Source organism: Hydrogenophaga sp. RAC07 (assembly GCF_001713375.1).
Lineage (GTDB): Bacteria > Pseudomonadota > Gammaproteobacteria > Burkholderiales > Burkholderiaceae_C > Hydrogenophaga.
In genome coordinates this window covers 4,446,512-4,503,925 of the sequence record NZ_CP016449.1, presented here as the reverse complement: position 1 = coordinate 4,503,925, position 57,414 = coordinate 4,446,512, and the positions used below count along the sequence as shown (strand labels likewise).

The window sequence follows — 57,414 nt, the reverse complement described above, 5'->3', positions numbered from 1 at the left end:
CATTCCGCACTCACCACAGTGGAACAAACGCGCCAGCAGCTGGAAGTGGGAAGTCAACCTGATCCGCAGCGACCAGATCAACGCCTTCTGCATGCCGGGCGGCAAGATCGCGTTCTACACCGGCATTCTTGAAAAGTTGCAACTCACCGACGACGAGACCGCCATGATCATGGGCCACGAAATGGCCCATGCGCTGCGCGAACACGCGCGCGCCCGGGTGGCCAAGAGCAGCGCGACCAGCATCGGCCTGTCGATCGCTGCGCAGCTGTTTGGTCTGGGCCAGTTGGGCGATGTGGCGGCCAACCTGGGCACGCAGTTGCTCACGCTCAAGTTCAGCCGCGAAGACGAAACCGAGGCCGACCTGGTGGGTCTTGAGCTCGCAGCGCGCTCCGCTTACCGGCCACAGGCCAGCGTGAGTTTGTGGCAGAAGATGGCGTCAGCGGGTGGCGGGGCGGGTCCCGGCTTTCTGTCCACCCACCCCAGCGGCCCCAACCGCATCCGCGAACTGGAGGCCAACGTCCCCCGCGTGCAAGGCCTGTACGAACAGGCCCGCAAGGGTTGATCCCGCTCAGTTGAGCAGGCGCTCGGGGTTGGCGTCGAGCTTGGAGAGTGCGTCGCGTGTGGCGCGCACGGTGAGCGCCTCTTCTTCACTCGGCACCAGCAGCCCCGCCTGCAGGTACGACGCGACCCGCGTGGCCTGGATCAGGAAACAACGGCCACCATTGGTGACGAACAGGTAGAGCTGGCCGCGCTGGCTGCGCCAGGCCAGTTGCACGCTGTTGAGCTTGCCGTTGTGGTCCAGGCCGAACCACGAACCGATCTGTAGCTCGACCGCCCACGAGCGCATGGCCTCGTTGGGCTGGCTGCCACCCTGGTTGATCACCTCGATGTTGCTGGCGTCCACGCCGGTGATCATCTCGATGCTCTCGTTGTCCAGATCCAGGTCGCCCAGCCCGTTGGCCGGCAAATACTCTTCGAGGTTGGCCAGGCGGTCGGAGAGGTTGTCGAGCTGCTCCTGGGAGATGGCCTCGGTGCGCGACATGAAGGCATCGGCCAGCGTGTCGCTCACCGACTTGATGTGCTGGTCCTGCATGCCGGTGGTGAAGCCCAACAGACCCATGCCCTGGCGCAGACGCTGCAGCAAGGCAGGCAGCTGCTGGATCACGCGGGCGCGGTCGTCGCGGTTGGGCTTGGCACTCGCCGCCCACAGCAGGTCGGAAGCCACCTGTTTGAGCGCGCTGGTCTCTTCGTGGCGCAGACCGTACTTCACGCTGGACACGGCCAGCACGTCGACCCACACCTTGAAGAGGAAGTCGCGCACCTCGTCGCGCACCGGCACGTCGTCCAGCAGCTTGCGCAACTCGATCGTGTACTGGACCGACAAGGTTTCCTTCTGCTCGACCTGCTGCGCCACGCTCACGAAGCGGCTGGCACTGCCTTGTTCGCTGAGGTAGGTGGACAAGAATTTCTGGAACTCGTCGAACACCAGCTGAAAGACGCGCCGACCGGTTTCGGGGTATTGCTCGATCACCTGCACCACGCGCTTGATCTCGGCTTCCAGCGCAGCCGAGCTCACGTTGGACTCGAACCCCATCACGCACGATCCCATGCGGTCGATCAGGCGGCGGGCCGGGTGTTGCAGGGCACTGAAAAACTCGGGTTCGGCCAGTGCCACGCGCAAGACCGGGATCTGCAAACGGGCGAACCACACGCGCACGCTGGGCGGAATGCGCTCTTCGGCCAGGATGCTCTGGAACATGAGGGCCACCACTTCGATGGTGGCTTTCTCCGTGGGGGTGCTCGCGGCCTGCTTGAGCTCGGCCGTGCGCTGTCGCAACACCACCGCCGCTTTTTCAACGTGCGTGGCATCCATGTACACGGCGCCAGGGCGGCTGTTGCCCGAGACGTAGAAGCCCGCGCCGGCGCTGTCACCCGGCACCACCCGTTGCATGGCCTGCGCCAGGCCCGGCGAGGGTGGCAGGATCTGCGTGGCTTCGAACTCACCGCCGACCTTGTCGATCAGCATGCGGCGCAAGCGGCCCACCACGCCCTGGGCGCGCATGCGCGCACGGGCCAGAGGTGATGCGCTGGTCATCATGCGGGTCTCGTCCTGCACACCCATGCTGGAGGAACCAGGGGTGCTTGGACGACTTGCCGGGCCAGAGCCACCGAAGTCGCTCTGGCCGGCATTTGGAGCTGCGCCTGGATGGGTGCCTGCCGGTCGGAACCCTTCACCCGCACCACCGGATCGAGCAACGCCTCCAGGCGGGACGCGTGCGCCCACCGGACTGGACTGCGGTGGCGCGGCGGGCGGACCCTCGGCGCGCGAGCCGGGAGCGCGTCTGACCAGCGCCTGCAGGTCGATTTCCTTCATCACGCCGCTGGCGACCAGGAATTCGTTGGCCGCCTTGTAGGCGTCGTGCAGCTTGAGCGTCATGACCGGTGCCAGTGCGTCCTGCACCAGGGCCCAACCATCACGGGTCATCTCGGATTCGAGCCACTGGTCCACCAGGATGCGGGCGGTCACATCGGGCAGCAACACGTCGCCGCGCGACAACTCCTGGCGCTTTTCCAGGTGCTGCACGCGCAGCCGCAGTTCGTTGAGTTCGGTGGACGCCTTTTCCAGCACCCGCATGGCCAGGCGCGAGGCCATGATCTGGTCGTCAATGGCGCCTTCGGCCACGAGCTCGAGCGCGCCCGACATGCTGATGGGCTGACCGCTGCTGGAGGTGCGTGGCAACAAGGTGCGCTGCAGCGCCTTGCGGCTCTGGTTGAGCCAGGTGGTCTGGTGCTTCTGGAAAGCGGTCCAAGCGTCGCGCCGGGCCTGCATGTCGCGCGCCGAGCCGGCTTGGTCGAGGATGGAGGTCAGGCGCGTGTCGCAGGCCTTGACCATTTCGGGAAGGGCACGTCCCACATGAACCACGAAGAGTTCACGTGCCTGTTTGGCCAGGGAAGAGACGTGCTGATCGGGGGGAGACACAATGCTTTCAGTATGACATGAAAGATTTCAGCGCCCCGAAGTTAAGGTGCTCACAAAGGGTATGCCCGACGAGGTGTTCGCGCTTAAACCACAGCGCCTGCGTTGGGGTCGTCCGGATCACCTTCGTTCTTGCTGCTGGACTTGATCAGGTCTTCCCGTTTGATGCCCAGCCACATCGCCATGGCCGCGCCCACGAACACCGACGAGTAGATGCCGAAACAGATGCCGATGGTCAGGGCGAGCGCAAAGTAGAACAGCGTGGGGCCGCCGAACAGCAGCATGGACAGCACCATGATCTGGGTGGAGCCGTGCGTGATGATGGTGCGGCTGATGGTCGACGTGATTGCGTGGTCGATGATCTGCTGCGTGTTCATCTTGCGCTGCTTGCGGAAGGTCTCGCGGATGCGGTCGAAGATCACCACCGATTCGTTGACCGAATACCCCAGCACGGCGAGCACAGCGGCCAGCACGGCCAGCGAAAACTCCCACTGGAAGAAGGCAAAAAAGCCCAGGATGATGATCACGTCGTGCAGGTTGGCGACGATGGCCGAGACCGCGTACTTCCACTCAAACCGGAAGGCCAGATAGATCATGATTCCCACGATCACCAGCCCCAGTGCCATGAGGCCGCTGGAGACCAGCTCCTGCCCCACCTGCGGCCCCACGAACTCGGTGCGGCGCAGTTCCACCGCGGGGTTTTGCGCCTTCAGCGCAGCCAGCACGGTTTCACTCTGTTGACCGGACGACTGGCCAGCCTGCACCGGCAGGCGCAACAACACGTCGCGCGACGTACCGAAGTTCTGCACCGGCACGTCGGCATAGCCCAGGCCTTCGATCACCTTGCGCACCGACTCCAGATCGGCAGGCTGCTCGTAGGCAACCTCCATGACGGTGCCGCCGGTGAATTCCACCGACAGATGCAAGCCCCGGGTGGTGAGAAAAAAGACCGCGAGAACGAACGTGATGAACGAGATGGCGTTCAGCACGATCGCGTGCTTCATGAACGGGATGTCCTTGCGGATGCGAAAGAGTTCCATGCTGCAATCCTCGTTCAGTCGGCCTTGATGGCGGGGGTCTTGTCATCCGGGCGCCACACGGTCCCGATGGAGACCGTCTTGAGCTTCTTCTGCCGGCCGTACCAGAGGTTGACCAGGCCACGCGAGAAAAACACCGAGGAGAACATGCTCGTGACAATGCCCAGGCAGTGCACCACCGCAAAACCGCGCACCGGACCGGAGCCAAAGATCAACAAAGCCAAGCCCGCGATCAGCGAGGTGACGTTGGAGTCCAGGATGGTGCCCCAGGCGTGGTCGTAGCCGGTGTTGATCGCCACCTGCGGTGAAGAACCACGGCGCAGCTCTTCGCGCACACGTTCGTTGATCAGCACGTTGGAGTCGATCGCCATGCCCAGCGCCAGCGCCATGGCCGCAATGCCGGGCAAGGTGAGCGTGGCCTGCAGCATGGACAGGAGCGACACCAGCAACAGCAGGTTGAAGGCCAGCGCGATGCTGGAGAACATGCCGAAGAGTGCGTAGTAGACGCACATGAAGACCACGATGACCGCAAAGCCCCAGATCACGCTGTTGAAGCCTTTTTCGATGTTCTCGGCACCCAGGCTGGGGCCGATGGTGCGTTCTTCGACGATTTCCATGGGCGCGGCGAGCGAGCCGGCGCGCAGCAGCAGGGCCGTGTCGCTGGCTTCCACGCTGGTCATGGCGCCGGAAATCTGCACCCGACCGCCGCCGATTTCACCGCGGATCACCGGGGCCGTGACCACCTCGCCCCGGCCTTTTTCAAACAGGATGATCGCCATGCGCTTGCCCACGTTTTCGCGGGTCACATCGCGGAAGATGCGTGCGCCCTTCGCGTCCAGCGTGAGGTGCACGGCGGCTTCCTGGGTCTGGCTGTCAAAGCCGGCCTGCGCATCGGTGAGGTTTTCGCCGGTCAGCAGCACGTCGCGCTTGACGATGACGGGTTGGCCGTTGCTCTCGGGATAGCGCTCGGAGCCGAAGGGCACCGGGCCGGTGCCGCGTTCGGCCGCCTGGCCTTCGGATGATTCGTCGACCATGCGCACTTCCAGCGTGGCGGTACGCCCCAGGATGTCCTTGGCCTTGGCGGTGTCCTGCACGCCGGGCAGCTGCACCACGATACGGTCTGCACCCTGCTGCTGGATCACCGGCTCGGCCACGCCGAGTTCGTTGATGCGGTTGTGCAGGGTGGTGATGTTCTGCTTCAAGGCCTGGTCTTGCACCAGGCGCGCCGCTTCCGGCTTGATGGTGGCCACCATCCGCACGCCGGTTCCATCGGGCGTCTCGGCCACCACGAGATCGGGAAACTGGTCCTGGATCAGGCCACTGACGGCCTGCGCGGTCTGGGCGTCGGGCGCGCGCAGCTCGATGGTCTGCCCGCTGCGGTTGATGCCGCCGTGGCGCACACCTTTTTCACGCAAGGCGCTGCGCAGGTCGGCGGTCAACACATCGGCACGGCGCTGCAAGGCCGCGGGCATGTCGACCTGGAGCATGAAGTGCACGCCACCGCGCAAGTCCAGGCCGAGGTACATGGGCGAGGCGCCCAGCGAGATCAGCCATGCGGGTGTGCGCGGCAGCAGATTGAGCGCGACCACGTGGCCGGCGTCGGCCGGATCGGGGTTGAAGGCCTTTTCCAGCGCGTCGCGCGCCTTAAGCTGGTCGTCGGTGTTCTCGAAGCGGGCCTTGACCGAATTGGCATCCAGCTGGATCAACGCGGCCTGAACGCCTTGCGCCGCCAGCGCCTGCTCCACCCGGGTCACCGTGCCGCTGTCGATGCGCACCGTGGAACGGGCCGCCGACACCTGCACGGCGGGCGACTCGCCGAACAGGTTGGGCAGCGCATAGATCGCACTGATCAGCAGGGCGACCACAAGGATCGCGTACTTCCACAGCGGGTAACGGTTCATGGTGATGCCGGCCCTGGAGGCCGCAAATGTGTCAGCGGGATCGGTGGAGGGGCGGGTTGAAAACGCGAAGGGCGGTCAAACCGCCCCATCGCATCATCAGACGCTTTTCAGCGTGCCCTTGGGCAGCACCTGAACCACGGCGGTGCGTTGCATCTGGACTTCCATGCCGTCGGCAAGTTCCACGCCGACGTAGATTTCGCCGATCTTGGAAACCTTGCCGAGGAAGCCACCGGCGGTCACCACTTCGTCGCCTTTGGCCAGGGCTTCCACCATGGCCTTGTGCTCCTTCTGGCGCTTCATCTGCGGGCGGATCATCACGAAATACAGCACCACGAACATCAACACCAGCGGCAGCATGCCCAGGATGGTGGATTGGGTGTCGCCACCGGTGGCGGCTTGGGCGTAAGCGGAGGAAATGAACACGAGCGGTCTCCAACAGGTTCAGGATCAGGAAAAGGTCGAGCGCCCGGCCCCCGCTGCGAGCGGTGCCGGGCGCTGGAACACAACCGGCGATTGTATGCCGGGGGGTGTGTTGGCGCGATGGGCCAAAGGCCCTCGGCTCAGGCGGCTTTGGCCAGGGCGCTCAAGCCGGCGGGCTGGCGCCATTGGGTCAGCAATCCGTCGCGGCGCGTGCGGGCCGCGGCCAGGTTGCGCTCCTTCACATGCCCGAAGCCCTTGATGTGCTCCGGAATGCGCGCAATCTCCACCGCCAAATCCAGGTTGGTCGCAGCGAGCTGGGGCAGCAGCGCCTCGATGTCGGCGCGGTACTGCGCAATCAACGCGCGCTCGGTGCGGCGCTCTTCGGTGCGGCCAAAGATGTCCAGCGCGGTGCCGCGCAGTCCCTTGAAGCGCGCCAGCCACTTGAACGCCGTGAACATGTAAGGGCCAAACGGCTGCTTGACCAGTTCGCCACGCTCGTTCTTCTTGGCGATCAGCGGAGGTGCCAGGTGCACCTTGAGCTTGAAATCGCCTTCGAACTGGCTCGCCAGGCGGGCGTGGAAGGCCGGATCGCTGTGCAGGCGTGCGACCTCGTACTCGTCCTTGTAAGCCATGAGTTTGAAGAGGTTGCGCACCACGGCCTCACTCAGCGTGGTTTTGCCCAGAGGCGCCTCGGCCGCGCGCACGCGGGCGACGAAGCGCTGGTACTCGGCAGCGTAGGCGGCGTTCTGGTAGCCGGTGAGGAACTCGACACGGCGGGCGACCAGGTCGTCGAGCGACTCGCGCTTCTTGAACTGGATCACCTGTTCACCGGCGCCGGCCTTCTGCCACAGGGCCGCCACGGCCTGCGGGTTGTGCGCGGCACGACGACCCCATTCAAACGCGGCCTTGTTCTTGTCCACCTGCACGGCGTTGAGCTCGATCGCGCGCATCAGCGAGGCCAGCTCCAGCGGCAACCAGCCCTTTTGCCAGGCGTAGCCCAGCATCATGGGGTTGGTGTACAGGCTGTCGCCCATCAGGCGGGTGGCGGCGGTTTCGGCGTCGAACGCGCCCACCGACTCGGTGCCCAGGCTGTGCACCAGGGCGTCCACGCAGGCTTGCGCCGGGTTCTGCCAGTCGGGGTTCTTCACGAAGGCTGCCGTGGGCGTGGCGCTCACGTTCAGGGCCACGTGCGTGCGGCCGGCGCGCAGGCGCTGCCAGGTTTCCTTGTTGGCGCTCACGATGGGGTCGCAGCCGATGATCAGGTCGGCCGAGGCGGAGGCGACGCGCGTGGTGCGGATGTCGTCCTGCCGCGCACCGATGAGCACATGGCTCCAGGTCGCGCCGCCCTTTTGCGCCAAGCCCGCCGCGTCCTGCGTGACGATGCCCTTGCCTTCCAGGTGCGCGGCCACACCGAGCAGCTGGCCGATGGTGATGACACCCGTGCCGCCGACGCCGGCCACGATCACGCCCCAGGCTTCCGAACCGAGCGCGGGCAACCGGGGCGCGGGCACAACGCCGCCGGTCCATTCGGCAGCGGCGCCCTTCTTGTCCTTCTTGCGCAGCTGACCGCCCTCGACCGTGATGAAGCTCGGGCAGAAGCCCTTCACACACGAGTAGTCCTTGTTGCAGCTGCTCTGGTTGATGGTGCGCTTGCGGCCGAACTCGGTCTCCAGCGGCTCCACCGACAGGCAGTTGGACTGCACACCGCAGTCGCCGCAGCCCTCGCACACCAGCTCGTTGATCACCACGCGCTTGGCCGGGTCCACGAGCGTGCCCCGTTTGCGGCGGCGGCGCTTTTCGGTGGCGCAGGTCTGGTCGTAAATGATGACCGTGGTGCCCTGGATCTCGCGGAACTCCTTCTGCACCGCATCGAGCAGGTCGCGGTGCTGGATGGCGATGCCCTCGGGCAGGCCTTTCACGCCGTCGTACTTCTCGGGCTCGTCGGTCACGATGGTGATCTTGACCGCGCCTTCGGCGCGCATGCTCTGCGCGATCTGCACCACGCTGTGGCCCTCGGGACGCTCGCCCACCTGCTGGCCGCCGGTCATGGCCACGGCGTCGTTGTAGAGGATCTTGTAGGTGATGTTCACACCCGCAGCGATGCTCTGGCGCACCGCCAGCAGGCCGCTGTGGAAGTAGGTGCCGTCGCCCAGGTTGGCGAACATGTGCTGGTCTTTGCTGAACGGCTGCTGGCCGACCCACGGCACGCCCTCGCCGCCCATCTGGGTGAAGCCCACGGTGGCGCGGTCCATCCAGATCGTCATGAAATGGCAGCCGATGCCGGCCATGGCGCGCGAGCCTTCGGGTACGCGTGTGCTGGTGTTGTGCGGGCAGCCCGAGCAGAACCAGGGCTGGCGCTCGGCGCCGGCCACACCCTGCGTGAGCAGCGTCTGCATGGACTGTTCCTGAGCGGTCAGGATGGCGAGTTGCGCGTCGATGCGCGCCATCACGTCCTCGGGCACCTGGCCCATCTTCTTCAAGCGCTTGGCGATGGCGCGCGCGATGATCGCGGGCGACAGGTCGGCGTTGGCGCGCAGCAGGGTGCGCTCGCTCGGGTTGGGCATGCTCCACTCGCCGCCACTGAAGTCGCCTTCGACCTCCTCGAACTTGCCCAGCACGTTGGGGCGCACGTCGGGCCGCCAGTTGTAGAGCTCTTCCTTCAGCTGGTACTCGATGACCTGGCGCTTCTCTTCCACCACCAGGATCTCGCGCAGGCCGGTGGCGAATTCGCGCGTGGTCTGCGCCTCCAGCGGCCACACCACCGCCACCTTGTGCAGGCGCAGGCCGATGCGGCGGCAGGTGTCGTCGTCCAGGCCGAGGTCCAGCAGGGCCTGGCGCGTGTCGTTGTAGGCCTTGCCGCTGGCGATCAGGCCAAAGCGGTCGTTCGGCCCGGCGATCACGTTGTGGTTGAGCTTGTTGGCGCGGATGTAGGCGAGTGCGGCGTACCACTTGTAGTCGAACAGGCGGGCTTCCTGATCGAGCGCGTGGTCGGGCCAGCGGATGTGCACGCCGCCGGGTGGCATGACGAACTCGGGCACCACGATGTTCACGCGGTCCGGGTCGATCACGGCGGTGGCGCTGGACTCCACGATCTCCTGGATCGTCTTCATGCCGGCCCACACGCCGCTGAAGCGGCTCATGGCGATGGCGTGCAGGCCCAGGTCGAGGATGTCCTGCACCGAGGTCGGGAAGAACACCGGCAGGCCGCAGGCCTTGAAGATGTGGTCGCTCTGGTGCGCGGCGGTGGAGCTCTTGGCCACGTGGTCGTCGCCGGCCACCGCGATCACACCACCCCAGGGCGTGGTGCCGGCCATGTTGGCGTGTTTGAACACGTCGGAGCAGCGGTCCACGCCCGGGCCCTTGCCGTACCAGATGCCGAACACACCGTCGAACTTGTTGGTGCCGGGCGGCGCAAAGCCCAGCTGCTGTGTGCCCCACAAAGCGGTGGCGGCCAGCTCTTCGTTCACACCCGGCTGGAACACGATGTTCTGCGCCTTCAGGTGGGGCGCTGCCTTCTGCAAGGCCTGGTCGTAGCCGCCCAGTGGCGAGCCGCGATAACCACTGATGAAACCCGCCGTGTTCTTGCCCACCAGCGCATCGCGCTGGCGCTGCAGCATGGGCAGCTTGACCAACGCCTGCACGCCACTCATGAAGGCGCGCCCCTGGTCGAGCGCGTACTTGTCGTCCAGCGTCACGGTTTCCAGGGCGCGGCGGATGTGTTCGGGCAGGGGGGCGTTCATCGTTTTGTCTCCGTGATGGGCAGGTCGCCTCGTGGGCGTGTCGTGGGCCAAAGCAGCGTGCCTCATAGGCACACAACTCCAGTGTGGCGCACAGTGTATGCCCCGTCGCGCGACAGGTGTTTGCGTTTCATGCCCGATTTATCGATGATCGAGCAACATTCTTTCATCTACAAGGCCATCATGGAAACACTCGACAAGTTCGACATCACCATCCTGCAAGAACTGCAAAGCGATGGCCGCCTCACAAACGCCGAGCTGGCCCAACGCGTCGGCCTGTCGGCCGCACCCTGCTGGCGGCGTGTGCGTGCGCTCGAAGAAGCCGGTTTCATCCGCGGCTACCGCGCCGAGATCGACCGCGAAAAAATCGGCTTGGGCGTGCTGGCCTTCGTGCGCCTGGATGCCGACCGCAACAGCGGCGACGTCACGCGCAAGCTGGAGAACGCGATCCGCGAGATTCCGGAAGTCGTGTCCTGCCACTACATCAGCGGCTCTGGCACCTTCGAGCTGCAGGTGGTGAGCCGCGACCTCAACCACTTCAGCCAGTTCGCGCGGGAGATTTTGCTCAACCTGCCCAACGTGAAAGACCTGCACACCAGCTTTTCCCTCGGGGAGGTGAAATCCGGCAGTGCACTTCCGTTGACGCACCTGTTGGCAAAAAGTACGACCACGGCAAACCGGTCAAGAACTTGAACATTTTTGGGTCCATTCGTCGAAGATTTTCGACCGTTGGGTAACAAACTCGCCGTAAGTCGTTGAGTTATGTGAATTTTTTCCCACTGTTGGCTTGCCAGCTCTTGTGCCATTTCGTAACATTGGCTCAACCAACCCCGTGGAGCATGTACCAGAAAGTGCTCAGTCCACATTCATCACTTCATCTTAAGGAAACGTCGTGAAAAAAGCCCTGCTCCTGAAAACCACCCTGGCACTGGCGCTGGCCACCCCCTTGCTGGCTTCGGCAGAATCGCAGTTGGTGTCCGGTGCCGGCTCCGCCACCGCCAACCTGGACCTGCGCGTGGTGATCCCGCGTGTTCTCTTTCTGGGTGTGGGCACCGGTTCCGGCACACCGCTGGCGACCAATGCCGCGATCGACACCCTGACCTTCGACTACACAACCAACCCGCTGGACGTGGGCGCCGGCGCAGCAGCCCCGGCCGCATCCATCACCAGCACCGGCCTGACTTCAGGCCCGGCATCGATTCCCGTGCGTGTTTTTGGCAACAACGGCCAGGTCACGATCACCGCGACCAACCCGCTGGTTCTGACCAGCGGCGCCGACACCATTCCGTTCACCGAGCTGACCGTGACATCGAGCAACGGGGCATTGGCCGCACCCGCATTCAGCGGTGGCACCAGCCTGCCAACGTTGGCCGGGCGCGTGACCAACCAGACCGCCAACTGGACCTACGCGTACGCCAACAGCACCACCCCCGCCTTCGGCACCTACGTGGGCCGGGTCACCTACACCGCCACCATGCCCTGATGGCTGGCCAAGCTCACCGGTGTGCCTTGCGCACCGGTGGACTACCCCGCCTTGGCGCCGAAAATGGTGACTCCCGGCGCCCCTCGACTGGGCGCCACTGACCCTGTGAAACAGCTGAGTACGGCTCGATGACCACCTCACAGCAACTCGTTGGCCGCCGCACAAGACGGTTGCTCGGTTGCGCCTGCCTGGTGGTGTGGTGCGGCGCGGAAATGTCCGCTGCGCTCGCTTGGTCCTTGTCCGTCAACTCTGGCAGCCGTCGTCTGTTTCTGCATGTTGGCAACGGCGCACTGAGTGGCAGCAGCGGCACACTCAATGGCACCGCCGGGCGCAGCGGCCCTGTCAATCTCGTGGCCGTCACTGTCCCGGCCGCGCAGTTGGGCAACGGAACACCGCTGGCCATGACCAGCGACAGCACACAGAACATCAGTTTGTACGGCGACGGCAACAACACCTGCCCAACGCCGGCCAGTCAGGTGATGGTGGGCGCAGGCTACCGCCGCAACAGCGGCGCAGCCAACGCCAGCCTCACCGTTTCTTCGCCGGCCAACCTCATCAACGCCAACGGAGACACCATCCCGATCAGCCAGATCAGCTGGACTGTGGCCGCCCCGGGCAGCGGCGTCCCCAACGTGATTGCACCCGGCACGTTCAACGGGGGAACCCAGAACCTCGCCACGGTTCCCGGCAACACCTACCTCGAAAACTGCCACACCTTTTCATACGCCAACAGCGACGTGCGTGCGGCTGGTACCTACAACGGCCGTGTGACCTACACACTGGCTTCACCATGACGGGACGCCGGCGACTTGTCATTGCTGCGCTGGGCATGTTGGCATTCGGGTCCAGCCTGGCGAATCCGTTCCGGCTGGACGACTCGTTGAGTTACACCGTTCCGCCCAACGTGCAGATGCAGTGGTTGCCGTTCGCCCGAGGCCAGATGAACGCGAGCGGCATGGAAGCCTGGGTGACCGTCAACATCCGCATCGACACCCGCGACTGGATCGGCCGCAGTGGTCGCATCTACATGGTGCTGCCGCGCGACGAGGCTTCCAGCATCGAGGCTGTCTGGACGACGCAGGGCAGACTGCAGGCCGGGCGCCTGGTGTCCGGCGAACGCGCCCTGGTCTTCGCCGGTACGATTCCCGGCGCCACTCTGGAAGACCAGATGCAGGTTCGGCTGCGATCGAATGCCGATTGGACATCCAACAGCCGTCGCCTGAATTTTCACTTCGAACTCGATACCAACTGAACCCGCCATGACGACTTCGCTTCCGGGATCGTTGCTCAACAGATTGAATACGCTGCTGGGTTGGGCGTGTGTCTGTGTACTGTTCTTGACGCCGCTCATGGGGAATGCGCAAGGTTTTGCCGCCTACATCACACCCCCGCGTTTTGAAGTGAAGGCCACGCCTGGCCAGCCGCTGCGTCAGGTGTTCGAGATCCAGCACGTGGGCCAGTTCAAAGGCGGCTACCGGGTGTACACCAACGACTGGACCTTCCAGGCCGACAACTCGGTGGTCTTCACCGACCAGCTGGCGCCCGAGAGCTGCCGTCCATGGGTGACGATCGAGCGACGCGAACTCACACTGGAGCCCGGCGCGCGCTACCGCTTCCGCTTCGAGATCAACCCGCCCGCCGGCACAACGCCACGCGAATGCCGCTTCGCGATCATGATCGAAGGCCTTGACCCCGCCAGGAGCGGCGTCGACGTGGGCGGACGGATCGGGGTGATCGTGTACGCCGCTGTGGGCGATGCTGCTCCGGTGCTCAACCTCACGGCCACCCGCGTCGTCAAGGCAAGCGACGGCAAGAGCGTGGCAACGCTCGATGTGCGCAACAGCGGCAACGCTCATGGCCGACTCGAAGGCTACGTGAACGCCATCGACGCCGCCGGGCAAACGCTCGAAATGACGCCGGCCGACATACCGATCATGCCGGGCGAGACGCGAGGCGTGGCTCTCTCGCCCGTGGTGGGCGAAGGCAAGACCGCACCCGAGGTGCGGTTCCCGCTGGTGGTCAAAGGCACGCTCGAATGGGGCAAGAACCGTCTGCCGCTTGACGCCAGATTCGCTCCATGAGTGTTCGGGTGGCGCACCCGCTCTGCAGCCTGCTGGCCTTCGTGGGTCTCGCCACCCAGCAGGCTGGCGTGTGGGCACAGGATGCGACAGCATCCCGTGTCTCCAGCGCACCCGAGGCCCTCTATGTGGACCGCGTGATCGACAACCTGGTGCCGGAAGCTCTGGAAGAGAACGAGGCCTATGCCTACGACCGCGAAGGCTGGCCGCGCTTCCTGCGACTGGAGACGCGGTTGGGCACCCAGCCTTTTGACCAGACCCAAAGCACCCGCATCGGCTACGGCATCTATGGCCTGCTGGAAACACCCAACCACGGCACGCTGTCCATCGATGGAACGTACGCGCCGCGTGACAACAGCGGTACGCTCACCTTGCGCCAGGTCGCGATGCCGTTGGGCGGTGGCTGGCTCACCAGCAATGAGCTGGGCATCATCAACACGCCAGCGCCGGACATCATGCGCTTGCCGGCGCGCATTTACGTACCTTCGGCCATCCTTCAGGGCGTTGGCACCGAGTTCGAGAACCCCGAGCAAGGTTTGCAGTTGCAGGCCTCCACGGGCGAGCCCGGACGGCTGGACTTCCTCCCCGCCAGCGGGTTTCGATCACTGCCCGGACGGCGCACCACCCTGGCCGGCCAGTGGCGCATCAACGCCTCGGGCGCCGATACGCTTTCCCGCCAAGGCTGGACCGCAGCCCTCCGGCACGAAGATGCGCGCGGCGTGTCGTCGCTGGACAGCCCGCAACAACCCAGTGATTTCGTCAACGCCAACTCCACCCTCGTGGCGCTGCGGCACGAAGGCGCGAATCACCACATCCAGGGTCAAGTCATCAGCACCCAATCCAGCAGCCTGAGCGGTGCGCGCCGAGGATTCTGGATGGACAGCGAATGGGAAGAGGGGCCGCGCCGTCACGGTGTGGGCGCCTACCGGCTGGAGGCCGACCTGACCTGGGCCAACCTGCCACTGGCCAACGACATCGTGGGCGCCTACCTGCGCACCAACTGGGCGACCCGCCAATGGTCGGCCGAAGGCTCGGTGGACTGGCTGGATTCCATCAGCGGGCGCAGCGGCAGTGGCTACTTCGCCACGGGATCGGCACGCTGGCGCCTCAACCGCGACCACACGCTGGGAGCCGGCGCCGCTTTGCGTCGCTTCAATGGCGACGCCTGGAACACCTATGGCGACTGGCGCTTCCAGAATGGCTGGGGCACCAGCGGCCTGCGCCTGGAATTTGCAGGGGGACAAGACCAGATCGCCACCCGCAGCCTGATCTGGGATCAGGAATGGACGGTGCCGCAAGGCTGGGCCCTGTCGACCAGCCTGGGGGCAACCGCCTACAGCGCCGCCCGAAACCTGCCTGCCGAGACCACATGGAATGGTGCATTGAGTGTGTCTGCACCACTGTCCAGCAAGGCTGGCCTGCGTGGCAATGTCAACACCGAGCGCGGAAGCACTGGGCAGACACGCAACAGCATGAACCTTGGCGCGAACTGGCGCATCGACGCCCGCTGGAGCATGGAGGGCAATTACACCCGCTCTTCGGGCCGCAGCCGGTTCAGCCCGTCGCTGGACCCGCTGGCACCGCCGGATGTGTTGGTCCGAGACAGCGACCGCTCGCTCTATGCGGTGTTGCGCTATGAGTTTCAAGCAGGCAGCCGCAATGTGCCGCTGGGTGGCAAGTCCAGCGACGGGGGTGGGCGTATCGAGGGCACGGTGTACTTCGACGCCAACCGCAGCGGTACTCAAGAAGCCAGCGAAACCGGCGTACCCAACGTCACTGTTTTTCTGGACAACCGCTACTCCGTGCGCACCGACAACCAGGGGCGCTTCGAATTTCCCTTTGTGGCCAGCGGTCCGCGTACCGTCACTGTACGACCCGAGACCCTGCCCCTGCCCTGGAACGTGATTGACGAGGGACAGACGCGGGTGGACGTGCGCATGCGCGAAAGTGTGACCCTGACACTCCCCGTACAGCGCAGCGAATAGCGGTTGGGGATCTGGGCGAACCGTAGCGAGGGTCTCAAGTTCCCGGAGGGGGGGCCGATAGTGGTTCATGTGCCGCCTGCCACGCCCTCTTCTTGTCTGCCTGACCTCCGGCGCTCTGCTGCTGGTTCCAGCGCCGGGCATGGGTGAGAGTCGAGCGGTCAACCAGCACAGCGCCAGCGCTTCCATCGACATTCGCATCGTCGTTCCACCCATCATGCGGGTACTGGAGAACAGCCATCCGGTTCAGCTGATCGCGGAGTCTGGTGGCGACTGGAGCGCCGAGCAGCGACTGGTCGTGCTCTCCACCATGAAACGCGGCTTTTGCGTCACCTTGCGCATGAACACTTCGGACGTGGAAGCCTGGCGCTTGCAAACCGAGCAATCCGGCGGCATCACGCTCAGCCCGGTAAGCGACGGCTACCGCTTGTGCACGCCGCGTCCGGGCCGCTACACGCTGCTCTTGCAGCACGAGTTCGAAGCCAGCGGCAACAGTGCCATGCAATCGCTCCGCTGGCCGGTGCAAACCGACATCTCGGCCATCTGAGCGTTCGACGGCCGCCGGCCCGTCCACGAAACCTCGTTTCGGGATGTAAGAACCCCACTCATGCCCAGGCAGCCGTTACATCGGCTTCATGCTGCAGTGCACCATTCTGGTCTGCACTTATCGTCCAGCGCGCCAGCGCAGCCTTGGCGCGGGTCACCTGGGCGGTGTCCGGCGCGTCGACTGTCCAGATGAATGCTTTGGCTTCCTTGCCCGGGCGCTCGATGTGCTGCGCGATGGCTTGCTGGAGGTCGGCCGCGCTGGTGAAGCGGTCGTGCTGCATGCCGTGCCTCGCGTTGTCGCGCAACAACCGCCTGACCGTGTTCAACCAAGAGGCATTGGTGGGGGTTGAATGCACGACCAGGCGCGGGTGTTGGGCGAGCCAGGCCTGGACCTTGGGACGCTTGTGCGTGGCCTGGTTGTCCACGATCAGGTGCAATTGCAGGTGCCTGGGTGTCTTGCGCTCGATCAGGCGAAGGAACCGGAGCCACTCCTCGTGGTGATGACGATCCTGGCACCCTGAGATCACGGCGCCCTCCAGTTTCTTCAGCGCGGGCAACAGGATTGCCATGACATGGCGCCCGTGGTCGCTGGCCGGGGCGCCATCAACCAGGTGCTGGGTGCGGCCGGGCGTGTGGACATGGCCGTTCCCGGCGCAGCTGAGCACCAGCACACGCTCGCGCGGGTTCATGTACAGCCCCACGACATCCACCCACTCGGTGTCGATGTGAAGCGCAGCCCCGGCTGACACCTTGGCCGTGCTGTTCAGGTGCGGCTGGATGCCGTTGCGTCGCCACACCCGTCCGATGGTGGTGGCGCTCAGGCCCAGGTGCAAGGCCAGTGTGCGGGTGCTCCATGGCGCGCCCGAAGCCGGTTGCTCGTGCAATGTGGTGTGCAGGATGTGCGACTCGACTTCGGACGTCACGCTCGGTGTGCGCCCTGAACGCGACGCGTCTTTCAGCAGGGCAGGCAGGCCGCCTTCAATGAAGCGCCGCCGCCACAACGCCACTTGTCGGCGGTCCAGCTTGACCTCCTGGGCAATGTTCTTGTTTTGCCAACCTTGCGCCGCCAGCAGGATGACGTTGGCACGTTGCTGCACACGGGCCTCAACCCGTCTGCCTTTGGACAGCGTGAGCAACTCGGATGTGGTCTTCGCATCCAGTTCGATCGCTTCGGCAACTCGCATCGTTTCAACCTCCTTGAGAACCCGGCTCTGTCGAACATCACAAGAGCCATCAATTGCGGCGCAGTCCACCCACTCGCCCGGGGTCAGCGTATCGAAGCAATGTTCGATCCAGCGCACTCCTCGTCGCTTTACTCAAAGCTCGTTACATGCACCTGCGCTACCCGCCATAAGAATGAAAAAACAAGTGCGCGACTGTACGTCAGCGCACACAACGAACTCAGGGTGTCCTTTCATGTCGTGCTTCAACCACCAGACGTTTCCGCGCTCCATGCGAGTGCATCCCGTGCACCGGCATGGGGTCCACGCCATGAACATCTCCACACGAAAGAGGTGCTGACATGGCGCGCGCACGCACCCGTCCCTTCGAGAGGCCGCCGCCCGCCGAAAGCGGCCAGCGCACCATCGTCCCGTTCTTCAACGAACACGACCTCGCCCGCAGCCTCGCTCCCTGGGCCAACCTGAACGAACGTCAGCGACAGGCCAAGGCCTGGCTGGTGTTCACCGACCTGCTGGTGCTTGCGCTCTGCTTCGTCGCCGGGCGCCTGCCCGCCTGGCTGCTCCACGACATGAGCCTGCCGCAGGCGATGAACGTCTGGTGGGCCGCCAATGGCCACCTGCGCGTGATGCTGTTCGCCGCGATTGCCCTGACCATCGTGAGCTGGATGTGGACGGTGCAAGGCCACTACTCCGCCCACCGCCGCAAGCCCTGGTGGGACGAAACCCGCCAGTTGATCCAGGTCATCGTGCTGGCAGCGCTGCTCGACGCGATGGTCATCTACCTCGCCAAGTGGCCGCTCTCGCGCTTGTGGACCGGCGCCACCTGGGGCCTGGTGCTGATCTTCCTGCCACTGGCCCGCCTGGCCATCCGCACCTGGCTGCTGCGGGCCGGTCTGCTCACACAACCCTATGTGCTCATCGGCCACCCCGAGGACGTCGAGAAGGCCGCCGCCGCGCTCGCGAGCGAGCCGCTGCTGGGCTACAAGCCTGTGGCCGTCGTCTGCCCCGACCCCGGCGCACGGCTGGTTGAGCTCGGTGAATACGTGGCCGCACCCACCGCGCTCAGCCCCGGCGTGCGCGAGTTCCTTGCGCGGCCCGGCTCCTACCAGCTGGTGGGCGTGCTCGGCGTTCGTGACAACAACTGGCTGCGTGAACTGGCGCAGGACCTCATGCTCACCCGCGACGACCTGGTGATGGTGCCCGCGCTCGGCGGCCTGCCCATCTACGGCATGGAGGTCTCGCACTTTTTCAGTCACGACGTGTTGCTGCTGCGCGCCCGTAACAACCTCAACCGCCGCGGCCCGCAGGTGCTCAAGCGCGCGCTCGACATGGCCGGTGCTGCCGCCCTGCTGGTGCTGCTGGCGCCGCTGTTCGCCTGGGTCGCGTGGCGCATCAAGCGCGACGACGCCGGCCCGGTGTTCTTCGTGCAGAAGCGCGTGGGGGTGGACGGCCAGCTGTTCGATTTCATCAAGTTCCGCAGCATGGTGATGGACGCCGACGGTGCCCTGGAGCGCTGGAAAACCGAGAACGAAAAACTCTACGTGCAGTACCTGGCCAGCAACTTCAAGCTCGCCAACGACCCCCGCATCACCAAGATCGGCCACCTCATCCGCCGCACCAGCATCGACGAGCTGCCCCAGCTCATCAACGTCTTGCGCGGTCACATGAGCCTGGTCGGCCCGCGCCCGCTGCTGGCCCGTGAGCTGGACGAGTACGGCAAGAGCATTGCCGCCTACGGCAAGGCCCGCCCCGGCATCACCGGCCTGTGGCAGATCAGCGGGCGCAGCACCAGCACCTTCCAGCACCGCATCAACATGGACCTCTGGTACGTGCGCAACTGGTCGCTCTGGTACGACATCGTGATCATGCTGCGCACCGTGCGCGTGGTGCTCAAACAAGAAGGCGCCTGCTGATGCCCACCCACCGCTCACTGCCCACTCCCCACCGCCATGAACACACCTGAAACCATCTATGTGGCCGGCCACCGCGGCATGGTCGGCTCGGCCATCGTGCGCCAGCTGCTCGCCGCCGGCCACCCCGCCAGCCACATCCTCACGCGCACCCACGCCGAACTCAACCTGACCGACCAGGCCGCCGTTCGCGCCTTCTTCGCAAGGACCAAACCGCAGCAGGTCTACCTCGCCGCGGCCAAGGTGGGCGGCATCCACGCCAACCACACCTTTCCCGCCGACTTCATCTACCAGAACCTCATGATCGCGGCCAACGTGATCGAGGCTGCGTTCTGCAACGGCGTGCAGAAGCTGCTGTTCCTCGGATCCAGCTGCATCTACCCCAAGCTCGCTCCGCAGCCCATGAGCGAGCAAGCCCTGCTCACCGGGCTGCTCGAAGCCACCAATGAGCCCTACGCCGTGGCCAAGATCGCCGGCATCAAGCTCTGCGAAAGCTACAACCGCCAGTTCGGTGCCAGCCACGGCGTGGATTACCGCAGCGTCATGCCCACCAACCTCTATGGACCGGGCGACAACTACCACCCCGAAAACAGCCACGTCATCCCTGCGCTGATCCGCCGCTTCCACGAAGCCCGGGTGACCGGCGCGCCCGAGGTCGCCATCTGGGGCAGCGGCACACCCCTGCGCGAGTTCCTGTTTGTCGACGACATGGCATCGGCCTGCGTGCACGTGATGAACCTGCCCAAGGCGCTCTACGAGCAACACACCCAGCCCACGCTGAGCCACATCAATGTGGGCTACGGGTCGGACATGACCATCGCCGAGCTCGCCCACAGCATCGCCCACGTCACCGGCTTCGCCGGGCAGATCCGTTTTGACGCCACCAAGCCCGACGGCACCGCCCGCAAGCTCATGGACAGCAGCCGCCTGCACAGCTTGGGCTGGCAGACGCAGAAGGTCGATCTCACCAGCGGACTGGCCCTCACCTACCAGGACTTCCTGCAGCAAACCGCTCAACGACAGCACACCGCACCATGACCAAAAACCCACCCACCCACAACGTCCAGCCCAAGGTCGCCCTCATCACCGGCGTCACCGGACAGGACGGCTCCTACCTCGCCGAGCTGCTGCTCGACAAGGGCTACGTCGTGCACGGCATCAAGCGCCGCAGCAGCCAGTTCAACACCCAGCGCGTGGACCACATCTACCAGGACCCGCACATCGAGAACGCCCGCTTCAAGCTGCACTACGGCGACCTGAGCGACACCAGCAACCTGATCCGCATCGTGCAGGAAACCCAGCCCGACGAGATCTACAACCTCGGCGCGCAAAGCCATGTGGCGGTGAGCTTCGACAGCCCGGAGTACACCGCCGACGTGGACGGCCTGGGCACGCTGCGCCTGCTGGAGGCCATCCGCATCCTCGGGCTGGAAAAGAAGACCCGCTTCTACCAGGCCAGCACCTCCGAGCTCTACGGCCTGGTGCAGGAAATCCCGCAAAAGGAAACCACCCCCTTCTACCCGCGCAGCCCCTACGCCGTGGCCAAGCTCTACGCGTACTGGATCGTGGTGAACTACCGCGAGGCCTACGGCATGTACGCCTGCAACGGCATCCTGTTCAACCACGAATCCCCGCGCCGCGGCGAGACCTTCGTCACCCGCAAGGTCACGCGCGGCCTGGCCAACATCGGCCAGGGACTGGAGCACTGCCTTTACATGGGCAACCTGGACTCGCTGCGCGACTGGGGCCACGCCAAGGACTACGTGCACATGCAGTGGTTGATGCTGCAGCAGGAGCGTCCGGAAGACTTCGTCATCGCCACAGGCGTGCAGTACAGCGTTCGCCAGTTCATCGACATGGCCGCCCAAGAGCTGGGTGTGACGCTGAGCTTCGAGGGCGAGGGCGTGAACGAACAGGCCGTCGTGCAGTCGGTCGTGGGCGACCGGGCGCCCGCGCTGCAGCCCGGCCAGGTGGTCGTGAAAGTGGACCCGCGCTACTTCCGGCCCACCGAAGTGGAAACCTTGCTGGGCGACCCCACCAAGGCCAAAGCCACGCTGGGCTGGGTGCCGCAGATCGGGCTGCAGGACATGGTGGCGGAGATGGTGGTGTCCGACCTGGCCGACGCACAGCGACACGCCCTGCTGAAACACCACGGCTACGCGGTGGCCGTGACCGGCGAACACTGAACCCGTCCGCACGCCCATGTCAGCCACACGCCCCTTGCGCACACACCCACCCGTTCTGACATCGCTCGCCGGGCGTTTGGCGTCGGGTGCCGGTGCGTACGGCTATGCGCAGGTGGTCAGCATCGGCACGCAGCTGGTGTCGCTGCCGCTGTTCCTGCACTACTGGGACATGGCCACCTACGGCACCTGGCTGGCCCTCACTGCGCTGCCGTTTTACTTGTCGCTGGCCGATGCCGGCATCTCCACCGCGTCGAGCAACCAGATGATCGCTCTGATCTCGCAAGGCCAGAAGGCGCGCGCTGCCGAGGTGTTTCAGAGCGCCGTGGCCTTCCTGTTGTCCGTCTCGTTGATGGTCTTGCTGGTGGTGGGCGCCACCTTGCTGCTGCTGCCCGCCACCCTGCTGGCCGTGCCGCAATGGAAAACGGTGCTCATGCTGCTGTCGCTCAGCGTGGTGCTCAGCCTGTTCTGCAGCCTGGCCGAAGTGGTCTACAAGGCCACCGGCGGCTATGCCGCGGGCACCTACCTCGTCACCACCGGCCGGCTGGCCGACTGGGCGGGCGGCCTGCTCGGTCTGGTGCTCACCCGGAGCTTCCTCGGCGTCGCGTCGGGCGCGTTGCTCGCGCGTGCGGCCTACACGGTGCTGGCCATCGCGCTGAGCCAGCGGCGCACCGACTTTCTGCGCTGGGGCGTGCACCGCGCCAGCCTCGCCGACATCCGGCACGCCGCAGCGCCCGGCATGCTGTTCCTCTCGCTATCGCTGACCAACGCGCTGAGCCTGCAAGGCTTCACCTTGCTGGTGGCGGCCACGCTGGGCCCGGCCGCCACCGCCGTGTTCAACACCTACCGCACCGTGGCGCGCGTCGTGGTGCAGATCACCAACGGCCTGAGCAACCCGCTGTGGCCGGAACTCACCGCCCTCAACGGTCAGAAGGACGATGGCGCTTTCTGGAGGCTCTACCGCCGCGCCAACCGCCTGGGCCTGCTGATCGCCGCCGCGGGCGCGCTGCTGGTGTACCTGGTTTCTCCGTGGCTGCTGGACCTCTGGACCCACGGCCAGATTCCCTTCACCGCCACCAGCATGGCGCTGTTCCTGCTCTACGCGGCCGTGTGTTCGGCCACCCAGATTCCGCGTGTGGTGCTCATGGCCATCAACCGCCATCGCGGCCTGGCGCTGCAGAGCCTCGTGGCCGCGGTGGTCTCGCTCGGCGTGGCGTGGCTGGCCTGGCGCAGCGCCGGCATGACCGGTGTGGTGGCCGCCATGGTGCTGGGCGAGGCCCTGGTCTGGTTCACCGCCACGCGCGCCGTGCACCGCTTGCGCGCAGCGAGGGCCGCCGCATGATCTTTGACCTGCAACACAGCCCGCCACCGGACACCGCGCACGACGTGGTCATCGTCGGTGGTGGCACGGTGGCCCTGTTGCTGGCCGTGCTGCTGGAGCGCGGGGGCCAGCGCGTGCTGGTGCTGGAAACCGGCGGTGGCAGCTTCGAGGCGCCGTCGCAAGCGCTCAACGACGCCACCGTCACCGGCCGCGCGCACACCGGCATTTCCGTGGCGCGCGGGCGCGCGCTGGGGGGCACCTCCAACCTCTGGGGCGGTCAGCTCACCGGCTTCGTCCCATCGGACTTCGAAGCCCGTGCCGGTGTGGCCGATGCGCCCTGGCCCATCAGCTACGACGACCTCTTGCCCTGGTACGAAGCCGTGGCCCGGGAACTGCGCCTGGCCGATGTGCTGGACGAGTCCACGCCGCAGGCGCACAAGCTCTTCGGCGAGGGCTTCCCCGACATCCCCGGGTTCACGCTGTTCCTCACGCGCTGGCTCAAGGAACCTGCGATGGCGCGGTACTTCCGCGAACGCCTGCACAACGCGCCGAACCTCACCGTCTTGCTGCACGCGCACGCCACGGGCCTGGACCTCGCACCCGATGGAGAGCACATCACCTCGGTGCGTGTGGCCTTGCCCGACGGCACATCGCTCGCCATCCAGGGCCGGCGTTTTGTGCTGGCCAACGGCACCATCGAAATCGCCCGTCTGCTGCTCGCCAGCGCAGTCGAGCTGCCCCAGGCTCCCTGGGCGAACAACACCTGGGTGGGCGCGGGCTTCCAGGACCACCTGGAGATGCGCGGCGCCCGGGTGCATCTGCTGGACAAGCCCCGGTTCCTGCGCACCTTCCAGAACATCGTGCTCGGTGGACACAAGTACCAGCCCAAGCTGCGGCTGGACACCGGCCCGGCCACCGCCGGCACCGGGGCGGCACTCAACGTCACCGGCTACTTCGCGTTCGAGTCCAGCATCGCCGAACACCTGCAGCATCTGAAAGTGCTGGTGCGCTCGCTGATGCGCGGCGGGCTGCCTCGCCAAGGTCTCGGCCTGAACCTGGGCGAGGTGCTGCGCCACGTCAAGGGCATGGGCAGCGCCTGGGTGCCGATGATCGTGCAGTACCTGCGGCACCACCGCATCTACAACCCCGGCGACCGCGGTGTCTGGCTCGTCATGCACGCCGAACAACTGCCCCGCGACGACAGCCGCATCACGCTCGACCCCGAACGCAAGGACCGCTTCGGCATGCCGCTGGCCTCGCTGGACTGGCGCATCGGCGGCCAGCCCGAGGTGCGCGCCATGGCCGCCTTTGTGCGCCGCATCGGCGACAGCCTGCTGGCCGCCGGCCTGGCCCGGGTGGAGATCGACGCGCTGCTCGACACCGAAGACACCCGCGTGCTCGACCACGCCCGCGACACCTTCCACCAGTGCGGCGGTGCACGCATGGGCCACCACGCGGGTGACGGCGTGGTCGACAGCGAGCTGCGCGTGTTCGGCACCCGCAACCTCTTCGTGGCCGGTGCCGCCGTGTTCCGCACCTCCAGCTACGCCAACCCCACCTTCACCGCCATGGCGCTCACGGCCCGGCTGGCCGAGCGGCTGCAGCGCGAACCGGCGACCGCATGACGATGGACACCCGCACCGACCTCATCTCGCAACGGCTGGGCTTCGGCTGTGGCCGGCTCAAGGGCGGCCCCGAGAAGGCCAACGCCCTGCGGCTCGTGCACGCGGCGCTGGACCTGGGTATTCGCCACTTCGACACCGCGCCCCCCTACGGCCTGGGCATGTCCGAAACCGTGCTGGGCGAGGCCCTCCGGGGTCGGCAAGAAGCCGTCACGGTATTCACCAAGGCCGGGCTGGCCCGCCCGGCTTCGCCCGGCCTCCTGCAGACAGCGCGGGCCATCGTCAAGCCCCTGGCCCGGCACATCCCGGGTCTGCGCAGCGCCGTGCTCAAAGGCATGGCCCACCGCGCCCCGCCCGCGAACTTCAATCCCGACTTCATCGCCCGGTCCGTGGAGACCAGCCTGCGCTTGCTGCAACGCGAGCGGGTGGACGGCCTGCTGCTGCACGAGGCGCAAGCCCACGACACGCTGGCCCCCTTGAAGCCGCTGTTCGAACGCTGCATGGCCGAAGGCCGGCTGGGGGCCTATGGCAGCTCCACCGGCGAGTCACACGACCAGCTCGTGCACTTCGGCACGTTGCTGCAGTACCGCTGTCCGGCGCCCGGCCTGGACGGGGCACCAGCCGCGTCCACCGACATCCTGCATGGCGCGTTCCGCTTCACCGCACCCGCCATCACCCGGCAGATGGCTCAAGACAGCCAACTCGAAGAACAGTTGGCGAGCCTGCTGACCGTCGGCACGGACCCGACGGCGGCCACCGGCGCACTTGCACTGGCCTATGCGCTGCACCAGTTTGAGAACCGCCTGCTGTTCTCGACCAACCAGCCGCAGCGCCTGGCGACCACGCTGGAACAGGTCCGGCACATCACGGGTTCGGCTTCATGGCGGCCCACGATGCAGGTCCTTCACGCGGCCTTCAACCACACAGGTGTGCCATGCGCGGCCTGAACACACAGCTCTCGCGCTGGCTGCTGGGCGGCGCCATCTACCTCACCGGGTGGTACTACGAAGGCCCGGCGCTGCAGGCCTCCCAGATGGGCGCCATCAGCCTGCTGCTCCTGGCGGGCTTCTTCTCCGCGCTGTCCGGCGACACCCTGCGCATCCGGCCCAGCCTGGTCGAATGGCTGTTCGGCACCGCCTTCCTGTTTGCCATGCTGGTGGCGTGGATGACGGGCAACGTGCTCTCGACGATGTACGGCGCCATGCTGCTGCTGGTGCTGGTGGCCATGGCGTTCCTGATCCGGCACCGGGGTGCGGACGAGCTGATCGTTGTGTTCCGCTGGGCCTATGTGGCGCTGGTGGGCACGGTGCTCGCCCTGGAGTCACCGGCCTTGTTCGCCTCGCTCTCGGGCAGCGTGGAGCACGGCCTGGGCCTGGTGCGTTACCAACCGCTGGGCATGCACCCCAACCTGAGTGGCCTGGTCTACGGCGGTGGTGCCCTGCTGTTCCTTCAGCGCTGGCTGGCCGCGCCCACCCGGTCGCAAAAGGTCTTTGCGCTGGCGATGGTGGTGCTGTGCCTCTGTGTGTTGCTGGCCGCTTCGGCCCGCGCCGGCATGCTCGCGCTGGCCGTCGCCGGCGCAACAGGCGTCGGCTTGATCGCCTTGCGAGGCTCGCGCCGCTCGCGCATGGGCCTGGTGCTCGCGGCGCTCGTCGCCGTGGGTGTCGTCCTCTTCAACTGGGCGGCCATCAAGGACTACCTCTCCCTCATCCTGGACATCGATTCGCCCACCCGCGGCGTGGAGTCCGGCGCCACCGGGCGCACCGAGATATGGCGCGCGGGCATCGAGCTGGTGTTCTCGGACGCCTCGTTGCTGTTCGCGGGCCGTGGCATCCGCTCGGCCCTGCCCGAGATCATCGGGTTCCCGGTCGAGAGCTCGTACATCAACCTGGCGCTGGAGCACGGGATTTTCTTCGGCTCGCTCATCACGCTGGCCTTTGTCGTCACGGCCTGCCGCGCGCTTCACCACGGCCTGCCACCGGGCCAGCCCCGCTACCCGTTGTTCCTGGTGGGACTGATGTTCGTCTTCATGCTGGCCCAGTCCTTCTTCAACCGCTACCTGATCGGCGTGGGCAATCCCTACTCGCTGTGGATCCTCGTCTTGCTCCTGCAAGTGAACCTGAGGCCGATGGCCGCCGCCACCCACCGCTTGCGACCCGTTGCGCGATCTGCCTTCCCCTCACACCGCCTGGATCGGATCCCGACATGACACGCAGAACCACCGACACCACCCTCATGCTGTGCCTGGCCACGGTGTTGATCACCTTGTCGCACCTGGACGCCTTCGTGCCGGACCCCCGCATCGCCACCGGCGGCGCCATCGGCAACTCGCTGTTCTTTTTCCTCTCGGGCTATGGCCTGGCCATGAGCCTGAATGTCACCGGGTCCGACACATCCAGCCCAACGCTGCTCGCCTACCTCGGCAAGCGGCTCTCGCGCCTGTACCCCGCCGTCTTCATCGTTGCCTGCGCCATGCTTGTGACCCGTCAGATCGGCATCGCCAGCTTCACCGACCTGGTCGGCGTCTTCGTCTGGCCCACACCGTTCTGGTTCATCTCGGCGGTGGTGGTGTTCTACGTGCCGATCTTCTATCTGGCTCGCCTGCGGCCGACCGGCATCGCGATGGCGATGGCGGCCTTGCTGGTGCCGTACGTCTTCTTCTACAGCCAGCTCGACTTGTCCACCTTCGTGGTGGAAGGGCCCGATTACTTCAAGTGGATCAACTACTTCGGCATCACGCTGCTGGGCTGCCTGGTGGCCCGACTGAAGCTCACGCCCAGGTTCAGTCTCTTCACGGTCGCAGCGCTGCTGGTGTCCTTGTTGTTGTTCCTCGTCACCAAGCTCACGCTGTTCCGCCACGGCATGGGCCAGCTGCAGTTCCTGTTTCACGTCTGGCTCTACCCCATCGTCTTCTTCAGCTTTCACCTCTTCGCGTCCGAGACGGTGCTCAAGCCCCTGCGCGCCACGCCCCTGTTCCCCGCCGTTGCGCTGCTCGGAGGTCTGACGCTGGAGATCTACCTGACGCAGACCGCGTGGATCCATTGGCTCGAAGCACAGCAATACGCCTTCGACCACACCGTTCTCCTGCTCATGGCGCTGGTGCCCGTGCTGCTCTTTTCGTTGCTCACCCGCTGGCTGGCCCGGCGCATGACGGCCGGTGCAGCGCCCTTGTTCCGCAGGCACCCGGTGGATCACCCCAAACAGGTGGACCTGACATGACCTTCGTCTTCTGGCATTCCTACCTCATGTTCCACCAGGCCGCGTACATCCGCGAGCTGGCGAACATGCCCGGCAACACGGTGCACTGGTGCGTGCACGAAGCCTTGCCGCAGCGCTTCCGCGAGCGCGGCTACCCGGTGCCGGACACCGGCCGGGTCCAGGTGCACGTGGCACCCACACCGGCGCAGATCGCCGAACTGGCTTCGCTGCCCGACTCGGTGCAGGTGTTCTTTGGCCTGCGGGGTTTCGCCCTGCCGCTGGCCGCCTTCAAGGCCAGCCTGGGCCAGCCGGTGCACCGTTTCCTGATGACGGAAAACCGCTACGAGCCGGGCCCCCGCCTGCTGCCCCGCCGGTTGGTCTACACCTGGGACGCGCTGCGCTACCGCCGCCACCTGAGCGGCGTGTTCTGCATCGGCCATTCGGGCCGCTACGGTGGCGCGCGCTTCTTCTCGGCCTGCGGCTACCCGGCGGATCGCATCGTGCCGTTCATCCACGTGGTGGACAGCACGCCGGTGCAACACCTGCCGGTGCAGCGCGAGCACAAAGAAATCCTCTACGTGGGCCAGCTGATCGCACGCAAGCGGGTCGACCTGCTGCTACAGGCGTTCAGCCAGCTCGACCTGCCCTCGGCCCGCCTGCGCATCATTGGCCAGGGCGAAGAAGCGCAAAACCTCCAGCGGCTCGCCAGCCAGCTCGGCGTGGCCGAGCGGGTGCGCTTCTCGCCGGGCCTGCCCAACGCCGAGACCGTGGCGGCCATGGCCGCTGCCGACGTGCTGGTGCTGCCCAGCCGGTTCGACGGCTGGGGCGCGGTGGTCAACGAAGCCCTGATGGTGGGCACCCCGGTCATTTGCAGCGACCGCTGCGGCGCCAGCGACGTGATCGAGCAGGGCCGCAACGGATATGTGTTCGAGGCCGGCAACGCCAGCGCACTGGGGGGCCACCTGCAACGATTCTTTGAGGACTTCCAGTGGGACCGGTCGGCGCTGGCAGGCGCCGAGTCCGTGCGCCTGGGCGGCGCGGCGGTGGCCGCGCGCTTTCAGCGCAACGTCCGGCGTCTGCTCGCCACCAGCCCGGCCACCACGCCGAGCGGCACAACCTCCCCTCCAAAGATGTTGAAAAAATGAACGTCGGCATCCTCACCTTCCACTTCAGCGACAACTACGGTGCGGCGCTGCAAGCCTATGCCTTGCGCCGCTGGATGACCGAGCAGGGTCACCACGCGAGCTTCATCGACTACCGCCCGGCCCACATCGAACACGGTGGCAGCCTGTGCCTGCCCACGTCGCCCGCCAGGCTCAAGGCCAACCTGAAGGTGGTGTACCTCGCGGTCTCGTCCTTCATCCACGAGCACTTCGGGAACAAAGGCCAGAAAGACAAGTTCATCCGCTTCCGGGAACAGTTTCTGGATGTGAGGCCCGATGCCGCACCCACCGACAACGGCGCTTCGCTCGCTGCGGCGCGCTCGTTCGACCTCATCGTCGCGGGCAGCGACCAGATCTGGAGCCCGTCACAGCATTTCGGTTTTGACGCGAACTACTTTCTGGCCTTCGCCAAGCGGTTCCCCGCCCGCAAGATTTCGTACGCCGCCAGCTTTGGCCGGGACCGGGTGTCCCCGTCGGAAGCCGCGCAGCTGCCGCCCTTGCTGCGCAACTTCGATGCGATCTCCGTGCGCGAAGCCTCGGGCGTCACGCTGGTCGAGCGGGCCACCGGACGCAAGCCCGCCAACGTGCCCGACCCCACGCTGCTGCACAGCGACTACGCGGAACTGACCGACAGCGCGCCACCCGGCGACGACGCCCCTTACCTCTTCTGCTACGGGCTGCGCTCGCCCGACAACATCCGTCAAACGGCCGAACTGGTGGCGCAACAACTGGGCTGCCCCATCCGATCGCCGCACAACCCCCACCGCCGCTGGGTGGAAATCGGCAACACGGTGTACCCCGACCCCGGCGAGTGGGTCTCCCTGATCCGCAACGCAAGCTTTGTCGTGACCAACTCGTTCCACGGCACCGTCTTCTCGCTGCTGTTCAAGAAGCCCTTCATCGTGGCCGGACTGACCGGGGAAAAAGCGGCCGCCAACGCCCGCGCCCTCAACCTGCTGCGCGCGGTGGGACTGGAAAGCCGCTTTGCGCCGGCGTTCTCGCCGCAGAACACCCAGGCCCTGATGGCCAGGGACATCGATTGGGCCGACGTGGACCAGCGCCTGGCGGACCTGCGGCAAGCCGGCAATGCGTTCCTGAGCACGCAGCTGAAGGCGGTGGCCCCATGAGCGAATCGCTCAACGATGTCACGCGCGACTTCCGCTCGCTGCGCTACCGCAGCGACTTCAGCACCGCGGCCAAGCTGCGGCGCTTCGCGTGGGAGGTGGTGTGGCTGCTGGCCTTCCGGCCCACGCCGCGCTGGGCGCTGCACGGGTGGCGGCGACAGCTGCTGCGCTGGTTCGGTGCCGACATCGGTGAGGGCTGCCGCATCGCGCCCAGCTGCCGCGTGTGGGCCCCGTGGAACCTCGCCATGGGCGCGTTCTCGGCCCTGGGTGACGGCGTGGACTGCTACAGCATGGGCCGCATCACGCTGGGCTCCAAGGTCGCGGTGAGCCAGCGCACTTTCCTGTGCGCCGGTTCGCACGACATCCGTTCCCTGTCCCGGCCCCTGATCACCGGTCCCATCGTGATCGAGGACCACGTGTGGATCGCGGCGGAGTGTTTTGTGCACCCGGACGTGGTGATCCGGGAAGGTGCCGTGATCGGCGCGCGCTCGGTGGTGCTCAAGGAGATGCCGGCCTGGTCGGTGTGCGCCGGCAACCCGTGCCGAAAGATCAAGGACCGTGTGGTGAAGGAACGCCATGTTTGACAAACTGGCCAAGGTGGTCGGCATTTTCAGCGAAGCCCTGCGCGACGCGGTGCTGTTCCTGCGCTTCAACTCGTATTCGCCGCTGGTGGACCAGTCCCGGCGCGCGTTCTACAAAATCATCATCGAGGCCCACACGATCGAGAAGGGCCTCTCGCTGCCGAACCCGAAATTGCTGTTCGGCCAGGACAAGGTCCGTTTTGTGATGGCCGCGCTGTCGCGCTACGACCTGCAGCACTCGGCCGTGCCGGCCCACATGTCGCTGGGTGCGCTGGACGCCTATGTGAAGTTCCATGCCAAGGCGGGCGCGTCCGACCCCTTGCTCGACGAGATCGCCGGTTACCTGACCACGTGGGAAGCGAAGTTGCCCCGGCCCTGGAAGGGGGGCACGCGGGACTACTCGTTCAATGGCCAGCCGCCCAGCAGCCTGCAGCACCTGATGGCCAGCCGCTCCAGCATCCGCACGATGCAGTCCACACCGCTGCACCCCGACCGGATCAGGGAGGCGATTGCGCTCGCGCAACTGGCGCCCTCGCAATGCAACCGCCAGTCCTCCCGCGTGCATGCCTACCAGGACCCCGAGCGCATCCAGGCGCTGCTCGCGCTGCAGGGCGGCTCGCGCGGTTTTGCAGGGTCGGTCGGCAACCTGTTTGTGGTGACGTCGGAGATCTGCGCCTGGGGCGGGCCGGGCCAACGCAACCAGGCCTATGTCGACGGTGCGCTGTTCGCCATGTGCCTGATGTTTGCCTGCCGCTCGATGGGCTGGGGCGCCTGCCCGCTCAACCTGGCCATCAACCACAAGACCGAGTCCGCGATCCGCAGCGCGGGCGGCATACCGGCCGGTGAGCGGCTGATCATGATGATCGCCTTCGGTGAACCCATCGCCCCCGACACCCGGGTCGCTTTTTCGCCGAGAAGGCCGGTGGCGGAAATCGCCACGCTGCACGCATGAGGACACGGCCATGAGCATCACCGCCATCATCCTCACGTACAACGAGGCCCTGCACATCGAGCGCGCCATCCGGTCCATCCAGGCGTTCACCGACCAGATCTGCGTGGTGGACTCCGGCTCCACCGACAGCACCACCGACATCGCAAGAGAGCTCGGGGCCGAGGTCCACACGCACGCCTTCGTCAACCAGGCCAGACAGTTCCAGTGGGCGCTCGACACGCTGACCATCCGTGGCGACTGGGTGCTGCGGCTCGATGCCGACGAGATCATCGAACCCGACCTCGCGCGCGAGATCACCGAACAACTGCCCCAGCTGCCGGCCGAGGTGGTGGGCGTCAACCTCAAGCGCAAGCACATCTTCATGGACCGCTGGGTGCGGCACGGCGGGCGTTACCCGCTCGTGATGCTGCGGCTCTGGCGCCACGGGCACGGCCGCATCGAAGACCGCTGGATGGACGAGCACATGGTGGTCTGGGGCGGGCGCACGGTCACCTTCGACGGTGGCTTTGCCGACCACAACCTCAACGACCTGAGCTACTTCGTCGATAAGCACAACAAGTACGCGACGCGCGAAGCCATCGAGGTGCTGAACCAGCGGCTCGGCCTGTTCGGCCGGGACAAAGGGCTCAACGCCCACAGCGCCTCGTTCCAGGCCTCGTCCAAGCGCTGGGTCAAGGAGCGCATCTACAACCGCATTCCCTTCACCGTCAGCGCCACCCTCTACTTCCTGTGGCGCTACATCTTCCAGCTGGGTTTTCTGGACGGCCGCAGCGGACTGGTCTACCACTTCCTGCAGGGCTTCTGGTACCGCTTTCTGGTGGGCGCCAGGCTCATGGAGCTGGAGCGGGCCATGGCCCACCTCGACGACAAGGCCGCCATCTGCGCCGAGCTGAGCCGCTTGACCGGACACAAGCTGGTGGCGCAGAGCGCGCCTGTGGCGAAGCCGGCCCTTCACGACGACCGCCTGGCGGCCCGACCCTGACCCAGGACCTCCATGCGCACACCCATCCGATTCCCACCGACACCGCTGCTGCTCGCAGCCCTGTGCCTGACCGCGTCCGCCGCGGCGCAGGCCAGCGACCACCTGATCTGCAAGGACGCCACCACACCCGAGGGCGCCACCCAGGTGGGCGCCTTGCAGCCGCTGTTCCGCGATTGCCCACGCATCACCGACATCGATTTCACCGGGCGTGCCGACGGTCACAAGTTCTACAGCGGCGTCTACACGGGGCCGCCCAAGGACCGCAGCTTTTACGAACAGGCCGACGACGGCGTGCTGATGCAGCGCGGCGGCGTGCTGGCCACCGTGAAGACGAGCTCGTTTCCGGGCCGGTTCCCCCTGCTCAGCGGGGCAAGGCCGTTCTACATCGAAGCCCAGGTGGCGACCTCGTCCAACCACCGGGACAACTTCCCGGCCATCTGGCTCATGCCGATCGAACACAACGCCCGCATGGAAGACGTGTACGAAGGCGATCCGAAAAGTTTCGAGCGCTGGTTCGAGCTGGACATCGACGAAGGCGGCTTCGGACCGGGCGGCCACCACACCGCCATCTCGTGGTCCGGCATCTGGCCCCACTACAAGAAGATCCAGAACCCCAACCCGACGTCGAAGGTCCCGCTGGACCGAACCCAGCCCAACGTCTTCGGCGTGTCGTACTCACCCGACACGCTGACCGTGCGCTGGTGGCTGAACGGCCGGCCCGTGCTGGAGGCGACACAACCCCACGTGCCCGAGATCGCGCGGCGGCAGAACTTCTATCTGATCGTTTCGGCGCAAAGCCACAAGAACATCAGCCACTACCAGATGAAGCTGCTGGGCGTGCGCGCCTTCGTGGGCGACGCCACGACCGCCAGCGGCGGGGCCACAGTGCCCGCACGCAGAGCCAAGGGGTCGCCGTGAAGCTGCTTTTCTACGGCATCAACTTCGCCCCCGAACTCACCGGCATCGGCAAGTACACCGGCGAGATGGCGCAGTGGCTGGCTCACGCGGGGCACGAGGTGCGCGTCATCACCGCACCGCCGTACTACCCGGCCTGGAAGGTGGGCGACGGCCACAGCGCCAGCGCGTACCGCACCGAGTCGTGGCAGGGTGTTCGGGTGATGCGCACGCCGCTGTGGGTGCCCGAGCAGCCGGGCGGCCTCAAGCGCCTGCTGCACCTGGCCAGCTTTACGCTGAGCAGCCTGCCGGTGCTGTGCGCCCAATGGCGCTGGAAGCCCGACGTGGTGTGGGTGGTGGAGCCGCCCTTGATGTGTGCGCCGGCCGCGGCGGCGTTTGCATCGCTGCGCGGCGCCAGGAGCTGGCTGCACATTCAGGACTACGAGGTGGACGCCGCGTTCGACCTCGGCCTGATCCAGGGCGCCACGCTGCGCCGCTGGGTGCAGCGGGCCGAGCGCTGGCTGATGCGCCGCTTCGACCGCGTCTCGACCATTTCCGGCCGCATGGCAGACCGTGCCCGGTCCAAGGGCGTGGAACCTGCGCGCGTGGTGCACTTCCCGAACTGGGTGGACATCAGCGGCATCACACCGCTGGCAGCACCCAGTGCCTACCGGGCCGAGCTCGGCCTGGCGCCCGACGCCGTGGTGGCCCTGTACTCCGGCAACATGGGCAACAAACAGGGGCTGGACATCCTCGCCGACGTGGCCCGCCTGCTGCAGGACGAGCCGCGCATCCAGTTCGTGCTGGGCGGCAACGGCTCGGGCCGGGCCGACCTGCAGGCGCGTTGCGCCGGCCTGAACAACGTGCGCTTTCTGGACCTGCAGCCGCTGGAGCGGCTGAACGACTGGCTGGGCCTGGCCGATGTGCACCTGCTGCCCCAGCGGGCCGACGCGGCCGATCTGGTGATGCCCTCCAAGCTCACCGGCATGCTGGCCAGCGGTCGCGCCGTGCTCGCCACCGCCTTGTCCCACACCGAGCTGTGCCGGGTGGTTGAGCACGACGCCGTGTGCGGCGTCGTGGTGCCGCCGGAGAACCCGGTCGCCATGGCCCACGCGCTGCGTGCATTGGCATCGGACCCGACGCGCCGCGCCACGCTCGGCGCCAACGGCCGTCGCCACGCCGAAGCCGAAATGAGCCAGGACGTGATCCTGCGCCGGTTCGAGACGCAGTTGCGCGAACTCGTGCAACCCACAGGAGCGCTGCATGACCGCCCCGCTCCGTCATGACCATTTGGCAACCCTGCCTGAAAGGAGACGCACCATGCGCCACCACCCCTTCCTGACATTCAATCCCTGGGCCCTGGGCCTGCTCGCCGTGGCAGCGGCCCTGCCGCTGCGGGCGCAGACACCCCCGGCCACCGACGCGGTGAGCGTCATCGCATCGCCGAACGCGCCCATCGCCGTCCCGTCCACCGCCGGCACCGACTACCGCATCTCGTCCAACGACCTGATGGAGTTCGACGTGTTCGGCGTGCCCGACATGAAGCGCGATGTGCGCGTGAACGCATCGGGCGAGATCACGCTGCCGCTCATTGGCCAGGTGAAGGTAGCGGGCCTCACGGCACAGGCCGCGGAACAGCTGATCGCCGCGAAGTTCGAGGAGAAATACCTGCGCGACCCGCAGGTCTCGCTCTTCATCAAGGAGTTCACCACGCAGCGCGTCGCCATTGAAGGCGCGGTGATCCGGCCGGGCATCTATCCCATGACGGGACAGCTCACGCTGCTGCGCGCCCTGGCGCTCTCGGGCGGCTTCGCGCCCTACGCCGACATCAAGCAGATCGTCGTCTACCGCAACGGTGCGGACGGGGTACGCGAACAGTTCATCCACGACCTCGACAAGGTGCGCTCGGGCCAGGAGATGGACCCGACCATCCGCTCGGACGACGTGATCGTGGTCCAGCGCAACGCCAGCCGGACAGCGCTGCGGGACTCGCTCTTCGGCGACATCCTGAGCACGCTCAACCCCTTCAAGTAACAGGGCTGCACACCATGGCTTACCCAGACCAACACCCATCGCCCGCCGTGCCCGGCCCCCGGGGCGCACTGGCCCTGCGCCGCGAAGGCGCCCTCTCCGACCACCTGCTGGCCCGGGGCGAACCCGAATCGATCACCGACGACCGCATCGACCTCAAGACACTCTGGCGCGCCGGGGTCAAACACAAATGGACCATCGTGGGGATCGCGGCCCTGTGCACCGTGGCCGCCGTGCTGTACACGCTGCGCATCGCCCCGCTCTACCAGAGCGCGGCCCTGCTGCAGATCGACCGCGTGGCGCAAAAGGTGGTGGGCTTCAACGCCGAGGTCGAGCTCGACGAGGGCCCCGCGTCCGACCAACTGCAGCTGCGCACACAGATCGAACTGCTCAAGAGCCGCAGCCTGGCCGAACGCGTGATCGACGAGCTCGGCCTGTACAAGCCGGGTGCACCGCCCGCCGCGCCCGACCCGTCGGGTGACGTCGATGCCGTGGGGCCGACCGGCTCGGAGCCGGTCGACCAGGCCCTGGCCTGGGCTGTCCAGGGATGGGGCCAGCTGCGCGCGCTGGTGGCCCCGCCGCCCGTGGACAGCGGCACGCTCAGCCGGGCGGCGGCCGTGGCGCAGTTCAAACAAGCGATCACGGTGGAGCCGATCCGCAACTCGCGCCTGGTCGAGGTGCGGGTGCTCAACGCCGACCCGGCGCTGGCCGCCCACATTGCCAACACCATGGCCAAGGCCTTCATCGCCACCAACATCGAGCGCAAGCTGCATTCGTCGATCTACGCGCGGGAATTTCTGGAAGAACAGATCCGCCAGACCAAGGCCAAGCTCGAAGACAGCGAGCGCGTGATCAACACCTACGCGAAGAAGAACGAGATCCTGAACCTGGGCGACAAGGGCAGTGCCGCCACCCAGACCTTTGTGGACTTCTCTGCCGCGCTGGCCAAGGCCGAGCAGGACCGCATCAAGGCCGAGACGCAATACAACCAGGTGCGGCTCAACCCCGAGAGCGCGCCGCAGGCGGTGGTCAACGAGGCCATCCGGGCCTACAAGGAGCAGCGCGCCCGGCTGGAAGCCGACTACGCCAAGAACCTGGCCATCTACAAGCCGGACTACCCCGCCATGGTGCAGGCGCGGGCCCAGATCGCCGATCTGGAAGCGCGCATCAAGACCGAGGTAAACAACATCCTGGCCAGCATCCAGGGGCAGTACATCGCCGCCCGACGAACCGAAGAACAGCTCAAGGCCAAGGTGTCCAGCAGCCGCAGCGAGGTGCTCAACGTGCAGGACCGCAGCGTGGACATGAACCTGCTGAGCCGCGAGCTCGACACCAACCGGCAGGTGTACGACAGCCTGCTGCAGCGCCTGAAAGAGGTGAGCGTGACCGCGGGCATCACCACCAACAACGTGAGCATCGTGGACGAGGCCTCGGTGCCGCTGCTCCCGGCCAGCCCCAACCTGAAAATCAACGTCGGCCTGGGCATGATGCTGGGCCTGTTCCTGGGCCTGCTCGCGGCCCTGTTGCGCGAGCAGCTGGACGATTCGGTGAAGCACGCCAACGAGATCGAAGGCCTGTACCACCTGCCCCTGCTGGGCCTGATTCCGTTCACCAAACCCGAGAAGGGCCGCAAGGAACCGGTGGCCCTGCTGGCGCACCGCGAGCCGCGCAGCACCTTTGCCGAGTCGTACCGCTCGATGCGCACGGCGCTGCAGTTCAGCACCGCCGATGGCGCACCCCAGCGCTTCATGGTGACCAGTTGCGGCAAGGGCGAGGGCAAGACCACCACCGCGCTCGCGCTGGCCATCAACTTCGCGCAGCTGGGCCAGAAGGTCTTGCTGATCGACGCCGACATGCGCAAGGGCTGGGTGCACTCGATGCTCAACATGTCCAACGAGCGCGGCCTCTCGAACCTGCTGAGCGGGGACCGCAACACCGAGGGGCTGATCCGGGACACGGCGGTCACCAACCTCGCCGTGATCACAGCGGGCCCGGTGCCGCCCGACCCGGTGGAACTGCTGATGGGTCCGCGGTTGGGCCTGCTGCTGGAGAAGGCCCAGGCCATGGGCTACCACCAGATCGTGATCGACGGACCGCCCCTGCTGGGCATTGCCGATGCGATCGTGCTGGGCAACCAGATCCAGAACATCGTGTTTGCCGTGAAGGCGGGCGGCACGCGCAAGGACAGCATCAAGGACGCCCTGCGCCGCCTGCGCAACGCAGGCCTGGCCCCCATGGGCATGGTGCTCACGCACGCGCGCAACGAACACACCAGCGACTACGCCTACGCGGCCTACTACGGCGATGGCTACAACGACCGCCACACCCCCCGCGCAGCCCGGTCGAACCCGGTGGCGGGCGCGAACCCGCCACCGATGCCGCTGCCCGGCGGCAGCCGCATCGAGCCCACGCTGGACCCGTCGTCCGCATGACCCCGCCCGACTGGAGCAGTGTGCTACCCAGGCTGATGGCCTTCGAGCGATCGCCCGGGCTCTACCGGGTTGTGCTGCGCGAGCCACGCCCGCTGTTCGAGCACATCGGCAGCGTGATGCTGCTCGCCACCGGGCGCCCGGTGGCCAGCCTGCCCGAGGCCACCGCCAACGCACACGAGCTGCGCCGCGCCGCGCGCTTTTTTGTGCGCACGGTGATGCTGCGCCCGGGCTCGGACCCCTTCACGCTGCTGGGCCTGCCCCCGGACTTCGAGGCGGCGCAATTGCGCGAGCACTACCGGCTGATGATCCGCCTCACGCACCCCGACTTTGGCGCCACCGCCGAAGGCTGGCCGGTCGACGCGGCCACGCGGGTCAACCTGGCCCACGACCTGCTCTCGTGCCCCGAGAAGCGCGCCGCCTGGGCCAAGGCGCTGCACACACGACCGCTGCTGCGCCGTCGGCTGATGCGACCATGATCGATCTGCACAGCCACATCCTGCCGGGCATCGACGACGGGGCCAAGACGCTGGACGAGTCGCTGGCCATGGCGCGCATCGCCGTGGACGACGGCATCCACACCATGGCCTGCACGCCGCACATCTACCCCGGCATGTACATGAACGACGGGCCGGGCATCGCGCAGGCCTGCGCCCGCCTGCAGGCCGAGCTGGACCAGAGAGACATAACGCTCAAGCTGGTGGTGGGGGCGGACGTGCACCTGGTGCCGGGCCTGATCGACGGCCTCAAGAGCGGGCAGGTGCCCACGCTGCACGGCTCGCGTTACTTCTTGCTGGAGCCTTCGCACACCACGCCACCGCCGCAGCTGGAAGCCTCGGTGTTCCACCTGATCACCGAGGGCTACACGCCCATCATCACGCACCCCGAACGGCTGTCGTGGGTGGAGAGCCATTACCCGGTGTTCCTGCGGCTGATCGAACAAGGTGCGTGGATGCAGGTGACGGCGGGCGCGCTGACGGGCGTGTTCGGCAAACGTGCGCGCTACTGGGGCGAACGCTTCATCGGCGAAGGCCACACCCACCTGCTGGCCACCGATGCCCACTCCACCGGCCGGCGTCTGCCGCGCCTGACCGAAGGACTGGCCGTGGCGCGCCGTCTGGTGGGCGACCAGGAAGCCAGCCGCCTGGTGAACGAGCGGCCGGCGGCGGTGCTGGACAACCTGCCGCCGCAGGACTTTGGGTTGACGCCGATGGAGGCGGTTCGGCCTTCGGTGATCAGCACGTGGTTTTCACGGCGTCGCGCGTCGCTCTAGAAGAGGACGGGAAAGGCGGCTTGCAACAGAGGATCGTGTGTGGGTCAGGCGTCACCACGCGCGAGGCTGCGTTGAACGTTTTCTTCCTCGGCAACCGCCCGGTTGAACTCTTGCAGGCCGAACAGGTTCAGGACCCGTTTGAACTGCGATGCAACGGCAGGCTTCAGTGCGGCCAATCGCTTGCACGCGTCCAAAGACGCCTTCTCCAGTTCCGGGCTGGAGCAGGTCTTGTAGACCAGGCCCCAAGCTTCCGCCTGCTGTGCAGTGAACTCGTCACCGAGCAGCATCAAGGCCTTGGCGCGCGTCAACCCGACCGCGGCAGGAAGGGTGGCGACCAGACCACCGGTCACGAAGACCCCGAGCGATGCCTCCGGAAGCTTGAATCTGGTGTCATCTGCAGCGAAGACGATGTCTGCATCGAGCATCCACTCAAGACCCGCTCCGACAGTCCATCCGTGCACGACTGCGACCACTGGTTTGGGGCTCTGCACGATCGATCGGGCGACCGCCTGCACCAGTTCAAGATCCCTGTCCGTGGGCGCTTCGCTCACGTCGCGGCCCGCACAGAACGCACGTCCATTGCCTCGCAGGCGGATGGTTCGTACCGACGAATCCAGTGCCGCGGAGTCAAGCGCCAGCCTCAAGGAAGCCGCCAGTTCATTGTCAATCGCGTTGAGCTTGCCCGGGCGGTTCAAGATCAGTGTCAAGACGCCGTCGTGGCGCTCAATCAGTAGCTTCGGCACAGTCATGACGGGAGCGTATCAGGCTGCGGCTCGACGGGGACTGTTGGGCAACGCCTGCACCTCCCGCCAAAACGGGAGCTGAGCTGATCGATTTCGCATGATCACGGCACGCCGCTCAGACTTTCACTTCAACCACCTGTTCGAAGCCGCCGAAGATCATGCGTTTGCCGTCGAAGGGCATGGGTGGGTTGCCGGGGTTGGACGGGTCCATGCGCGGGTCTTCCATCATCTTCTTCATGCCGGCGTCGCGCGTGGCTTTGTCCGGCCACTCGACCCACGAAAAGGCCACCGTCTCGTCGGCCGTGGCCTGCACTGCGCGGCGGAAGTCGGTGACCTTGCCGTCGGGGACGTCGTCGCCCCAGCCCTCGATCACGCGGAGGGCGCCCAGCTCGATGAACAGGCCGTCGAAGTGGCGCGCGTGCTCGATGAACTTCTGCTTGTTGGCGGTGGGGACCGCGATCACGAAACCGTCGATGTAGGACATGTCTTCTCTCCTGTGGGGTTGACCGGTCGGCACGCCCGCCTGTGGGCGCTCCGTACCCATCGACGAACGACGGTACGCCAAATCGACATGGCCCGCCAGGCCGAAGACACGCGCCGTGCGGCGGCCACCTGGGCAGGCGCCGGCTGGTGCGTCAGCGCGGCACCAGCACCCACATCTGCAGCGGCTGTTTGAGCGCCGCCGCCGTGAGGTAGGCCTCGTCGCTCCAGCCACCCCAGCCGGTGAACAGGTCGGCGCGCACGGCGCCCACGATGGCGCCGCCCGTGTCCTGCGCCATCACCAGCTTCTGCACGTTCAAGGTCGGTCCTGTGGAGGCCAGCCACACGGGGGTGCCGTAGGGAATGCTTTGCGGGTCCACCGCGATCGAGCGGCCGGGCGTGAGCGGCACACCTTGCGCGCCGCGTGGACCAAAGCGCGCGTCGAACTCCGACAAGGCTTCCTCGCGGAAAAACACGGTGCGCGGGTTGCTCCACAACATCTCGTTGAGGCGCTGCGGGTTCTGCGCGGCCCAGGCCTTGATGGACGACCACGAGGCTTCGCGGATCGCGCCCTGGTCGAGCAGCCAGCGGCCCACGCTTTGGTAGGGCTGGCCGTTGTGCGCGGCGAAGGCCACGCGCACCTGGCGCGCACCGCCGTCGGCCTCCACCACATTCAACCGGCCCGAACCCTGGATCTGCAGGATCAGCGCGTCGATGGGATCGGCCAGCCAGGCCACCGCGCGGCCTTGCAGCGCGGCCTGCGCAGCGGGCAAGGTGTCGATCTCCTGGCGGCTGTACCAGGGCTGACCGTTGCGCAGGCCGGCGGGTGGTGCGTAGAGGGGCGTGCGGTGCGTGGCGGTGGGCACGCGGCTGGCCGCCATGATGGGTTCGTAGTAGCCGGTGAGCAGGCCGTCGGGCAGGCTGCCGTCGGGCTCGGTGACGCGGTAGGGCTGGAAGCGGCGCATCACCCAGGCCTGCTGTTCGGCGGGGGTGCCGATGGCGAGCTGGCGCAACTCGGCGCAGGGGCCGGCCTGGCCGGGTGCCGGCCGCTCGCAGCCGCGCACCCAGGCGTTCCAGGCTTCGTGCAGACTGTCTTGTCCCCAGCCCGGCAGTTCGCTCCAGGGCACCCGCGTCCAGCGGCTCTTGCCCCGCTGGATCGCGGGCGGCAGGGCACCGGCGTCCACCGGCGCGGTGACCACGGCGGGGCTGGGCCGGGTGCCGGGTGCGGGGCTCTGCACCGGGCTGATGGCGCAGGAGGCCAGGCTTCCTACAATCACCCCGCTCGCTCCCACCCGAATGAACGTCTGAAACAACCGACCGAACCGATCCATGACCTTGTTGTTGCTTGAAGCGCTCGGCGCGCTGGTGTTGTTGGTGTTCATCGTGTGGTGGACCATGTTTTCAGGGCGCAAGGGTGGCGAGTTGCCCGAGGAAGTGGAGCGCCAGAAGCTCGAGCAGCTTCCGGGCAAGGACCAGCCGGACGACCGCTGAAGCGGGCGGGGGCCGTCAAGGGCGCAAGGCATTGGCCAGCTCCACGGCCGACTTCACGCCCATCTTGTCGAACACGCGCGAGCGGTGAACTTCCACCGTGCGCACGCTGATGTTGAGCTGGTCGGCCACGAGCTTGTTGGGCAGGCCGGCGACCACCAGGTCCATCACCGCGCGCTCGCGCTCGGTGAGGCTTTCCAGCCGCTGCTGCAGCTCGCGCTGCACGCGGCGTTGGGCCAGCACCTGGGCCGACTGCTCCAGCGCGCGCTCCACACGGTCGACCAGCGCGTTGTCGGAAAACGGCTTCTCGCAAAAATCGAAAGCCCCGCGCTTGACCGCGTCCACCGCGGTGGCCACGTCGGCGTGGCCCGAGAGAAAGATCACCGGCAGACACGCGCGCCAGGGCAGGGCCTGCAAGAGTTCAAACGCCGCCAGCCCGCTCATGCCGGGCATGCGCACGTCCAGCAGCACGCAGCAAGGCGCGGAGGGTTCGTGCTGCAGCACACTGGCGTCGGCCAGAAAGGACTCGGCGCTGTCGTAGCCGTCGCTCACCAGCCGACGCGTGCGCAGCAACCAGGCCAGCGCCTCGCGCACGCCCGCATCGTCATCAACCAGGTAGATCTTGGCGTCGAGGTGCGGGGTCATGGCCGTGATGATAGGTGGGCCGGCAGCGTGAAGCGGAACACGGTGCCACGCGGCTGGTTGGGCTCGTAGGTCAAGGCACCGCCGTGCTGCTCGATCACCGTGCGGCACAGGCTCAGCCCCAGGCCCATGCCCTCCGTGCGGGTGGTAAAAAAAGGCGTGAAGAGCTTGGCCTGCACCTCGGGGCTCAGTCCCAGTCCGTGGTCGCTCACCTCGAAGGTGATCCATGCCTTGTGCTGATCACCGCCCGGGCGCAAGCCCGAGTGCAACCGCGTCTGGTGCACCGCGATGCGCAGCACCCGCGCGCCCTGGCCCAGCGCCGGATCGCCCTGCGGCATCGCCTGCATGCCGTTGCGCGCGAGGTTGAGCAGCACCTGCTCGACCATGGTGCGGTCGCAATGCACAGCGGGACAGCCCGGCGCGATGCCGATCTGCAACTGGATGCCCTGCTTTTTGGCCTGCAACACCAGCAGGGGCTGGATCGCGTCCATCAGATCCTGCGGACTCACCGCCTCGCGCACCTGCTCGCGCCGCCGAACAAAGTCGGCCACGCTCTTGATCACGCGCCCCGCGCGCTCGGCCTGTTCGCTGATGCGTTTCATGGCCTGCGACAGGTCGGCCTGCGGCACCGACGCCGCGGGTTGCTCCAGCAGGTTCATGGCACCGCTGGCGTAACTGGAAATCGCGGCCAGCGGCTGGTTGAGTTCGTGGCTGAGCAGCGAGGCCATCTCGCCCACCGTGGCCAGGCGGGCGGTAGCCTGCAGCCGCTCCTGCGAGGTGCGGTTGAGGTCTTCCACCCGGCGCTGTTCGGTGAGGTCGAGGATGGCGCTCATGAAACCGGTCTGCTTGCCCTGCGCATCGATCAGCGGCGCTTCGATGATGAGCACCGGAAAACGCGTGCCGTCGCTGCGCTGGAACACCGACTCGTAACCTTCGCGTGGCAGCGTCTGGCCCGCCAGTCGCACCAGCTGGCGCTGCTGGTATTCGTCCACCAGCTCGGGCGGCCACCAGGGCGCGGGCAGGCCGGTGCCGATGAGCTGTTCGGCGCTCAGCCCCACCATTTCGCAAAACGCCGGGTTCACATAGGTGATGCGCCCGGTCATGTCGCGCGCGCGCAGCCCGGTCACGAGCGAGTCTTCCATGGCCTTGCGAAACGCCAGCGCATCGGCCACACCGAGCTCGGCACGCTGGCGCAGGCGTGTGTCGCGCGCCAGCAGGGCCAGCACGGCCAGCAATGCCAGCGAGAGCGCGCTGATCACGGCGGTGAGCACGTTGGGAAACAGCCCGCCCACCAGGCGCGGGCTCTGCAATTGCAGGATCAGCGTGTGCCCCGGCAGCTCGAGCACGGCGTTGGCACTCAACGTGCGCCGCGTGCCGGGCACCATGCGGTGCAGCGCCAGGCGGGTGCCGTCGGCGTCGTTGAACGACAGGCCGCGGCTGCGCAGGGCGTCGGGCCGGGTGAACTCGGACAGGATGCCGGGCAGGGAGTAGGTGGCCACCAGAAAACCGTTGGGCACACCCGAGCGCACCACCGGCATGCACATCTCCATGAGCTCCAGGCCCAGGCCGTCGCGCATGGGCCAGAAGTAGCTCGACGAGTACGCCGGGCCCGACTGGCGCTGCGCGTTGTCGCAGGCCAGCTTCACGTCGGCCACGGCGCGCGTGCGGTCCAGGTAGGCGAACACATCGCTGAGGTAAGGCGTGTCGCGGTGGCTGATGATGCGTTGCGCGTTGTCGCGCCACTCCAGGCGCACCAGCTCGCGGTGTTGTGCCAGCAGCTCGGCGGCGGGCGCGCTCCAGCTGTCGGCGGTGGGGGACACGCTGTTGAGCGATTGCAGCGTCTGTACATTGCGCACGAGCTCGTTGCGGATGTCGCCGACCACCGCCGCGGCTTCCTGTTCCAGCGCCTGCTGGTCGCGCGCCTCTTCGTACTCGCGCGTCAGGAACACGAGCACCACCAACAGCGCCACCACCAGGAGCAGCAGCGTGGCCCACAACGCCCAGCGGCGCGAACCGGTGTCGTTGCGCTCGGTGGCGTGCCCCTCGCTCACTGAAGCGCCTTCGCGGCTCAAAGGCGGCGGTGTTGCAGCGAAGGCAACTGCTCGCGCACGCTGCGCAACTGCTCGAAGTCCAGCTCGGCCGTGACCACGCCCGGGCCTTCGGCCTGCAGGGCCATCACACCGCCCCAGGGGTCGATGACCATGGTGTGGCCCCAGGTGCGCCGGCCGTTTTCGTGCACACCGCCTTGTGCACTCGCGATCACGAAGGCCTGGTTTTCGATGGCGCGCGCGCGCAGCAACACCTCCCAGTGCGCCTGGCCGGTGGTGTGGGTGAAGGCCGAGGGCACCAGCAAGACATCGGCCGCGAGCATGCGGTAGAGCTCGCCGAAGCGCAGGTCGTAACACACGCTCTGGCCCACGCGCCAGGTCTGGCCGCCGGCGTCGCGGCACTCGAACACGGTGGGCGTTTCGCCGGCGCGCAACACGGCCGCTTCGTCGTAGCGCTCGCGGCCGTTGTCGTATCGGAAGAGGTGGATCTTGTCGTAGCGGCTGGCGCATTCACCGCGCGGGTTGTAAGCCAGCGAAGCGTTGGCCGCGTGCGCAGGGTCGTCGGTGGCCATGGGCAGGGTGCCGCCCACGATCCACATCTTCAGGTCGCGCGCGCAGTCCGAGAGGAAGTCCTGCACCTTGCCCAGGCCGGGCGTTTCAGCCAGCAACAGCTTGTCTTCGTCGCGCGCGCCCATGAAGCAGAAGTACTCGGGCAGCACCGCAAGCTCGGCGCCCGCGTTGGCGGCCAGGCGCAGCAGCCGCAGGGCCTCGCTGAGGTTGTTGTCCAGGCTGATGCCCGAGACCATCTGGATCGCGGCGACCTTCATGCGGCCGGGAACGTGGGGTGGGTGAGGCAAGGTCATGGTCGTCTTTCGGTGGGCCGCGGCGCGCGGGTCGGTCAGCTTACTGCAGTGCGCCGGCGGGGGCGCGGGAGGGCGGGGTGGGCGGCGTGCGGTCGACCTTGGCCACCTGCGGATCGGCCCAGCTGCCCGTGACCTTGAACTCCTGCGTGCCGGCGCTTTGCAGCGGCTGGCGCAGCAGGAACTGCGCGAGGAAACTGCCCAGGCCGATGGCCGGGTTGATGGCGGTGGCGATCAGCGAGGCCGTGCCGGCGTTGATCTCGGGCACCACCACCACCTTCAGGTCCTGCTGCTCGCGCGCGAGATCGGCCGTGCCTTCCATCAGCACCGCGGCGTTCACGCCCTTCATCTGCAAGTTGTTGGTGAACAGCACGCCTTGTTCGATGCGCGCATCACCGCGCACGAAGTCGAACGCGAAACCGTCGGAGAACACGTCGCGGAAGTCCAGCACCAGGCGCCGCGGCAAGGCCTGCAGGCTGAGCACGCCGAGCAGGCGGCCGGCACCGGGCTCGACCTTGAGGAACTGACCGCGCTCGAAATCGGCCTGCAACTGGCCCGAGAGCGTGGGGTAGTCGGGCGCCAGGGGCGAGCCGATCCAGCCCACGCTGCCTTCGATGCGGCCCTTGCCGCCGCGCACCAGCCCCGGGCGGTTCAAGCGCGTGAGCAGGGCGCCGGAGTCGTCCACGTCGAGGCGAAAACTCAAGGCGGTGCGGCGCTGTTCGCCCGGCTGTCCGTTGGAGACGCCGGTCATGGGCGCCCAGTTGCCGGTGGCACTGAAGCGCGCTTCGGGCACGGTGAGTTTGAGTTTGGTCAGCCGCCATTCGCCGGCACGCGTGGGGCCGCCCCGGTTGACGGCTTCCACCTCCACCCGACCCAGGCGCCGCCCGCCGAACTCCAGGTCTTCCACGGCGATGTCGAGCGCGGGCACGCTGGTGGGCTGGCTCAGGAGCTGTTCCACCTCGGTGGCCACGGCAGGCTCCAGCTTCAGCCGCGCGAGCCGGGCGAACACACTGCCCGCCGTGTTGGGACCGGCCTGGCGCACTTCCACATAACCGTTGAGTTCGTCGGCCGTCACGTTGGCGCGCCAATGCGTGCCCTCGCGCGAACCGCCCACCACCACCCGGTTGAAGCTGCGGCCTTCCAGCGTGAGCCGGTTGGTGCGCAGCGCCAGCGTGGTGGGCAGGTAGGCGAGTTCGGCGTCCTGGTCGATGCTGCTCAGCGTGGCGGCCGTGGGCACACGCACACCGGAGCGGCTGGCCAGCTGGGACCACGCATCGAGGTCCAGCTGATCGAGGCGCAGGTTGCCCACCACGCCCGATGCGGGCATGGGCGCGGCGTCGCCGCCCTCCAGCCCCACCGCCACACTGCCGCGCAACACGCGCGGCACCTCACCGGTGATGTCGCGCTCGTAGCGCAGCGACACCAGAGGCGCCAGCGCCGATCCCAGCTCCAGCGCCACCCGGTCGGTGCTGGCCACGTCGCCGTTGACGCCGAGCACCGCCGTGTCCAGGCGCAGCGGCAGGCTGGCCTCGGCCGTTTTGCCCAGCGGCGCGGGCAGGTTCAGCGCCATGCCCTGCAGGCTGCTCGCCACCTGCAGCTCGGGCTCCCCGCCGCGAAAACCCAGCTGCGCGGTGTAGGCAGCCGATCCCGACGCGTTCTGGAACAGGCTGGAGACCGCGCCCAGGCCACCGTCGCGCAGGCCCTCGGCGCTGGCCACGCCCTGGCCGCGGAACTGCAGGCGCGCCACGCCTTGCGGATTGGGCCGCAGGCCGCCTTCAAACCTCATGTCGCCGCCGAACACGCTCGCGTTGCCCCCCAGCACCACAAAGCCCTGCTCGGTGAAGGCCAGCGTGCCGCGCGTGCGCGCCAGCAGCGGCGCGGCCGGGTGGATCTTCAGGTCGTTGCCGTCGAACGCCACCGTGCCCGCCACGGTGAAGGCATCCAGGTCGGACAGGGGCAGCTTGAGCGTCACGCCCAGGTCGACATCGCCACCGATGGTGGTCTGCGCCAGCGCATCGCCGGTCAGGGTCTTGAGCGGCGAGGTCTGCACATATCCCAGCATGGCCCTGGCCGGGCCCCTCGCCCGTGTTCTCACCGTCAACGTGGTGTCGGTCACCAGATCGTCCAGCGCCACCGCGCCTTCGCTCAGGCGCACACCGGTGGCACCCACCACACCCGATGTCCCGGCGGCGATGTTCAGCTTCAGATGGTCCAGCACCAGCTGGCCCGAAAAGCCCCGCAAGCCCGGCCAGGGCGCGGCGTCGGTCGGCTGGAAGCCGACCGGCAAATAATCGAAGTCGACCCCGCTGAGTTGGGCCGAGATGCGGAATTCGCTCGGCGCGTCTGCGCTCTTGAAGGGCAGGCGGTCCATGTCGCCCTGGATGCGGAAGTCCACCGGGCTGGCACTGCCCGCCAGCACGGCTTCGCGCACGTAGCGCCGCGCTTCGGCATTGACGGTGAGCGGCAGGTAGCGGTGCACCCGGGTGCCGTCGGCACGTGTCAGCTGCGCGGTGAGGTCGATCACGCCGGGGAAGCGCGACTTCGACGGGCTGGTGGCCGGATCGCTGGTGTGCCACTTCACCTGGGCCGTGCCCTCGGCGTCGGCGTTGGCCATGCTCAGGTTGTCCAGTTGCGCTTCGATGCGCTCGCCCTGCAGGCGCCACGACGCGTCGGCCGCCAGCCGCTGCAGCGGGATGCGTGCTTCTTCAAAGATGTCGGGCAACTCGATCGAACCGTCGGCCACGGTGATGCGGGCGCGTCCGCCGTTCTGGTCCAGGTCAAAGTCGACCGTGGCGCCGGTGATTCCGGGCCTGCCCGGCAAGGGGAAGCGGCCACTCAAGGACATCTTTCCGCTGGGTTCGCCCGCCAGCGCGAGGGCTTGCACGCGGCCACGCGCCTGGTAGCTGCCCTGCGTCCAGTCGATGGCGCCATCCACCGGGTCGCCCGCGGCGGCGGCAGGGCCTTGCCAGCGCGCGGTGAAGCCGTCCATGCGGCCCGCGGGCTGCAGCCGCTGCAGCCAGGTGCGCACGGCTTCGGGCAACGGCACCCGTTCGGCGATGTCCGCCAGAGCCGCGAGGTCGAGCTGTTCGGCGCTCAGCTCGACACTGGGCGTCTGCATCGCGCTGCGCACCACGTGTTTGAGCACCAGCCGGCCACCCGGCCAGGTGTCGCCTTCGCGGGTGCGAAAGCGCAGGTCCTCCGTGGTCACACCAAACCCCTCGGCGTTCCACTGCACGGCCAGCCGGCCCTGCACATCCTCCAGCGCCATCGCCGGCAGTTGCGGACCGAGTTGGGCTTCGACGTTCTGCAGCGCCAGGTCGGCCGTCACACCGGCCACCTGCCCGCGTTCCACCTGCGCCCAGGCGCGCAACGCGCCCTCGCCGGTGCGCACCTCCACGCCGCGGTCGGACAGGTCCACATAGGCCCGCAGGCGGGTCACGTCGACCCGGGTGAAGTCGGCAAACACCTCACCCGTCCAGTCGTGCCAGACCGGCTCACCGCGTTGGCGCTGGGCCAGCGAAATCAGCGGCTCACGCAGCTGGCCGCGCAGGCTCAAACGATCGCCCCACTCGGTCGGTGGCGTGGCGTCGATGCGCCAGTGGTGCGTGCGCGCGGTGTTGCGGCTCACAAAGTCGAGTTCGCTCAGGGCCAGCGTGGGCTGGCGACGCTGGTCGTCGGTCCAGCGCACGGTGCCGCGGCGGATCACGAACTCGCGCTGCGCAAAAAACCAGTCGGCCGCCGCGCTGTCGTGGCTGGGGCCGGACATGTCGAGTCCGGCCACTTCGATGCGGCCCTGCGCGGTGCGGCGCACGTCGAGCACCGGCGCTTCGATCACCACTTGCTCGAAGCCCCCGCGCCACAGCGACTGCACTGAAATGGCGGTGCGCACCAGCGGCAACTGCAGCGCCACGCGGCCTTGCGCATCGATCAGCTGCACATCGCGCAGTTCGAAGGAAGGCATGAGGGTGGGCAGGAAACTCGCGCCGCTCTTACCCGATTCGGCACGGATTTCTCCAATGCGAACCGGTACTCCGACCGCCTGGGTCGCCCACCTTTCCAGCTCAGGACGCCATTCGCCGATTCGGGGCACAATCGCGCCATTCAAGCCGGCCCAGGTCAGTGCAAAGAGCCCCCAGACCGCCAGCAACAGCCACAACAACAGGCGACTGGCCACGGCAAATGTCTTGAGGGACCTCGAGGCGGTTGCATGTGGCGCAGAGGGGGCTGCAGAGGCGGGTTGTTGAGGGTTCATGTCCAACGCAAATTATGCCGGCCAGTCATCTCACGGTTTCCACCACGGACCTTGCCCCTTTGTCATCAAATGTGAACGCCTTGCCCGAGCTGACGCTGGCCGATCGCCGCGCCGATCATTCCCGTTTTGTGCAGCGAGTTCGCCGGCGTTACCCCGACGAACTCGCCTGCCTGCCGCCCGGCGAGCCGGTGCGCACCAGCATGCTGGCCTGCCTGGCCACCCTGGCTCAGCGCGGCCTGCCCATGCCGGCTGCGTTGCGCGTGCTGCGCCAGCTGGTGCTGGAGCGCCTGGTGGTCCTCGACTGCGAAGAGGGCGCGCCGTTGCAGGCGGTCACACGCGCTGTGACCGAGCTGGCCGAGATCGCGCTGGACGTGGCCTGCGAACTCGCCTTCCTTGAACTCGACGACTTGTATGGCGCGCCGCAATACACCGACGCCCAGGGCCAGACCGCGCGTGCGCAGCTGTGGGTGGTGGGCATGGGCAAGCTCGGTGCGCGTGAACTCAATGTGTCCAGCGACATCGACCTGATCTACGTGTACGACCACGACGGTGAGACCGCCGGCAACGCGCAGGGCCGCAACCGCCTCAGCAACCACGAGTACTTCGGCAAGGCCGTCAAACACATCTACAACACGGTGGGCGAAACCACCGAACACGGCAACGTGTTCCGGGTGGATCTCGCGCTGCGACCCAACGGCAACTCGGGACCGAGCGCGGTGTCACTTGGCGCGCTGGAAGAATATTTCCTGGTGCAGGGCCGCGAATGGGAGCGCTTCGCATGGCTCAAGAGCCGCGTGATCGCACCCGCGGCCTGTGTGGCCGCCGGCGGTGCCAACGCCTTGCGTGGTTCGGTGCTGCCGTTTGTGTTCCGCCGCTACCTCGACTACGGCGTGTTTGAAGCGCTGCGCACGCTGCACCGCCAGATCCGCGAACACGCGTCCAAGCGCGCCGCCGGCAACCCCGGCCGCGCCAACGATGTGAAGCTCTCGCGCGGCGGCATCCGCGAGGTGGAGTTCACCGTGCAGCTGCTGCAGGTGGTGCGCGGGGGTCAGTTTCCCGAGCTGCGCACGCGGCCCACGCTGGACGCCTTGCCCCGCCTGTGCCGCGCCGGGCTCATGCCGCAGGCTTCGGCCGACGCGCTGGCCGAGGCCTACCGTTTCCTGCGTCGGGTCGAGCACCGCATCCAGTACCTGGACGACCAGCAGACCCATGTGATGCCCACGCGCGACGACGACCTGGCGTGGATGGCGGCGAGCATGGGTTGCGCCAACGTCTGCGAGTTCCTGCACACGCTGGACGCGCACCGCGAACTGGTGGCGCAGGAGTTCGACACGCTGTTGGGCGGCCCCACCAACGGCGGCTGCAATGGCAAAGGCTGCAACGGCAAAAGCGGCCCCACCGACGATCTCCAGAGCGTGCTGGCGCAGCTCCCGCAAGCGTTTGCGGCCCGGGTGGCGCAGTGGCGCGAACACCCGCGTGTGCTGGCGCTCAAGGAAGACAGCCGCTTTCGCCTGGTGCGGCTGGTGCAGCGCACCGGCGCCTGGCTGGAAGAAGGCCGCGTGAGCGAAGAAGCCGCGCTGCGCATGGCCGACTGGATCGAGCCCATGCTGCGCCGCGACAGCTACCTGGCCCTGCTGCAGGAGCGGCCTTCGGTGCACGAGCGCCTGCTGCGCCTGCTGGGTGCGGCCAAATGGCCCGCGCGTTATTTGCTGCAGCACCCGGGCGTGATCGACGAACTGGCGAGCCAGCAATTGCTCACCGACCGCTTCGATGCGGCGCAGTTTGAAGTGGAGCTCGAATCGCGCCGCGCCGCGCTGCGCTCCACCGGCGAAGACGACGAAGAGGCGCTGCTGAACCTGCTGCGCCGCGCCCACCACGCCGAGGTGTTCCGCACGCTCGCGCGCGACCTGGAAAAGGTGCTCACGGTCGAGCAGGTGGCCGACGACCTCTCGGCCCTGGCCGACTCGGTGCTGCGCCTGACCGCGCGCTGGTGCTGGGCGCGCCTGAAGAACCGCCACCGCGACGAGCCGGCGTTCGCCATCATTGGTTACGGCAAGCTCGGCGGCAAGGAACTGGGCTACGGCAGCGACCTGGACATCGTGTTCGTGTACGAAGACGAGCACGAGAACGCCGGCGAGATCTACGCCGCCTTTGTGCGCAAGATGATCAACTGGCTCACGGTGAAGACCGGCGAGGGCGACCTGTTCGAGATCGACACCGCGCTGCGACCCAACGGCAACTCGGGCCTGCTGGTCACGAGCTTCCAGGCCTACACCAACTACCAGCAACAGCGCGGCAGCAACACCGCCTGGACCTGGGAGCACCAGGCCATGACGCGCGCGCGTTTTGTGCTGGGCAGCGTGGCCCTGGCCGGCCGCTTCGACGAGGTGCGCGAAGACGTGATCACCGCGCTGCGCGATGGCGATTCGCTGGCGCGCGAGATCGTGGCCATGCGCGAGAAGGTGCGCCAGGCGCACCCGGTGCGCGGCACCCGGTTCGACGTGAAGCACAGCCCCGGCGGCATGGTCGACGTGGAGTTCGTCATGCAGTACCTGGTGTTGCTGCATTCGCGCACCCACCCCGAGCTGCGCGCCAACACCGGCAACATCAACCTGCTGCGCCGCGCCGAAGCCGCCGGCCTGCTGGAACCCGGCATGGGAGAAGCGGCCGCGCAGGCCTACCGCGAGTTGCGCCAGATCCAGCACCGCGCGCGCCTGGATGAGGCCCCGACCCAGGTGGACGCCGCGGCGGTGCAGGCCTCGGCCGACGCCGTGCGCGCGCTGTGGCAGCACGTGCTGGGCCCGCACACCGGCGCATCGCGCCCCGCATGACCCGTCCACTCAGCTGGCTCGCGCTGTGCGGTGTGCACGGTGTGGTCAGCGTGGTGCTGTGGTGGGCAGGCGGTCACTGGGCCGACGCGCTGACCTGGCACGCCGACACCTGGACACGGCACCCCTGGACCCTGTGGACCAGCGCCTGGGTGCACCTCGGCACCCCGCACCTGATCGGCAACCTGCTGGTGCTGGCGGCGTATCTCACCATCGGCTGGGTCGTGCGGCCCGACGCGCGTTGCACGCTGGCCTGGCTGCTGGCGTGGCCGCTGGTGCAACTGTCCTTGCTGCTCTGGCCCGATGTGCGCCAGGTCGTCGGTCTCTCAGGCCTGCTGCACGCCGGCGCGCTGGTGGTTGCGGTGCACCTGGCGCTGGAGCGCCTGCCGATCCAGCGTGCGCGCTTCTGGGGTGTGTTGCTGGCAGTGGCGGTGCTCTCCAAGGTGGCGCTGGAGCAGGCCTGGCAGCGGCCCGTGGTGTGGGACGGTACGCACGAACTCTTTGTGGTGCAGGTTGCGCACCTGGCCGGCGTGACCTGGGGCATTGTGCTGGGCCTCTTGACCGCTGGCTGGCCCGCCAACGCAGGCAAACGCGGCGACTGAACCGCCCACAAAAAAACCGCCACGGGGGCGGCTTTTTTGTGGGCGCGTGGACTTCAGGCCGGCGCAATCACCGCCGGCGGCGTGAGCGACTTGCGGAAGCGGTTGAGCTCCTGCACGGTCTTGAAGCTTTGCTCCATGAGCAGGCTCATGTTGTGCAGGATGCGCTCGACCACGCGGTTCTCCCACACGGCATCGAAGTCGATCTGTTTGTCCAGCCAGTGCTCCAGCCACTCGGGGTCGGGCAGGCGGCTCTGGATGGTGTCGTTGGGGAACAGGTCCTTGTTCACGTGCAGGTTGGTCGGGTGCAGGGCTTGCGCGGTGCGCCGCGCACTCGCCATGAGCACGCCGACCTTGGCAAAGGCCACACGCGCGTCGTCGCCGAATTTGCCGATGGCGCGCTTCATGTAGCGCAGGTAGGCGCCGCCGTGGCGGGCTTCGTCCTGGCTCAGCGTGGCGTAGATCTTCTTGATGACCGGCTCCGAGTGCCATTCGCTGGCACGGCGGTACCAGTGGTTCAACCGGATTTCGCCGCAGAAATGCAGCATCAACGTTTCCAGTGGCGGGGCCGGGTCGAACTCGAAGCGGATGTCGTGCAGTTCCTTTTCGGTCGGCACGAGGTCGGGGCGGAAGCGGCGCAGGTACTCCATGAGCACCAGCGAGTGTTTCTGTTCTTCAAAGAACCAGATCGACATGAAGGCCGAGAAGTCGGAGTCGTCGCGGTTGTCGCGCAGGAACATCTCGGTGGCCGGCAGCGCGGCCCATTCCGTGATGGCGTTCATCTTGATCGTCTGCGCCTGCTCGTCGGTCAGGGCGCTGGCGTCGAACTGGTCCCAAGGAATGTCCTTGTCCATGTCCCAGCGCACGGATTCGAGTTGTTTGAAGAGTTCGGGGTAGAGCATGGTGGCCTTTCGGTACGGGCGCATTTTATGCGGGGGGAGCGCGGTTGCGCTTACAAATCGCCGAGGCGGGCCAAGGTCAACACAGCCTGGTCCCGCACGGCTTGCCGTTCGGCTGGCTCCATGCGCTGCAGGTTCTTCACCATCAGCGCGGTGCGGGGGCTCGCTGCGAGTTCGGTCTCGTGGCGGTCCAGAAAGTTCCAGTAGAGCGTGGTCACCGGGCAAGCCTGAGCACCCACACGCAGCTTCGGCTGGTAGCGGCAGCCCTTGCAATGGTCGCTCATGCGGTCGATGTACTGGCCGCTGGCCACATAGGGTTTGCTGGTGAAGCGCCCCCCATCGGCGTAGAGCGCCATGCCGGCCACGTTGGGCAGCTCGACCCATTCGATCGCGTCCACGTAGACCGCGAGGTACCAGTCGGCCACCTGCTGCGGATCGGTTTCTGCGAGCAGCGCGAACTGCCCGGTGAGCATGAGGCGCTGGATGTGGTGCGCATAACCGTGTTCCAGCGTCTGGCCCACAGCGTCCTTCATGCAGGCCATGTGCGTCTGCGCGTTCCAGTACCAGGCCGGCAGCGGGCGCGTGTGGCCGTAGTGGTTGGCGGTCTTCATGCCGGGCATGTCCATCCAGTACACACCACGGATGAACTCGCGCCAGCCCAGCACCTGGCGGATGAAGCCTTCCACACTGGCCAGCGGCAGACCCCGGTCGCGGTGCGCGGCTTCGGCTGCGGCCACCACCTCGCGCGGGTCGATCAGGTGCAGATTCAGCGCCACCGACAGCAGAGAATGCCAGCCGAACGGGGTCTTGGTCCACATCGCGTCCTGGTAGGTGCCGAACATCTCCAGACGCTGATCGACAAAATGCCGCAGCGCCTCACGCGCTTGCTCGGCGGTGACGGGCCAGGCGAAGCTCTTGAGTTCACCCGGGTGGTCGGCGAAGCGCGTCTGCACGAGTGCCATCACCTCGCGCGTGGTGGCGTCGGGCTCGAACTGCGCGGGTGGTGTGATCAGCCCCGGGCCTTGTTTGGGGTAGCTCTTGCGGTTGTCCGCGTCGAAGTTCCATTGCCCACCCACGGGCTCGCCCCCGTCCATGAGCACGCCGTGCTCGCGGCGCATCTCGCGGTAGAAGAACTCCATGCGCCATTCCTTGCGGCCCTGGGTCCAGCGCGCGAAGCGCTGGCGGCTGCAGAAAAAGTGGGTGTCGTCGAAGCTGCGCATGGGCACACCGGCGGCAGCTGCCGTGGCTTCAATATCCTGCTGCAAGCGCCACTCGCCCGCCTCGCACAGCCACAAGGCCTGCGGCCGGAGTTCGGTCAACACGTGTCGCAGCCGCGCGGCCAACGAAGCGGTGGCGGGCTGGTCCAGTGCGGCGTCGTCCAGGTTCACGTAGCGCAATGGGTGGCCCTTGCGCACCAGCACCTGCTGGAAGTGCCGCATGGCCGAGAGGAACAACGCGATGCGGGCATTGTGGCTCCACACGTGGCTGGCTTCGCCGGGCGCTTCGATCATGAGCACCGCGTCTTGCGCAGGGTCGAAGCCGGCCAGGGCCGGGTTGTCCAGCCAGAGCTGGTCGCCCAGCACCAGCACCAGCCGGCGCAAGGGCCTCGGCAAAGTTGTCGGTCGGTTCATGAAGATTTCTTGGGAGATTCGCCGCGGCAACGTTCGCTGCAGTACTTCACCTGATCCCAGCTGCGCGCCCACTTCTTGCGCCAGGTCATCGGTCGTCCGCAGGCGGCGCAGGGTTTTTGCGGCAGAGCAGCCTTGTTGCCTTTGAATCCGCTCATGGGGTACCTTCGCCCTGCGGGCTGCGGTGCGAGCTTGCTTGGGAACGGCCCGGCGCTGCGCTCATGTGGCGCTTGCCCATGCCAGGGCTTGGGCACGCCAGCGGGCCACGCCCACCGGAATATCCTGCAGGCGCGCCATGGGCCAGAACACCGGGCCCGCACCGGGGGCGCGGCCGCGTTGCGGTTTGAGCAGCGCCGGGCACTGGCCACCGGCCCAGATTTCAACCCGCGCTGGCAAACGCTCGCGCAGCTGGTCGAGCGCGGCGCGCACCTCGCGCGGGTTTTGCGCGGCGGTGAAGCCCAGCGCCACGATGTCCGCGCCGCTGGTGGCCGTGGCGGCCACGATGTCGGGCAGCGGCGTCTGCACGCCCAGCGGAATGGTGTGGCAGCCCTCCATCACCATGAAACATTCGGCCATGAGCAGGCCCAGCCCGTGCACCTCACCCGGCAGCGTGGTGAGCAAAATGCGCGGCGGCGCGGGTGCGCGGGCCTGCGTGAGCTGGCCCAGCGCCTGGCGCAGCACCGACTGCACGATCTCGGTGTAGAGGTGTTCTTCGTACACCGCCAGCCGTCCTTCCAGCCAGGCCTGGCCGACCTGCACGTTCAGCGGCGCCACACAGTCGGTGATCAGGCGGGCCAGGCCGCGCTCCATCAGCGCCTGGGCCAGGGCCTGGCGCAACCCGTGGGCGTCCTGGCGGCGCAGCATGGGCAGCCACTGCGCCAGCGCCGGGCACTCCACGTCGCTGGCGGCGGGCGCGCGCGCTTGAATCCGCTTGCCCGGGCGCTGCGTATCCAGTGCAACGAGTTCGGCCAGCGGCAAGGCCACCACGCCCCCGGGCCGGTGGCCTGCGTCGATGAGGCGGCGGATGTGGCGCAGGCGGATCAGCTGTTCGTTGTCGTACTGCCGCTCGCCCAAGGCGTCGCGCGCGGGCATGGGAAAACCATAGCGCCGCTCCCACACCCGCAGCGTGTCTTTGGACAGACCGGTGTCGCGTTCGACGTCGGCGATGGTGTGCCCGGCAGGGGTTTCGGAGCTTGAGCTTGTCATGGACAAATAATCCAATGTTTCACCAGATTATGGAGTTCTTGTCATGAAGTCAGCGCTTGTCCACGGCAATCACCGTGGTTTCACCCGATGGGCCGCCGGCTGCGTGGTTGTCGGCAGCGCGCTGCTGGGTCCGGCGGTGCAGGCGCAGGCGCCTGGTTCCGCGGTCACCGCAGCCACCGCCGCCTGCCCGGCGCTGCTGCAGCACCGGTTCGATCGTTTGCAGGACGAAAAGCACCAGTCGTTGTGCCAGTACAGCGGGCAGGTGGTGCTGGTGGTCAACACCGCCAGCTTCTGCGGTTTCACCGGCCAGTACGAAGGCCTGGAGGCGCTGTATGCCCAATACAAGTCGCGAGGCCTGGTGGTGCTGGGCTTCCCGGCCAACGACTTCGGCCGCCAGGAACCGGGCAACAACCAGGCGATTGCCGACTTTTGCGAAAACACCTTCGGCGTGAAATTCCCGATGTTCAGCAAGTCCAGCGTGGTCGGTCGCGAGGCCAACCCACTCTACAAACAGCTCGCTCAAAAGACCGGCGAGACCCCGCAATGGAACTTCCACAAGTACCTGATCGGGCGCGACGGGCAGACCGTGCGCAGCTACCCGAGCACCCTCGATCCGAAAAACCCTTCATTTGTGAAGGATATCGAACGATTTCTGTCGACCAAATCGTGACTGATCAGTCACAATAAAACCGTTTAGTCTATTTTGACCACTTTGATCCCCATGCACACCCCCCTGTCC

The 57,414-nt window shown here is 66.9% G+C and carries 48 protein-coding genes (1 of these 48 running past the window's edge); 31 read left to right on the top strand and 17 right to left on the bottom strand.

Annotation, left to right across the window (positions count from 1 at the left end):
* A protein-coding gene (locus BSY239_RS21010; RefSeq protein ID WP_069049137.1) for a M48 family metallopeptidase crosses the window boundary here: on the top strand, positions 1 to 562 show its 3' portion. Its footprint begins 305 nt before the window's first position; only the last 562 of its 867 coding nucleotides appear in the window; the start codon falls outside the window, past its left edge; the stop codon is at positions 560 to 562.
* Between the two features lie 6 nt (positions 563 to 568).
* Here the strand turns inward: BSY239_RS21010 and BSY239_RS21005 are convergent, their stop codons facing one another.
* The 5 genes from BSY239_RS21005 to BSY239_RS20985 all read right to left on the bottom strand — a co-directional run bounded on the left by BSY239_RS21005 (position 569) and on the right by BSY239_RS20985 (position 10,075).
* A complete protein-coding gene (locus BSY239_RS21005) occupies positions 569 to 2,980 on the bottom strand; it encodes a DUF1631 family protein (RefSeq protein ID WP_156775553.1) in 2,412 nt (803 codons plus the stop codon).
* 83 nt (positions 2,981 to 3,063) lie between these two features.
* Positions 3,064 to 4,017: a protein translocase subunit SecF gene (secF, locus tag BSY239_RS21000; protein WP_069048524.1), complete on the bottom strand. Its 954-nt coding sequence runs from the start codon at positions 4,015 to 4,017 to the stop codon at positions 3,064 to 3,066.
* Between the two features lie 14 nt (positions 4,018 to 4,031).
* Positions 4,032 to 5,915: a protein translocase subunit SecD gene (secD, locus tag BSY239_RS20995; RefSeq protein WP_069048523.1), complete on the bottom strand. Its 1,884-nt coding sequence runs from the start codon at positions 5,913 to 5,915 to the stop codon at positions 4,032 to 4,034.
* A gap of 96 nt (positions 5,916 to 6,011) precedes the next feature.
* Complete coding sequence (gene yajC / locus BSY239_RS20990; RefSeq protein WP_069048522.1) at positions 6,012 to 6,338, bottom strand: preprotein translocase subunit YajC; 327 nt, start codon at positions 6,336 to 6,338, stop codon at positions 6,012 to 6,014.
* A gap of 137 nt (positions 6,339 to 6,475) precedes the next feature.
* Positions 6,476 to 10,075, bottom strand: coding sequence for an indolepyruvate ferredoxin oxidoreductase family protein (locus BSY239_RS20985; RefSeq protein WP_069048521.1), 3,600 nt, complete (start codon positions 10,073 to 10,075; stop codon positions 6,476 to 6,478).
* A 180-nt stretch (positions 10,076 to 10,255) separates the two neighbouring features.
* Between BSY239_RS20985 and BSY239_RS20980 the strand changes: the two genes are divergently transcribed.
* From BSY239_RS20980 to BSY239_RS20950, 7 genes are all read left to right on the top strand, one after another.
* Complete coding sequence (locus BSY239_RS20980) at positions 10,256 to 10,765, top strand: Lrp/AsnC family transcriptional regulator (RefSeq protein WP_069049136.1); 510 nt, start codon at positions 10,256 to 10,258, stop codon at positions 10,763 to 10,765.
* Positions 10,766 to 10,964: 199 nt separating this feature from the next.
* Positions 10,965 to 11,555, top strand: a complete 591-nt coding sequence (locus BSY239_RS20975; protein ID WP_069048520.1) for a hypothetical protein — start codon at positions 10,965 to 10,967, stop codon at positions 11,553 to 11,555.
* 128 nt (positions 11,556 to 11,683) lie between these two features.
* Complete coding sequence (locus BSY239_RS20970; RefSeq protein ID WP_156775552.1) at positions 11,684 to 12,349, top strand: hypothetical protein; 666 nt, start codon at positions 11,684 to 11,686, stop codon at positions 12,347 to 12,349.
* Complete coding sequence (locus BSY239_RS20965) at positions 12,346 to 12,807, top strand: hypothetical protein (RefSeq protein ID WP_156775551.1); 462 nt, start codon at positions 12,346 to 12,348, stop codon at positions 12,805 to 12,807. The genes BSY239_RS20970 and BSY239_RS20965 overlap by 4 nt, the downstream gene beginning before the upstream one ends.
* Positions 12,808 to 12,814: 7 nt before the next feature.
* Positions 12,815 to 13,636, top strand: a complete 822-nt coding sequence (locus tag BSY239_RS20960) for a COG1470 family protein (RefSeq protein WP_156775550.1) — start codon at positions 12,815 to 12,817, stop codon at positions 13,634 to 13,636.
* Positions 13,633 to 15,618 (top strand): carboxypeptidase-like regulatory domain-containing protein, encoded by a 1,986-nt coding sequence (locus BSY239_RS20955; protein WP_156775549.1) that lies wholly within the window; start codon positions 13,633 to 13,635, stop codon positions 15,616 to 15,618. Before BSY239_RS20960 ends, BSY239_RS20955 begins: the two co-directional genes overlap by 4 nt.
* Before the next feature lie 139 nt (positions 15,619 to 15,757).
* Entirely contained in the window at positions 15,758 to 16,162 is a 405-nt protein-coding gene (locus BSY239_RS20950) for a hypothetical protein (RefSeq protein WP_069048515.1), read from the top strand.
* Positions 16,163 to 16,220: 58 nt separating this feature from the next.
* Here BSY239_RS20950 and BSY239_RS20945 read toward each other — a convergent pair whose 3' ends face one another.
* Complete coding sequence (locus BSY239_RS20945; RefSeq protein WP_069048514.1) at positions 16,221 to 17,345, bottom strand: IS630 family transposase; 1,125 nt, start codon at positions 17,343 to 17,345, stop codon at positions 16,221 to 16,223.
* 338 nt (positions 17,346 to 17,683) lie between these two features.
* On the opposite strand from BSY239_RS20945, the gene wbaP reads away from it, so the two are divergent.
* The 19 genes from wbaP to BSY239_RS20850 are packed head-to-tail and all read left to right on the top strand — an operon-like array spanning position 17,684 to position 39,002.
* The gene (gene wbaP, locus BSY239_RS20940) at positions 17,684 to 19,255 is read left to right on the top strand and encodes an undecaprenyl-phosphate galactose phosphotransferase WbaP (RefSeq protein WP_083240109.1); all 1,572 of its coding nucleotides are present in this window, start codon (positions 17,684 to 17,686) and stop codon (positions 19,253 to 19,255) included.
* 36 nt (positions 19,256 to 19,291) lie between these two features.
* A complete protein-coding gene (gene fcl / locus BSY239_RS20935) occupies positions 19,292 to 20,290 on the top strand; it encodes a GDP-L-fucose synthase (protein WP_069048513.1) in 999 nt (332 codons plus the stop codon).
* Complete coding sequence (gmd, locus tag BSY239_RS20930; RefSeq protein ID WP_069048512.1) at positions 20,287 to 21,438, top strand: GDP-mannose 4,6-dehydratase; 1,152 nt, start codon at positions 20,287 to 20,289, stop codon at positions 21,436 to 21,438. Before fcl ends, gmd begins: the two co-directional genes overlap by 4 nt.
* Positions 21,439 to 21,454: 16 nt before the next feature.
* The gene (locus BSY239_RS22650; protein ID WP_172823138.1) at positions 21,455 to 22,777 is read left to right on the top strand and encodes a lipopolysaccharide biosynthesis protein; all 1,323 of its coding nucleotides are present in this window, start codon (positions 21,455 to 21,457) and stop codon (positions 22,775 to 22,777) included.
* Entirely contained in the window at positions 22,774 to 24,381 is a 1,608-nt protein-coding gene (locus BSY239_RS22645) for a GMC oxidoreductase (RefSeq protein WP_069048510.1), read from the top strand. The genes BSY239_RS22650 and BSY239_RS22645 overlap by 4 nt, the downstream gene beginning before the upstream one ends.
* Positions 24,378 to 25,325, top strand: a complete 948-nt coding sequence (locus BSY239_RS20915; protein ID WP_083240107.1) for an aldo/keto reductase — start codon at positions 24,378 to 24,380, stop codon at positions 25,323 to 25,325. The genes BSY239_RS22645 and BSY239_RS20915 overlap by 4 nt, the downstream gene beginning before the upstream one ends.
* Positions 25,313 to 26,584, top strand: a complete 1,272-nt coding sequence (locus tag BSY239_RS22640; protein ID WP_069048508.1) for an O-antigen ligase family protein — start codon at positions 25,313 to 25,315, stop codon at positions 26,582 to 26,584. The genes BSY239_RS20915 and BSY239_RS22640 overlap by 13 nt, the downstream gene beginning before the upstream one ends.
* Complete coding sequence (locus BSY239_RS20905) at positions 26,581 to 27,594, top strand: acyltransferase family protein (RefSeq protein ID WP_069048507.1); 1,014 nt, start codon at positions 26,581 to 26,583, stop codon at positions 27,592 to 27,594. The genes BSY239_RS22640 and BSY239_RS20905 overlap by 4 nt, the downstream gene beginning before the upstream one ends.
* The gene (locus BSY239_RS20900) at positions 27,591 to 28,718 is read left to right on the top strand and encodes a glycosyltransferase (protein ID WP_069048506.1); all 1,128 of its coding nucleotides are present in this window, start codon (positions 27,591 to 27,593) and stop codon (positions 28,716 to 28,718) included. The genes BSY239_RS20905 and BSY239_RS20900 overlap by 4 nt, the downstream gene beginning before the upstream one ends.
* Complete coding sequence (locus tag BSY239_RS20895; protein WP_069048505.1) at positions 28,715 to 29,863, top strand: polysaccharide pyruvyl transferase family protein; 1,149 nt, start codon at positions 28,715 to 28,717, stop codon at positions 29,861 to 29,863. The genes BSY239_RS20900 and BSY239_RS20895 overlap by 4 nt, the downstream gene beginning before the upstream one ends.
* A complete protein-coding gene (locus tag BSY239_RS20890) occupies positions 29,860 to 30,444 on the top strand; it encodes an acetyltransferase (RefSeq protein ID WP_069048504.1) in 585 nt (194 codons plus the stop codon). The genes BSY239_RS20895 and BSY239_RS20890 overlap by 4 nt, the downstream gene beginning before the upstream one ends.
* On the top strand, positions 30,437 to 31,393 hold the full coding sequence (locus BSY239_RS20885) for a nitroreductase family protein (protein ID WP_069048503.1): 957 nt from the start codon (positions 30,437 to 30,439) through the stop codon (positions 31,391 to 31,393). Before BSY239_RS20890 ends, BSY239_RS20885 begins: the two co-directional genes overlap by 8 nt.
* Positions 31,394 to 31,403: 10 nt before the next feature.
* Positions 31,404 to 32,375: a glycosyltransferase family 2 protein gene (locus BSY239_RS20880; RefSeq protein WP_069048502.1), complete on the top strand. Its 972-nt coding sequence runs from the start codon at positions 31,404 to 31,406 to the stop codon at positions 32,373 to 32,375.
* Positions 32,376 to 32,387: 12 nt separating this feature from the next.
* Positions 32,388 to 33,293: a hypothetical protein gene (locus BSY239_RS20875; RefSeq protein ID WP_069048501.1), complete on the top strand. Its 906-nt coding sequence runs from the start codon at positions 32,388 to 32,390 to the stop codon at positions 33,291 to 33,293.
* Positions 33,290 to 34,555, top strand: coding sequence for a glycosyltransferase WbuB (locus tag BSY239_RS20870; protein ID WP_069048500.1), 1,266 nt, complete (start codon positions 33,290 to 33,292; stop codon positions 34,553 to 34,555). The genes BSY239_RS20875 and BSY239_RS20870 overlap by 4 nt, the downstream gene beginning before the upstream one ends.
* Before the next feature lie 34 nt (positions 34,556 to 34,589).
* Positions 34,590 to 35,303, top strand: a complete 714-nt coding sequence (locus tag BSY239_RS20865) for a polysaccharide biosynthesis/export family protein (RefSeq protein ID WP_069048499.1) — start codon at positions 34,590 to 34,592, stop codon at positions 35,301 to 35,303.
* 14 nt (positions 35,304 to 35,317) lie between these two features.
* Positions 35,318 to 37,732, top strand: coding sequence for a GumC family protein (locus BSY239_RS20860; RefSeq protein ID WP_069048498.1), 2,415 nt, complete (start codon positions 35,318 to 35,320; stop codon positions 37,730 to 37,732).
* Positions 37,729 to 38,208 carry a J domain-containing protein gene (locus tag BSY239_RS20855; RefSeq protein ID WP_156775548.1) on the top strand — a complete coding sequence of 160 codons (480 nt, stop codon included), beginning with the start codon at positions 37,729 to 37,731 and terminating at the stop codon, positions 38,206 to 38,208. Before BSY239_RS20860 ends, BSY239_RS20855 begins: the two co-directional genes overlap by 4 nt.
* The gene (locus BSY239_RS20850) at positions 38,205 to 39,002 is read left to right on the top strand and encodes a tyrosine-protein phosphatase (RefSeq protein ID WP_069048496.1); all 798 of its coding nucleotides are present in this window, start codon (positions 38,205 to 38,207) and stop codon (positions 39,000 to 39,002) included. Before BSY239_RS20855 ends, BSY239_RS20850 begins: the two co-directional genes overlap by 4 nt.
* A 44-nt stretch (positions 39,003 to 39,046) precedes the next feature.
* Here BSY239_RS20850 and BSY239_RS20845 read toward each other — a convergent pair whose 3' ends face one another.
* The 3 genes from BSY239_RS20845 to mltA form a co-directional block, all read right to left on the bottom strand.
* Entirely contained in the window at positions 39,047 to 39,751 is a 705-nt protein-coding gene (locus tag BSY239_RS20845) for an enoyl-CoA hydratase/isomerase family protein (protein ID WP_069048495.1), read from the bottom strand.
* Positions 39,752 to 39,860: 109 nt separating this feature from the next.
* Positions 39,861 to 40,229, bottom strand: a complete 369-nt coding sequence (locus BSY239_RS20840; protein WP_069048494.1) for a DUF1428 domain-containing protein — start codon at positions 40,227 to 40,229, stop codon at positions 39,861 to 39,863.
* Positions 40,230 to 40,380: 151 nt separating this feature from the next.
* On the bottom strand, positions 40,381 to 41,622 hold the full coding sequence (gene mltA / locus BSY239_RS20835; protein WP_083240104.1) for a murein transglycosylase A: 1,242 nt from the start codon (positions 41,620 to 41,622) through the stop codon (positions 40,381 to 40,383).
* On the opposite strand from mltA, the gene BSY239_RS22635 reads away from it, so the two are divergent.
* Positions 41,555 to 41,716, top strand: coding sequence for a hypothetical protein (locus tag BSY239_RS22635; RefSeq protein ID WP_172823137.1), 162 nt, complete (start codon positions 41,555 to 41,557; stop codon positions 41,714 to 41,716). The two genes, mltA and BSY239_RS22635, sit on opposite strands and share 68 nt — an antisense overlap.
* A gap of 15 nt (positions 41,717 to 41,731) precedes the next feature.
* Here BSY239_RS22635 and BSY239_RS20830 read toward each other — a convergent pair whose 3' ends face one another.
* The 4 genes from BSY239_RS20830 to BSY239_RS20815 all read right to left on the bottom strand — a co-directional run bounded on the left by BSY239_RS20830 (position 41,732) and on the right by BSY239_RS20815 (position 49,515).
* On the bottom strand, positions 41,732 to 42,358 hold the full coding sequence (locus tag BSY239_RS20830) for a response regulator transcription factor (protein WP_069048492.1): 627 nt from the start codon (positions 42,356 to 42,358) through the stop codon (positions 41,732 to 41,734).
* Positions 42,355 to 44,406, bottom strand: coding sequence for a two-component system sensor histidine kinase NtrB (locus BSY239_RS20825; RefSeq protein ID WP_216637490.1), 2,052 nt, complete (start codon positions 44,404 to 44,406; stop codon positions 42,355 to 42,357). Before BSY239_RS20825 ends, BSY239_RS20830 begins: the two co-directional genes overlap by 4 nt.
* Before the next feature lie 17 nt (positions 44,407 to 44,423).
* The gene (locus BSY239_RS22540; protein WP_069048491.1) at positions 44,424 to 45,230 is read right to left on the bottom strand and encodes a carbon-nitrogen hydrolase family protein; all 807 of its coding nucleotides are present in this window, start codon (positions 45,228 to 45,230) and stop codon (positions 44,424 to 44,426) included.
* Between the two features lie 76 nt (positions 45,231 to 45,306).
* Complete coding sequence (locus BSY239_RS20815) at positions 45,307 to 49,515, bottom strand: YhdP family protein (RefSeq protein WP_069049133.1); 4,209 nt, start codon at positions 49,513 to 49,515, stop codon at positions 45,307 to 45,309.
* Between the two features lie 14 nt (positions 49,516 to 49,529).
* On the opposite strand from BSY239_RS20815, the gene glnE reads away from it, so the two are divergent.
* Together glnE and BSY239_RS20805 are read left to right on the top strand one after the other, a co-directional pair.
* A complete protein-coding gene (glnE, locus tag BSY239_RS20810; RefSeq protein ID WP_083240101.1) occupies positions 49,530 to 52,346 on the top strand; it encodes a bifunctional [glutamate--ammonia ligase]-adenylyl-L-tyrosine phosphorylase/[glutamate--ammonia-ligase] adenylyltransferase in 2,817 nt (938 codons plus the stop codon).
* Complete coding sequence (locus BSY239_RS20805; protein WP_069048489.1) at positions 52,343 to 52,945, top strand: rhomboid family intramembrane serine protease; 603 nt, start codon at positions 52,343 to 52,345, stop codon at positions 52,943 to 52,945. Before glnE ends, BSY239_RS20805 begins: the two co-directional genes overlap by 4 nt.
* A 53-nt stretch (positions 52,946 to 52,998) precedes the next feature.
* Here BSY239_RS20805 and BSY239_RS20800 read toward each other — a convergent pair whose 3' ends face one another.
* The 4 genes from BSY239_RS20800 to BSY239_RS20790 form a co-directional block, all read right to left on the bottom strand.
* A complete protein-coding gene (locus BSY239_RS20800; protein ID WP_069049132.1) occupies positions 52,999 to 53,844 on the bottom strand; it encodes a ferritin in 846 nt (281 codons plus the stop codon).
* 50 nt (positions 53,845 to 53,894) lie between these two features.
* Positions 53,895 to 55,472, bottom strand: coding sequence for a cryptochrome/photolyase family protein (locus BSY239_RS20795; protein WP_069048488.1), 1,578 nt, complete (start codon positions 55,470 to 55,472; stop codon positions 53,895 to 53,897).
* On the bottom strand, positions 55,469 to 55,627 hold the full coding sequence (locus BSY239_RS22255; protein ID WP_083240100.1) for a DUF2256 domain-containing protein: 159 nt from the start codon (positions 55,625 to 55,627) through the stop codon (positions 55,469 to 55,471). Before BSY239_RS22255 ends, BSY239_RS20795 begins: the two co-directional genes overlap by 4 nt.
* A 61-nt stretch (positions 55,628 to 55,688) precedes the next feature.
* Positions 55,689 to 56,675 carry a MerR family transcriptional regulator gene (locus BSY239_RS20790; protein ID WP_069048487.1) on the bottom strand — a complete coding sequence of 329 codons (987 nt, stop codon included), beginning with the start codon at positions 56,673 to 56,675 and terminating at the stop codon, positions 55,689 to 55,691.
* 43 nt (positions 56,676 to 56,718) lie between these two features.
* Here BSY239_RS20790 and BSY239_RS20785 point away from each other — a divergent pair, with 43 nt between their 5' ends.
* Positions 56,719 to 57,345 carry a glutathione peroxidase gene (locus BSY239_RS20785; protein ID WP_083240099.1) on the top strand — a complete coding sequence of 209 codons (627 nt, stop codon included), beginning with the start codon at positions 56,719 to 56,721 and terminating at the stop codon, positions 57,343 to 57,345.
* Positions 57,346 to 57,414: the final 69 nt, after the last annotated feature.

What these genes read in the sequence shown, in the direction of transcription:
- gmd (WP_069048512.1), top strand. Translation starts at nt 20,287, where the DNA reads ATGACCAAAAACCCACCCACCCACAACGTCCAGCCCAAGGTCGCCCTC.
- BSY239_RS20885 (WP_069048503.1), top strand. Translation starts at nt 30,437, where the DNA reads ATGTTTGACAAACTGGCCAAGGTGGTCGGCATTTTCAGCGAAGCCCTG.
- mltA (WP_083240104.1), bottom strand. Translation starts at nt 41,622, where the DNA reads ATGGTCCACCACACGATGAACACCAACAACACCAGCGCGCCGAGCGCT.
- BSY239_RS20895 (WP_069048505.1), top strand. Translation starts at nt 28,715, where the DNA reads ATGAACGTCGGCATCCTCACCTTCCACTTCAGCGACAACTACGGTGCG.
- BSY239_RS20850 (WP_069048496.1), top strand. Translation starts at nt 38,205, where the DNA reads ATGATCGATCTGCACAGCCACATCCTGCCGGGCATCGACGACGGGGCC.
- BSY239_RS20875 (WP_069048501.1), top strand. Translation starts at nt 32,388, where the DNA reads ATGCGCACACCCATCCGATTCCCACCGACACCGCTGCTGCTCGCAGCC.
- BSY239_RS20985 (WP_069048521.1), bottom strand. Translation starts at nt 10,075, where the DNA reads ATGAACGCCCCCCTGCCCGAACACATCCGCCGCGCCCTGGAAACCGTG.
- BSY239_RS20945 (WP_069048514.1), bottom strand. Translation starts at nt 17,345, where the DNA reads ATGCGAGTTGCCGAAGCGATCGAACTGGATGCGAAGACCACATCCGAG.
- fcl (WP_069048513.1), top strand. Translation starts at nt 19,292, where the DNA reads ATGAACACACCTGAAACCATCTATGTGGCCGGCCACCGCGGCATGGTC.
- BSY239_RS20970 (WP_156775552.1), top strand. Translation starts at nt 11,684, where the DNA reads ATGACCACCTCACAGCAACTCGTTGGCCGCCGCACAAGACGGTTGCTC.
- BSY239_RS20785 (WP_083240099.1), top strand. Translation starts at nt 56,719, where the DNA reads ATGAAGTCAGCGCTTGTCCACGGCAATCACCGTGGTTTCACCCGATGG.
- BSY239_RS20860 (WP_069048498.1), top strand. Translation starts at nt 35,318, where the DNA reads ATGGCTTACCCAGACCAACACCCATCGCCCGCCGTGCCCGGCCCCCGG.
- secF (WP_069048524.1), bottom strand. Translation starts at nt 4,017, where the DNA reads ATGGAACTCTTTCGCATCCGCAAGGACATCCCGTTCATGAAGCACGCG.
- BSY239_RS22650 (WP_172823138.1), top strand. Translation starts at nt 21,455, where the DNA reads ATGTCAGCCACACGCCCCTTGCGCACACACCCACCCGTTCTGACATCG.
- BSY239_RS20915 (WP_083240107.1), top strand. Translation starts at nt 24,378, where the DNA reads ATGACGATGGACACCCGCACCGACCTCATCTCGCAACGGCTGGGCTTC.
- BSY239_RS20845 (WP_069048495.1), bottom strand. Translation starts at nt 39,751, where the DNA reads ATGACTGTGCCGAAGCTACTGATTGAGCGCCACGACGGCGTCTTGACA.
- BSY239_RS20840 (WP_069048494.1), bottom strand. Translation starts at nt 40,229, where the DNA reads ATGTCCTACATCGACGGTTTCGTGATCGCGGTCCCCACCGCCAACAAG.
- BSY239_RS20800 (WP_069049132.1), bottom strand. Translation starts at nt 53,844, where the DNA reads ATGCTCTACCCCGAACTCTTCAAACAACTCGAATCCGTGCGCTGGGAC.
- BSY239_RS22540 (WP_069048491.1), bottom strand. Translation starts at nt 45,230, where the DNA reads ATGAAGGTCGCCGCGATCCAGATGGTCTCGGGCATCAGCCTGGACAAC.
- glnE (WP_083240101.1), top strand. Translation starts at nt 49,530, where the DNA reads ATGCCGGCCAGTCATCTCACGGTTTCCACCACGGACCTTGCCCCTTTG.
- BSY239_RS20965 (WP_156775551.1), top strand. Translation starts at nt 12,346, where the DNA reads ATGACGGGACGCCGGCGACTTGTCATTGCTGCGCTGGGCATGTTGGCA.
- BSY239_RS20980 (WP_069049136.1), top strand. Translation starts at nt 10,256, where the DNA reads ATGGAAACACTCGACAAGTTCGACATCACCATCCTGCAAGAACTGCAA.
- BSY239_RS20795 (WP_069048488.1), bottom strand. Translation starts at nt 55,472, where the DNA reads ATGAACCGACCGACAACTTTGCCGAGGCCCTTGCGCCGGCTGGTGCTG.
- BSY239_RS20950 (WP_069048515.1), top strand. Translation starts at nt 15,758, where the DNA reads ATGGGTGAGAGTCGAGCGGTCAACCAGCACAGCGCCAGCGCTTCCATC.
- BSY239_RS20815 (WP_069049133.1), bottom strand. Translation starts at nt 49,515, where the DNA reads ATGAACCCTCAACAACCCGCCTCTGCAGCCCCCTCTGCGCCACATGCA.
- BSY239_RS20960 (WP_156775550.1), top strand. Translation starts at nt 12,815, where the DNA reads ATGACGACTTCGCTTCCGGGATCGTTGCTCAACAGATTGAATACGCTG.
- BSY239_RS20890 (WP_069048504.1), top strand. Translation starts at nt 29,860, where the DNA reads ATGAGCGAATCGCTCAACGATGTCACGCGCGACTTCCGCTCGCTGCGC.
- BSY239_RS22640 (WP_069048508.1), top strand. Translation starts at nt 25,313, where the DNA reads ATGCGCGGCCTGAACACACAGCTCTCGCGCTGGCTGCTGGGCGGCGCC.
- BSY239_RS20880 (WP_069048502.1), top strand. Translation starts at nt 31,404, where the DNA reads ATGAGCATCACCGCCATCATCCTCACGTACAACGAGGCCCTGCACATC.
- BSY239_RS22635 (WP_172823137.1), top strand. Translation starts at nt 41,555, where the DNA reads ATGACCTTGTTGTTGCTTGAAGCGCTCGGCGCGCTGGTGTTGTTGGTG.
- BSY239_RS20865 (WP_069048499.1), top strand. Translation starts at nt 34,590, where the DNA reads ATGCGCCACCACCCCTTCCTGACATTCAATCCCTGGGCCCTGGGCCTG.
- secD (WP_069048523.1), bottom strand. Translation starts at nt 5,915, where the DNA reads ATGAACCGTTACCCGCTGTGGAAGTACGCGATCCTTGTGGTCGCCCTG.
- wbaP (WP_083240109.1), top strand. Translation starts at nt 17,684, where the DNA reads ATGGCGCGCGCACGCACCCGTCCCTTCGAGAGGCCGCCGCCCGCCGAA.
- BSY239_RS22645 (WP_069048510.1), top strand. Translation starts at nt 22,774, where the DNA reads ATGATCTTTGACCTGCAACACAGCCCGCCACCGGACACCGCGCACGAC.
- BSY239_RS20905 (WP_069048507.1), top strand. Translation starts at nt 26,581, where the DNA reads ATGACACGCAGAACCACCGACACCACCCTCATGCTGTGCCTGGCCACG.
- BSY239_RS20805 (WP_069048489.1), top strand. Translation starts at nt 52,343, where the DNA reads ATGACCCGTCCACTCAGCTGGCTCGCGCTGTGCGGTGTGCACGGTGTG.
- BSY239_RS20830 (WP_069048492.1), bottom strand. Translation starts at nt 42,358, where the DNA reads ATGACCCCGCACCTCGACGCCAAGATCTACCTGGTTGATGACGATGCG.
- BSY239_RS20955 (WP_156775549.1), top strand. Translation starts at nt 13,633, where the DNA reads ATGAGTGTTCGGGTGGCGCACCCGCTCTGCAGCCTGCTGGCCTTCGTG.
- BSY239_RS22255 (WP_083240100.1), bottom strand. Translation starts at nt 55,627, where the DNA reads ATGAGCGGATTCAAAGGCAACAAGGCTGCTCTGCCGCAAAAACCCTGC.
- BSY239_RS20900 (WP_069048506.1), top strand. Translation starts at nt 27,591, where the DNA reads ATGACCTTCGTCTTCTGGCATTCCTACCTCATGTTCCACCAGGCCGCG.
- BSY239_RS20790 (WP_069048487.1), bottom strand. Translation starts at nt 56,675, where the DNA reads ATGACAAGCTCAAGCTCCGAAACCCCTGCCGGGCACACCATCGCCGAC.
- BSY239_RS20855 (WP_156775548.1), top strand. Translation starts at nt 37,729, where the DNA reads ATGACCCCGCCCGACTGGAGCAGTGTGCTACCCAGGCTGATGGCCTTC.